This is a genomic window from Staphylococcus sp. EG-SA-10 (assembly GCF_017151945.1).
Lineage (GTDB): Bacteria > Bacillota > Bacilli > Staphylococcales > Staphylococcaceae > Staphylococcus > Staphylococcus aureus.
Genome location: NZ_JACVZJ010000001.1, coordinates 346,030 through 391,701, shown reverse-complemented (window position 1 = coordinate 391,701; position 45,672 = coordinate 346,030). Strand labels below are relative to the sequence as shown.

The following is a 45,672-nucleotide window of genomic DNA, read 5'->3' as shown; positions in this document are numbered from 1 at the left end:
CATTAATAACGTATAAATATTCTTAAATACCGTTCTAGTAAAATTTGTTAAATTCGTTAAATCATAACTTAACACAGTTGTTTTAGCGCTATTAAAGTTTTGTTTATTACGAGAAAAATTATATAAATATTCAATAATTGCCAAGTTTCAAATTGTATGAAATTTGCATTATTATTAAATATTAGTTATTGTCAATTTTGTGAATCAATATAATTATTACATTTTGAGATAAATCGAAACAGGATTCATAAAATTAATAATTAGGGGGAGCACAATTGAAAAAAGAGAAAGTTATGGACTGGACGACCTTTATAGGGACAGTAGCTGTACTTCTTTTTGCAGTTATACCTATGATGGCTTTTCCAAAAGCAAGTGAAGATATCATCACTGGTATTAATAGTGCCATTTCTGATTCAATTGGTTCGATATATTTATTTATGGGGCTGGCGATTTTTTGCTTTGTAATGTATATCGCATTTGGTAAATATGGTAATGTCACACTTGGTAAAGCAAGTGATAAACCAGAATTTAATACATTTACATGGGCGGCAATGCTGTTTTGTGCAGGCATAGGCTCTGATATTTTATACTGGGGCGTTATTGAATGGGCTTTTTACTATCAAGTACCACCAAATGGCGCGAAAAGTATGAGTGATGAAGCACTCCAATATGCGACGCAATATGGTATGTTCCACTGGGGACCAATTGCTTGGGCTATTTACGTTTTGCCAGCATTACCAATTGGTTATTTAGTGTTTGTTAAAAAACAACCGGTGTATAAAATTAGTCAAGCTTGTCGTCCGATTTTAAAAGGTCAAACAGATAAATTTGTAGGTAAAGTTGTAGATATCTTATTTATCTTTGGATTGCTAGGTGGTGCGGCAACATCACTAGCGTTAGGTGTGCCATTAATTTCTGCAGGCATAGAAAGATTAACTGGTTTAGATGGTAAAAATATGATTTTACGTTCGGCCATTTTATTAACGATTACGGTCATATTTGCTATTAGTTCATATACAGGATTGAAAAAAGGTATTCAAAAGTTAAGTGATATCAACGTTTGGTTATCATTTGTACTTTTAGCCTTTATATTTATTATTGGACCGACTGTTTTTATTATGGAAACGACAGTGACAGGGTTCGGAAATATGTTGAGAGATTTTTTCCATATGGCAACATGGTTAGAACCATTCGGTGGTATTAAAGGTCGAAAAGAAACGAATTTCCCACAAGACTGGACAATATTCTACTGGTCATGGTGGTTAGTATATGCGCCATTTATCGGTTTATTTATTGCTAGAATTTCAAAAGGTCGACGCCTTAAAGAAGTCGTGCTAGGAACAATTATTTATGGAACGCTTGGATGCGTATTATTCTTTGGTATTTTTGGTAACTATGCTGTGTATTTACAAATTTCTGGACAGTTTAATGTAACACAATATTTAAATACACATGGTACAGAGGCAACCATTATTGAAGTGGTGCATCATTTACCATTCCCATCATTGATGATTGTACTATTCTTAGTATCTGCTTTCTTATTCTTAGCAACAACATTTGATTCGGGTTCATATATTTTAGCGGCAGCATCTCAGAAAAAAGTGGTAGGCGAACCATTACGTGCCAATCGTTTATTCTGGGCATTTGCATTGTGCTTATTGCCATTTTCATTGATGCTAGTTGGTGGCGAACGTGCATTAGAAGTATTGAAAACTGCTTCAATACTGGCAAGTGTGCCATTAATTGTTATTTTTATTTTCATGATGATATCATTTTTAATCATTTTAGGACGCGATAGAATTAAACTTGAAACGCGTGCTGAAAAATTAAAAGAAGTTGAACGTCGTTCATTGCGAATCGTTCAAGTATCAGAAGAAGAACAAGACGATAATTTATAATTCAATTAATGATGCATAAGATTTTGAATTTTATAAGTATATGATTGATTGTCATATTAAGCAAAAACGGTAATTTCTATTTATTGAGATAGAAATTACCGTTTATTTCGTGGATCTATTGCATTGTTTTAAGTATCTATTGTTGTTATTGTCGTTGTTAGAGTCAATTTTAATTTTCAGAATCAGAAGGCTGTTCTGGAATTGGGAAATATTTGAAAATTTCACCGCTTTCAATCGCTTCGGTTAACTGTTCTAACCATTCGTAATAAACATGTGTATGATCAAGCTGAGCTTTAATTTTTTGTGCCTCTTGTGTTTCAGCTTCAGTTAAATCACTGCTTTCAAGTAATGGATTGATAATAGCCTGAGCATCTTTTACTGCTTCGACATTGATGTCAATTTCACGCTGAAATTTTTTAGTGAAAAAGTTTCGGAAAAAGATGAAAAAGTCTTTCTCGGCGATAAAATGTTGTTTGCGGCTTCCTCTCGTAAATTGTTGTTTAACAATATCAAATTCCTGCAATTTCTTAACGCCAGCACTCATACTTGGTTTGCTCATTTGCAATTGATGACGCATTTCATCAAGCGTCATACTGCCTTCAAACACCATAGTGCCATATAAGTTTCCTACACTTCTATTAGTGCCATACAAATCCATTGTCTGTCCAATTGAATTAATTACAATATCTTTTGCTTGTTCTAATTGTTGCTGTTTGTTCTGAGAACGAGTCATCATTGCACCTCCGTACATCATTTTGGTCACGTTAAAATAAATACTAATACATTATAAAACCTTTTCTAAAAAAAGACATTAAAAATATTTAAAGCATTAAAGTTAAATGTTTCGTTAAATAAAAATCTAACGAACTTACAAAACTTAATTCTTGAGTTGTTTTGTAAATTGACACATTTTTCATTTCTATGCTAACATAAGTTTGTAAAATTCGTTAAATAAAAATTTAACAAACTTAACGGAGGTTGTTGAATGGAACTTTTAAAACATTTATCTCAGCGTCAATACATTGATGGTGAGTGGGTTGAAAGCGCGAATAAAAATACAAGAGATATTATCAATCCATACAATCAAGAAGTGATATTTACGGTTTCTGAAGGGACAGAAGAGGATGCAGAACGTGCAATCTTAGCTGCAAGACGTGCGTTTGAGTCTGGTGAATGGTCGCAAGAAACTGCTGAAACAAGAGGTAAAAAAGTACGTGCCATCGCGGACAAGATCAAAGAACATCGCGAAGCGTTAGCACGATTAGAAACATTAGATACTGGAAAAACGTTAGAAGAATCATATGCAGATATGGATGATATTCATAATGTGTTTATGTATTTTGCTGGATTAGCAGATAAAGACGGTGGCGAAATGATTGATTCACCAATTCCAGATACAGAAAGCAAAATTGTTAAAGAACCAGTAGGTGTAGTTACACAAATTACACCTTGGAATTATCCGTTATTACAAGCATCATGGAAAATTGCGCCAGCGCTTGCTACGGGTTGTTCACTAGTTATGAAACCAAGTGAAATTACACCATTAACAACAATACGTGTTTTTGAATTAATGGAAGAAGTTGGTTTCCCTAAAGGAACAATTAATCTTATTCTAGGTGCAGGTTCTGAAGTTGGTGACGTAATGTCAGGTCATAAAGAGGTTGACCTTGTATCATTTACAGGTGGCATTGAGACTGGTAAGCATATTATGAAAAATGCTGCTAATAATGTTACGAATATTGCCTTGGAACTTGGCGGTAAAAATCCAAACATTATCTTTGATGATGCCGATTTTGAATTGGCGGTAGACCAAGCGTTAAATGGTGGATATTTCCATGCAGGTCAAGTTTGTTCAGCAGGATCAAGAATATTAGTACAAAACAGTATTAAAGACAAATTTGAGCAAGCACTTATTGATCGCGTGAAAAAAATCAAATTAGGTAATGGTTTTGATGCTGATACTGAAATGGGACCAGTGATTTCAACAGAACATCGTAATAAAATCGAATCTTATATGGATGTAGCTAAAGCAGAAGGCGCAACAATTGCTGTTGGTGGTAAACGTCCAGATAGAGACGATTTAAAAGATGGCCTATTCTTCGAGCCAACAGTCATTACAAATTGTGATACGTCAATGCGTATTGTACAAGAAGAGGTTTTCGGACCTGTCGTTACTGTAGAAGGCTTTGAAACTGAACAAGAAGCGATTCAATTAGCGAATGATTCTATATATGGTTTAGCAGGTGCTGTATTTTCTAAAGATATTGGAAAAGCACAACGCGTTGCTAACAAGTTGAAACTTGGAACGGTGTGGATTAATGATTTCCATCCATATTTTGCACAAGCGCCATGGGGTGGATACAAACAATCAGGTATCGGTAGAGAATTAGGCAAAGAAGGCTTAGAAGAGTACCTTGTTTCAAAACACATTTTAACAAATACAAATCCACAATTAGTGAATTGGTTTAGCAAATAAAAATTAGATAAGGTGAGTGCCATTGTAAGAACACAAGACACTCACTTTGTTTTGTATAAGTGGCGAAATGTTGATTGATAATTTGGACTAAACGCAAAAAGAATCATAGATTATTTCATGACTGTTAGTAACAATCATAAAAGTAAAATCGAGTGTTTTGGTTAGCTAAGTTTAGCAATTCAACGATAACCAATCAGCCACTAACAAATATTTCATGCAATACTCACTTTGAAATACAACAAACTTTGGAGGTCATAACGATGAGTAAGAAAAACAAATCATATGATTATGTCATCATTGGAGGAGGCAGTGCAGGTTCTGTACTAGGTAATCGTCTGAGTGAAGATAAGGATAAAGAAGTCTTAGTATTAGAAGCGGGTCGCAGTGATTATTTTTGGGATTTATTTATCCAAATGCCTGCTGCGTTAATGTTCCCTTCAGGCAATAAATTTTACGATTGGATTTATTCAACAGATGAAGAACCACATATGGGCGGTCGTAAAGTAGCACATGCCCGAGGTAAAGTTTTAGGTGGATCAAGTTCGATTAATGGCATGATTTATCAACGTGGTAATCCAATGGACTATGAAGGCTGGGCAGAACCAGAAGGTATGGAAACTTGGGATTTTGCGCACTGTTTACCGTATTTTAAAAAATTAGAAAAAACATACGGTGCAGCGCCTTATGATAAATTTAGAGGCCATGATGGACCAATTAAGTTAAAACGAGGGCCAGCAACGAATCCTTTATTCCAGTCATTCTTTGATGCAGGTGTTGAAGCAGGCTATCATAAAACACCTGATGTGAATGGATTTAGACAAGAAGGTTTTGGACCGTTCGATAGTCAAGTACATCGTGGTCGCCGAATGTCAGCTTCAAGAGCATATTTACATCCAGCTATGAAGCGTAAAAACTTAACCGTTGAAACACGTGCCTTTGTTACTGAAATTCATTATGAAGGTAGAAGAGCAACTGGTGTTACGTATAAGAAAAATGGCAAACTACATACCATCGATGCTAATGAAGTCATCTTGTCTGGTGGGGCATTCAATACGCCACAATTACTACAATTATCTGGTATCGGTGATTCAGAGTTCCTAAAATCAAAAGGCATTGAGCCACGTGTTCATTTACCTGGTGTGGGTGAAAACTTTGAAGATCACTTAGAGGTATACATTCAACATAAATGTAAGGAACCTGTATCATTACAGCCAAGCTTAGATATCAAGCGCATGCCATTTATTGGTTTACAATGGATTTTCACACGTACAGGTGCAGCAGCATCTAACCATTTTGAAGGTGGCGGATTTGTACGTTCAAATAACGAAGTTGATTATCCTAACTTAATGTTCCATTTCTTACCAATAGCTGTAAGATATGATGGTCAAAAGGCGGCGGTCGCACATGGTTATCAAGTTCACGTAGGACCAATGTATTCAAACTCTCGTGGTAGCTTGAAAATCAAATCTAAAGATCCATTCGAAAAACCAAGTATCCGCTTTAATTATTTATCAACAGAAGAAGATAAAAAAGAATGGGTAGAAGCAATTCGTGTAGCAAGAAATATCTTATCTCAAAAAGCAATGGATCCATTCAATGGCGGAGAAATTTCACCAGGACCAGAAGTGCAAACAGACGAAGAAATTCTGGATTGGGTTCGTAGAGATGGTGAAACAGCATTACACCCATCTTGTAGTGCTAAAATGGGTCCTGCTTCAGATCCAATGGCAGTAGTTGACCCGTTAACAATGAAAGTCCACGGTATGGAAAATTTACGTGTAGTTGATGCATCAGCTATGCCACGTACGACAAATGGCAATATACATGCACCTGTTTTAATGTTAGCTGAAAAAGCAGCAGACATTATACGTGGCAGAAAGCCTTTAGAGCCGCAATATATTGATTATTATAAGCATGGTGTTCATGATGAAAATGAAGGTGCAATCGAAGTAAAACCATACGCTAAATAAATTTATATAGTAGACTCTTAGTCTGGCATCTATTGTATTGGTGCCAGGCTTTTTTGCGTTTTATCTAAATGAGAAGTTAATGTGTTGTTCAAAAACGGTGTGTGAGTATATGAACTGAAAATAGAGTTAATTGTACATTGTGATGATTAATTGACCTAATTGGCAGACATTAAAAGAGTGTACAACCTTAAAAAGTTCACTAAATAGACATTTAATTGTGTTTTCTTGAAAGCTTTCGTGGTAGGATTTATATAAGTAAATTGAGAGAAGGAATACTATGAGCTTTTACGAATATATACAAACATTTAAAGATGATAAAACACCATTAGGCGAATTAGCGATTTGGATTAAAGAAGATGATTCATTCCCAAAACAAGAGAAGCTAACAGAAAACATTTTGTCTTATTTTCATCAAATGTCCAATATAGATCATGAGTTTTTAGAAATTGTAAAAAGATCACTTTCTCTGTATGATCAATTAAAATCGTAAAATCAGAAATAAAGTTAGCTAAAATAAAAGGCCGGTGATTTCACAGATGAAGTTGTCGGCTATTTTCATGACTAATGTTAAATAATGATTATGAAATTGAAGACACAAAAATAGCGGGCGACTCCTGTCCCCATTTGTATGAAATATTAATACTTTTTACAAAGTCTTATCTTTTAAAAAGAAGCCAAACTATGATTGTAATTAATAAATACGGGAATGAATTAGTAATAGATATAAAGGAATATGACCAAAAATATAAATGAAATGAAGGCATGTATTATGAACATTTATGATGAATATAGAAGTTATGTAATAGAAGAACTGGATGATTGTCTCACAATACAAAAAAATAATGACACTGCATATTACGATGTTCTAGAAGCGATAAATGATTTATCAAATGATTCATTATGTGTGTTAAATCATTTATATATTAACGAAGGACAAGAAGAAACTTTCGAGCAAAAGTTTTTACAACGTAATAAGCATTTAAAAAACGTTGATGGGTTTAAAGCATTAAGGTTTTTAAGACCTAGAACAGCTGGTAGACACTATATCATTATTACGCTGTGGGAAAATAGGCAAGCATTTTATCATTGGCAAAATTCAGCTGAGTACAAGCATACACACAAGCATCGTGGCACTTCGAAAGGTGCAGATGTAAAAATAATTAATCGTGAATTATCATACAATATTCGTATTGAATTAGCTGATATGGTCTAGCCCGAGATATCACCCCTCAATCATTTGAAAGTCCTTGAATGCTACGTCATGTCAAAGTGTAGTGTCGAGGACTTTGGTATTTAACCCTATTTAATTGAAAATTCTGTAAAGATAGGCGTATGATATATATAAATCATTTATAAAATTACAATGTTCATCACAGGAAAAGTGGATGTATGAAAGGAAGTTAGTTATGCAAAAGTCAGCTCTATTCGCGCCTGAAAAATATAACATTATTTCGGAAATCGAAAAATATAGCCACATACCAGATAAAAAGGCAATTCTATATCATAATACTGAAGGCGAAGATATATCAGTCACTTACCAACAGCTCATTGAACAGTCTAATAAAGTAGGTAATGTTTTAGCATCGCACGGTTTATCTAAAGGCGATAAAGTACTCATTATGATGCCACGATCTATTGCGACGTATGAATTATATATTGCTGCTTTAAAATTAGGTGTTGCAATCATTCCATGTTCTGAAATGCTAAGAACTAAAGATTTACAATACCGTATCACGCACGGTGAAATAAATGCAGTCATTGCATTAGAGCCATTCACAGTTGAATTTGAAAAAATTAAAGAATATGATGCGTTAACTAAATTTGTTATTGCCGGTCAAAAAGATGGATGGATTTCACTTGAAGCTGAAAAAGAAAACGCAAGTAACAAACTAGAAATGGCAGATACGACGCGTGATGATATGGCAATTCTGTCATATACATCTGGTACAACTGGCAATCCTAAAGCCGTTACACATTGTCATGGATGGGGATTTGCACATTTACAAATGGCACCAAAACATTGGTTATGTATTAATGAAGATGACTTAGTTTGGGCAACAGCAGCACCAGGTTGGCAAAAATGGGTATGGAGTCCTTTCTTATCTGTATTAGGTTCAGGTGCAACTGCTTTTGTATTTAATGGAAGATTCAGCCCTGAAACATACTTAGAATTGCTTCAAAAATATCAAATTAATGTTTTATGTTGTACACCGACAGAATATCGTATGATGGCTAAATTACAGAACTTAAATGATTATGACTTAACGCATTTACATAGTGCCGTTTCTGCAGGTGAGCCACTAAATCGAGAAGTAGTTGAACAATTCAAGAAATACTTTAATTTAACTGTAAGAGATGGATATGGCCAGACTGAAAGTACCTTGCTTATAGGCTTTTTAAAAGATACACCACAAAGGATTGGATCAATGGGTAAAGGCATTCCGGGTAGTTCGGTCACTGTAGTAGATGATGAGGGGAATAGCGTACCTGCTAATACGAAAGGGAATATTGCAGTGCCACTTGATTTGCCAGCACTTTTCAAAGGGTATTATAAAGAGCCAGAACGTACGGCGAAAGCGCAAACAGGTAAATACTACATCACTGGTGACTTAGCTCATGTAGATGATGATGGTTATTTCTGGTTTGAAGGACGTCGAGATGACATTATTATTAGTTCAGGCTATACGATTGGGCCTTTTGAAGTTGAGGATGCGTTAACGAATCATCCAGCCGTTAAAGAATGTGCTGTAGTAGCAAAACCTCATGATATACGAGGGAATATTGTTAAAGCATTCGTTATTTTACAGGATCATACTGCGGCTAATGATACGCTAGTTAAAGAACTACAACAATTTGTTAAAAATGAAGTTGCACCATATAAATATCCGAGAGAGATTGAATTCGTTGACGACTTACCAAAAACAAACTCAGGTAAAATTCGTCGTGTTGAACTACGAGATGCTGAAATAGAAAAATGGCAACAACAAAAAGATAGCAATCAATAAACATAGTAAAGCAGTCCAATGCGTAAGGCATGATGATACGCACTGGACTGCTTGTTTATTTATGATGTTCTTTGTCGTCTAGTTATAAATATTAAAATTAGTTTAGAAACAAGCGCAACCAGTATTAAGAATGAGAAAATATAAGATGTTAAACCTCGAATATCCCAGTTTAATAAAAACACATTACTATCACCGGCATTAAGTTGAAACTCAGTATGTGTTAGAACGATAATTACAATACCTATAAGGGCAAGATTCAAAATAAATTTCAATATTAAAGGTAATTGAAGTGATTTTCTTAGATGCATATATTGAATCTCCTTTTTATGATTGATTTTACACTTATATTGTATCAAAATAGAGTATATGTTTAAAATGCTATAAGTCAAATGTAGATTAAAACAATCGTTAGCTATTTGTTGTCAAATAATTATGATTGATTTGATATTTATCTTCTATGAATAAAAGATTTAATATATTGCAAAGTTAATGAATAATTATAATTTACATTTACCACTGCTTGCTTTAACATATATATGTAAGCACTAACTATAGTATTTTGTTACAGCGTATCAATTAAAACAGGAAGTTATCTATGGCGTTGATATTTTAAAGAAATATGTCAGTTTTATGTAACTTTCATATTGATGATACACATTTACAATTTTTGGAGAGGTGAAACCAATGGCTAAGTCTAATAGTAAAGACATCGTTTTAATTGGAGCCGGTGTACTTAGCACAACATTTGGTTCAATGTTAAAAGAAATTGAGCCAGACTGGAATATCCACGTTTACGAACGCTTGGATCGTCCTGCAATCGAAAGTTCAAACGAAAGAAATAATGCTGGTACGGGTCATGCAGCATTATGTGAGTTGAACTACACAGTTTTACAACCTGATGGTTCTATCGACATCGAAAAAGCGAAAGTGATTAACGAAGAGTTTGAGATTTCAAAACAATTCTGGGGTCACTTAGTGAAAAGCGGTAACATCGAGAACCCAAGAGAATTTATCAATCCATTACCACACATCAGTTATGTTAGAGGTAAAAACAATGTTAAATTCTTAAAAGATCGTTACGAAGCGATGAAAGCTTTCCCTATGTTCGATAATATCGAATATACTGAAGACATCGAAGTAATGAAAAAATGGATTCCATTGATGATGAAAGGCCGTGAAGATAACCCTGGTATCATGGCGGCAAGTAAAATTGACGAAGGTACAGATGTAAACTTCGGTGAATTAACACGTAAAATGGCTAAAAGCATTGAAGCACATCCAAATGCTACAGTGCAATTTAACCATGAAGTTGTTGATTTTGAACAATTATCAAATGGTCAATGGGAAGTTACTGTTAAAAATCGCCTAACTGGTGAGAAATTCAAACAAGTAACTGACTATGTATTCATCGGTGCTGGCGGTGGAGCAATTCCATTATTACAAAAAACAGGTATCCCTGAAAGTAAACATTTAGGTGGATTCCCTATCAGTGGTCAATTCTTAGCTTGTACAAACCCACAAGTTATTGAACAACACGATGCCAAAGTTTATGGTAAAGAGCCACCTGGTACACCACCAATGACTGTACCTCATTTAGATACGCGTTACATTGACGGCCAAAGAACATTGTTATTTGGACCATTTGCTAATGTTGGACCTAAATTCTTGAAAAATGGTTCTAACTTAGATTTATTCAAATCAGTTAAAACATACAACATTACAACTTTATTAGCAGCAGCTGTTAAAAACTTACCTTTAATTAAATACTCATTTGATCAAGTGATTATGACAAAAGAAGGTTGTATGAACCATTTACGTACTTTCTATCCAGAAGCACATAACGAAGATTGGCAATTATACACTGCTGGTAAACGTGTACAAGTTATCAAAGATACACCTGAACACGGTAAAGGATTCATCCAATTCGGTACAGAAGTGGTTAACTCACAAGACCACACTGTAATCGCATTATTAGGTGAATCACCAGGGGCTTCAACTTCAGTTTCAGTTGCGTTAGAAGTATTAGAACGTAACTTCCCTGAATACAAAACTGAATGGGCACCTAAAATCAAGAAAATGATTCCATCATACGGTGAATCATTAATTGAAGACGAAAAATTAATGAGAAAAATCCGTAAACAAACTTCAAAAGACTTAGAATTAGGTTACTACGAAAACTAAATTCTAATAGCTATATTTAAAATCGGGCAACTGAGAAATCTTATAGATTTTTCAGCTGTCCGATTTTTTTGCGTAATCTATAATACATACGCAAAATCAACTTTAATCAAAAAGACTCATACACAATGCCTTTAAAGCACATGTATGAGTCCTTTTTAGTAGTTTATATCAAAAAATACGTTTAATGTATAAATTAGTTTTTGTTTACAGATGCGTCGTAGATTGATTCTACAGCGTCACCTAATGCTTTATCGAATTCTTCTTTAGATTGTCCAGCTCTTAAATCACTAGCTAATGCACGTGAGAAGCTTGCGATAAGTTCAGCGTTATCTTTAAGTAATTCGTTCGCTTTTTCTCTGCTGTAACCACCTGATAATACAACGATACGAACAACATTTGGATGTTCAGCTAAGTCTTTGTATAAGTTAGATTCAGTAGGAATTGTTAATTTTAACATAACTAATTGATCAGCATTTAAGCTGTCTAAACCTTTTTTAAGCTCAGCTTTTAATACTTTTTCAATTTCAGCTTTATCTTTTGCGTTAATATTAACTTCTGGTTCGATAATTGGCACTAACCCTTTAGCAATAATTTGTTTAGCGACTTCAAATTGTTGTTCAACAACGTCTTTGATACCTTGTTCATTTAATTCTAAAATATTAGAACGCATTTTTGTACCAAAAATGTGACGCTCGTTTGCACGATCTAATAAGCTGTCTAAGTTGTCGATTGGTTTCATTAATTGAACACCATTTTGCTCTTCAGCAAGACCTTTGTCTACTTTTAAGAACGGAACAACACCTTTATCAGCTAAGTAATCTGCAGTGTATTTGCCTTCTACTTCGCGATCCATTGTTTGTTCGAAAAGAATAGCACCCAAAATTTTATCTGGTGAGAATGAAGGTGAAGTTACCACACGTGTACGCATATCGTGAACAAGTTGGAACATTTCGTCTTCATTGCTATATTGATCTTCGTTTACACCATATTCTTTAAGTGCTTTTGGTGTACTACCACCACTTTGGTCTAATGCGGCAATAAAGCCTTTTCCATTTTTCATTTTTTCTAATTGCTCTTTATTCATACTTTCCACTCCTTAACTTTTCAATACACCTCCAGTATGATAAAAATGAGAACATTTCTCAAGTCATAAACCTTGAAAAGTGTATAAAATGTGAAAAATAATTGTCAGTTTAATTAAAAATATTATTTTATTCTAGGTATGACTAACGCCATTAATGACATAAAGAAAATATGTGTAATAATCCAACCGATTAATTCTGTCACACTAAATTGAAAAATTGGACGTTGCGCAATAAATACTAAAAAGGGATACAATGCTATAAATAAGAAAACTAAAGGGATATAACATAGATAGTAAAGCCTTTTAGAAATATGAAACAGCAACACAAATACAAAATAAATGACGCTACCAATTAGTAAGTGACATATTATTTCTAGAGTATATGGTGTATTGTCAGAAGGAATTAGAAAATCTAAATTCAATAATAAAGCTTTTAAATGTGATTGATCGCTAATTATGTCAAACAACATGGTCATCCATAGCAACATGAATGATATGAAAATAGCAGCAATGAAATGGAACAATACTTTTAAACGCATTCATATCACCTCAGAGTCAAATGGAATATAGTAAACAATTCCCTAATCGAACAAAATTATGCGCATAAACAAAGTAGATTGATATAAAATTCTTAATTATCAGAATATATTTACAAATCTGAATTTTATTAGTGTATTGGATAGTATTCATAATGACATGACAGTATTTTCACGTGATATCAAATCGAATGTGGTTATCGATGTAGGGAAGGTAATTATACGAATAAGGTCTGTCAATGGGAGGGGAATGTATATGAGTAAAGCACATCAATTAATTCAAGAGGATGAACATTATTTTGCGAAATCAGGACGTATTAAATATTATCCGTTAGTTATTGATCATGGATATGGAGCAACATTGGTTGATATTGAGGGGAAGACATATATCGATTTGTTATCGAGTGCGAGTTCTCAAAACGTAGGTCATGCACCTAGAGAAGTAACAGAAGCGATAAAGGCACAAGTTGATAAATTTATTCATTATACACCAGCATATATGTATCATGAACCGTTGGTACGTTTAGCTAAGAAGCTTTGTGAGATTGCACCTGGAGATTTTGAAAAAAGAGTGACCTTCGGATTAACCGGATCAGACGCAAATGATGGCATCATTAAATTTGCCAGAGCATATACAGGGCGTCCTTATATCATTAGTTTCACTAATGCATATCATGGTTCAACTTTTGGCTCGTTGTCTATGTCAGCTATTAGTTTAAATATGCGCAAACATTATGGTCCGTTATTGAATGGCTTTTATCATATTCCGTTTCCAGATAAATATCGTGGTATGTACGAGCAGCCACAAGCTAATTCAGTAGAAGAATATTTAGCACCCTTAAAAGAAATGTTTGCGAAATATGTACCTGCTGACGAAGTAGCATGTATTGTTATTGAAACGATACAAGGCGATGGTGGACTTTTAGAACCAGTTCCAGGGTATTTTGAAGCGTTAGAAAAGATTTGTCGTGAACATGGTATTTTAATCGCTGTCGATGATATTCAACAAGGTTTTGGGCGAACAGGTACATGGAGTTCAGTCTCGCATTTTAATTTTACGCCTGATTTAATCACTTTCGGAAAATCTTTAGCAGGTGGTATGCCCATGTCAGCAATTGTTGGACGCAAAGAGATTATGAATTGTTTAGAAGCACCAGCACATTTATTTACAACAGGTGCTAATCCAGTTAGTTGTGAAGCTGCATTAGCCACAATTCAAATGATTGAAGAACAGTCGCTTCTTCAGGCTAGTGCGGAAAAAGGGGAATATGTTAGGAAACGAATGAATCAATGGGTATCTAAATACAATAGTGTAGGCGATGTTAGAGGTAAAGGTCTGAGCATTGGTATTGATATTGTTTCCGACAAAAAACTCAAAACACGTGATGCCAGTGCGGCACTTAAAATTTGTAATTACTGCTTTGAGCATGGCGTAGTTATTATAGCTGTAGCAGGAAATGTGTTGCGATTCCAACCGCCATTGGTGATAACATATGAGCAATTAGACACGGCGTTAAACACTATAGAAGATGCACTGACTGCTTTGGAAACAGGTAACTTAGATCAATATGACATATCTGGACAAGGTTGGTAATAGCGATTCTCTTAATATAAAATAAAAAATCATTTCCACATCTGGATGTTAATCAGATGGGAAATGATTTTTTTGATTTTTATTTTGGTGGATGGTATTCAGCTACGTCATTTTTCTTAGAATGTCTAAGTCCATAACTTAAATATAGAATGATACCAACAATAAACCAAATTAAAGTGTATAATTTCGCTTCGAATCCTAATCCCCAGAATACTAGCAATACTAAAACAAATGTAACTGCTGGTAACACAGGATATAAAGGTAATTTAAACGCAGGAATTGGTAGATCTTTACCTTCACGCTTTCTCAAACGATACATTGCTAATGAAACGAACATAAATGCAACAAGTGTACCTGCTGAAATTAATTGTGCTAAAAATGCGAATGGGAACATAGAACCAATTAAAACACCAATAATAGTAAGTATAACTAGTGCGCGATTAGGTAAATGTTTATCGTTTAAGTGGCTTAACCATGAAGGTAATAAGCCGTCACGTCCAAATGAATAAAGTAAACGTGAGCCTGCTAACATCATACCAATTAATGCTGTAAACATACCGATAACAGAGATAGCTTGAACAATAGCTGCTACAACACCATGACCACTTTGACGTAAAGCCCAACCAACAGGTTCTGCATTGTTTGCGTATTGTGAGTAATGGAACATACCAACTAACACAAGTGCTACAGCAATAAATAATACGATAGCAACACTTAAAGAACCAAGAATACCTCTAGGCATTGTCTTTTGAGGGTCAAGTGCTTCTGCTGAGTTTGCTGCGATAGAATCGAAACCGATATACGCTAAGAAAATCATTGAAACACCAGCATATATGCCTTGCCATCCACCAAAGTCACCTGTAGCAGTTACTTTGTGTTCTGGAATAAATGGCACATAGTTACTAACATTTATTGCTGTTAAACCTACGATTACAAATAAAATAATAGCTAATACTTTTAAAATAACTAAAATGTTTTCCATACGTGCTGCTTCTGACATACCACGTGATAGTAATAATGCAGTTAATAAAATAACGATAGCAGCAATAATATCGATAAAACCACCATTGGTACCAAATGGATTTGATAATGCTGCAGGTAATTCGATGCCAATTGGTTTCACAAGTCCGCGTAAATTCGCTGAGAATCCTGATGCAACAAAGGCTACGGCGATAAAATATTCAGCTAATAAAGCCCAACCGGCAACCCATCCAAAAAATTCACCAAATAATACATTGACCCAAGAATAGGCTGAACCTGCAAATGGCATAGCGGCAGCCATTTCTGCATAAGTAAATGCAACTAAACCAGCAACAATAGCAGCGAGTAAGAATGATAACGCAACGGCCGGTCCTGCATGTTCTGCAGCAACAATGCCAGGTAGCGTAAAGATAGATGTCGATACAATTGTTCCTACACCTAAAGCTAAGAAATCACGCACCCGAAGTGTACGCTTTAAATGACCATCTTTATTTTGATAGATAGCCGGATCCTCTTTTCGTGCTATTTTATTGAAAAAACTTCCCATAAACTTTCCTCCCAAACATTCATAAACAATTCTATACGGTGTTTTTTAATATGTTATATCATAGCACAAATAATCAATATTTTGTCTAAAAATTCTGAAAAATAACAACTTTATGTTACGTATTAATGACTTGTCTTGATAACATCCATAGATTTTTTAAATGATAAAACTGATTATAACAGATATTAAATGAATAAGTACTATTTTTTGCTAATTTTCTAACAATTTTGCGCATTATATTTTTAAAATCAATTTCATGTTTATGTCTGATTGGCTAGTTTGTATGAAATGTAATTCTTTGACTATAAAAAGATGCATCAAATATGATGAGGGTAAGGCGGAAAATAGGAGGTTATATAGTAAGTCATTTAAGTCGAATAGCCATTCTTTTTAAAATGAAAAAAATAGAAAGATCAATAGTTTGTTAAAGGCTTTAAATAGCGTCATTACGCAATTTTTGAATGCTAAAAATTGTCACAAATTTCAAATTACGTGCTAAAGCTTGAGATATCAATATTTATTGGCGTTAGAGTGTAATTTGACTCCGCTTACATCTCAGTTTTATGTTTGTAATTTGGTAGCATAATATTATAATAAAATAAAATTGTTAATCTTTAATTTCAGTATAGATATTTTTACGTGTAGTCACGTGTAAAATAAATTCAATTAGGTTAGGAGACATAATTATGAAAACATTTGGTAAAAAGGTTGTATTAATCGGAGATGGATCTGTAGGATCAAGCTATGCCTTTGCAATGGTTACGCAAGGTGTTGCTGATGAATTTGTAATTATTGACATTGCAAAAGACAAAGTAAAAGCAGATGTTCAAGATTTAAACCATGGTACAGTCCACAGTCCTTCACCAGTTGATGTGAAAGCAGGTGAATACGAAGACTGTAAAGATGCAGATTTAGTTGTTATTACAGCTGGTGCACCTCAAAAGCCAGGTGAAACACGTTTACAATTAGTTGAAAAAAATACTAAGATTATGAAGAGCATTGTTAAGAGTGTAATGGATAGCGGCTTTGATGGATATTTCTTAATCGCGGCAAACCCTGTAGACATTTTAACAAGATTTGTAAAAGAATATACTGGATTACCAGCAGAGCGTGTTATCGGTTCAGGTACTGTATTGGACAGTGCACGTTTACAATATTTAATTAGCCAAGAACTTGGTGTTGCACCTTCAAGTGTTGACGCTAGTATTATTGGTGAGCATGGTGATACTGAACTTGCAGTTTGGTCACAAGCAAATGTAGCAGGCATTTCAGTATATGACACATTAAAAGAACAAACTGGTAGCGAAGCTAAAGCGGAAGAAATTTATGTGAATACACGTGACGCTGCTTATGAAATTATCCAAGCTAAAGGGTCAACATATTATGGTATTGCATTAGCATTGATGCGCATTTCAAAAGCCATTTTAAATAATGAAAATAATGTCTTAAATGTTTCTATACAATTAGATGGTCAATATGGTGGTCACAAAGGCGTTTACCTAGGTGTACCAACATTAGTTAACCAACATGGCGCAGTTAAAATTTATGAAATGCCATTAAGTGCAGAAGAACAAGCATTGTTCGATAAATCTGTTAAAACATTAGAAGATACATTTGATTCAATTAAATATTTATTAGAAGACTAAGCCTATTTTAAGTATTAATTAGAAATATATTAATGGTAAGAGGATCTATTAGTGTTGCAGTAACATGTGGCACTGATAGGTCCATTTTTTTTAGCAAGCATTGATAGAGGCAATACTTTTGCGTAAAATAATAATTGAATAAAGTATTATGACTCGTGAAAATTTAGTGACATGAATAGAAATGTCGAGGCGTCATTGAGTATAAACGAAAGTAGTTCTGCATTAAGCACGAAGTAGAGCATGACAACGAGGAATAACTATAGGGAGATGGTTTTGGAATGACGAATGTCTTGTATCAACATGGTACATTAGGTACGTTAATGGCTGGCTTACTAGAAGGAACAGCTACAATTAATGAATTGTTAGAACATGGAAATTTAGGGATTGCAACGTTAACAGGGTCTGATGGCGAAGTAATATTTTTAGACGGGAAGGCATATCATGCTAACGAGCATAAAGAATTTATAGAATTAAAAGGCGATGAGAAAGTACCGTATGCATCGATTACTAATTTTAAAGCGAGTAAGACATTTCCATTGCAACAATTATCACAAGATGATGTATTCGCACAAATTAAAAATGAAATGTTAAGTGAGAATTTATTTTCGGCTGTTAAAATTTATGGCACATTTAAACATATGCATGTACGAATGATGCCTGCTCAGCAACCGCCATATACACGTTTGATTGATTCAGCACGCAGACAACCTGAGGAAAAAAGACAAGATATTCGTGGTGCCATTGTTGGATTTTTTACACCAGAATTATTTCATGGCGTAGGGTCTGCTGGTTTTCATATACATTTTGCGGATGATGAAAGAGCTTATGGTGGACATGTTCTTGACTTTGAAGTGGATGACGTTGTCGTTGAGATACAAAACTTTGAAACATTCCAACAACATTTCCCGGTAAATAACGAGACGTTTGTTAAAGCGAAAATAGACTATAAAGATGTGGCAGAAGAAATTAGAGAAGCTGAATAGTCTAATATAATTAAAAGACCTTAGCGATATTAGGAACAGGTGGTTCTAAATGCATCGTTAAGGTCTTTTTATATTATATATGTGCTTACATATTTTGTTGATACGCGCGTAAAAAGCTATAAATAGTATCAAGATATGGGGTGTCAAGATTGTGTTCACGTGCACGTCGATAAATAAAGCCTTGAATCGCTTCGACTTCAAGAGGTTGCTGATGCACAATGTCGTAATACATGCTCGTTCCCATTTCGTCGGGATAACCTTGATATATAGTGATAATAGTATCGACAGTTTGTTCTGAAAAGTTTAACCCCTCTGCCTGTGCAACACGACAACCATCTAGTAATAGCTGTCTACACAGTGTACGTATTTCAGGATTATGCATGATTGCAACTGTCTGTCTACCGAGTGCTGTGATAGAATTAATGCCCAAGTTAACTAACAATTTATACCAAATAGCTTGTTGAATATTTGCTTCTAATACAATGTCGATTTGACTTTCTTGGACCAAATCTCTAAATTGTCGTGTTAATGCATTATCTTGTATACGTAATTGATAATCTCTGAAATGCGTAACAACATCGCCTTTCTTTTGACCACTTATATAGACAACTGCTTGGCATACGTTTTTAAATGGGATATGTTCGAGTTGACCATAACCATTTTGGGCTAAAATGATGAGCGTGTCCTCATGTGCAAGATGAGTTAAATGAGGAATAACTGCATCAAGTTGATGTGTTTTGACTGCAATAATAATAACATCAAATGTGTTTGTGACATCTTCATAACCTTTCACAACAATATCTTGTGCAGGTGCATGTGGTACAGTATAATATGTTATTGATTTGGCGTGTCTCCCGATAAGCGTTGTATGAGGCAATGATTGTTGTAATTCATAGGCAATAGTTGTACCGACAGCGCCTGGGCCGATAATCGCAACTGATAACATCTTCTTCTTTCCTTTCTATAAAAGATTCATTATACTATTTCTAATAATACTGCAAAAAGAGGTTGAATAACATTGAAAACAGTAAGTCAATTAATAGATATGAAACAAAAGCAAACTAAAATTTCTATGGTAACAGCTTATGATTTTCCAAGTGCTAAACAAGTGGAAGCAGCGGGTATTGATATGATTCTTGTTGGGGATTCACTTGGTATGACTGTATTAGGTTATGAAAGTACCGTACAAGTGACGTTAGCAGATATGATTCATCACGGTCGTGCAGTAAGAAGAGGCGCACCAAATACATTTGTAGTTGTTGATATGCCGATTGGTGCAGTAGGCATCTCTATGACACAAGACTTAAATCATGCTCTAAAGCTTTATCAGGAGACGAGTGCAAATGCAATTAAAGCAGAAGGAGCGCATATTACACCATTTATTGAAAAAGCAACGGCAATTGGTATTCCTGTTGTTGCACATTTAGGATTAACACCTCAAAGTGTTGGCGTTATGGGATATAAATTACAAGGTGCAACGAAAGAAGCAGCTGAGCAACTTATTTTAGATGCGAAAAATGTAGAACAAGCTGGTGCAGTTGCGTTAGTACTTGAAGCAATTCCAAATGATTTAGCAGAAGAAATTAGCAAGCATTTAACAATTCCAGTCATTGGTATTGGTGCAGGAAAAGGTACAGATGGTCAAGTATTGGTTTATCACGATATGTTAAATTATGGTGTTGAACATAAAGCGAAATTTGTGAAGCAATTTGCTGATTTTAGTGTTGGTGTGGATGGTTTAAAACAATACGATCAAGAAGTTAAATCTGGTGCATTTCCATCAGAAGAATATACGTATAAAAAGAAAATTATGAATGAGGTTAATAACAATGACTAAGCTGATTACTACGGTAAAAGAGATGCAACACATTGTTAAAGCAGCCAAACGCTCAGGCACAACGATTGGTTTTATCCCAACAATGGGTGCCTTACATGATGGACATTTAACGATGGTACGCGAATCAGTTAGTACAAATGATATTACAGTTGTGAGTGTATTTGTTAATCCATTACAATTTGGTCCAAACGAAGATTTCGATGCTTATCCGAGACAAATTGATAAAGATTTAGAATTAGTATCAGAAGTAGGGGCGGACATTGTTTTTCATCCTGCAGTAGAAGATATGTATCCAGGTGAATTAGGTATTGATGTCAAAGTAGGTCCATTAGCTGATGTGTTAGAAGGAGCAAAGCGTCCAGGGCATTTTGATGGGGTGGTAACAGTAGTTAATAAGCTATTTAATATTGTTATGCCGGATTATGCTTATTTTGGTAAAAAAGATGCCCAGCAATTGGCTATTGTCGAGCAAATGGTAAAAGACTTCAATCATGCCGTTGAAATTATTGGTATTGATATCGTTCGAGAAGCAGATGGTTTGGCGAAAAGTTCAAGAAATGTTTATTTAACGGAGCAAGAACGACAAGAAGCGGTACATTTAAGTAAAAGTTTGCTATTAGCACAAGCGTTGTATCAAGACGGTGAACGTCAAAGTAAAGTAATTATAGACAGGGTTACTCAATATCTTGAATCACATATAAGTGGACGCATTGAAGAAGTTGCTGTTTATAGTTATCCTCAATTAGTAGAGCAACACGAAATAACTGGACGCATATTTATCTCGTTAGCTGTCAAATTTTCAAAAGCGCGTTTAATAGATAATATAATAATTGGAGCTGAATAAAGTGATAAGAACAATGATGAATGCTAAAATTCATAGAGCAAGAGTGACTGAGTCAAATTTAAATTATGTAGGTAGCATTACGATTGATTCAGATATATTGGAAGCGGTAGACATCTTGCCAAATGAAAAAGTAGCCATCGTGAATAATAATAATGGTGCACGTTTTGAAACATACGTAATAGCTGGTGAAAGAGGTAGTGGTAAAATTTGTTTAAACGGTGCAGCGTCAAGACTTGTTGAAGTAGGCGATGTAGTCATAATCATGACTTATGCACAGTTGAATGAAGAAGAAATTAAACACCATGCACCTAAAGTAGCAGTAATGAATGAAGACAATGTCATTATTGAAATGATTCATGAAAAAGAAAATACGATAGTGTTATAAAATTAAATAGCCATAAATAAAAACCTTCTAGTAGATAACTATATTGTTATCTACTAGAGGTTTTTATTTTTATGTCTATCTGATTAGCGTAAGAAAATCATATGTATTATTGTTACAATTTTAGCAGTGTTTAATGATGGTCATATTTAACAAGAAGTAGTTTTTCTAATTGATTTTCTAAAACAGTATGCAGAATTTATTTGGTAGAAAATAGAATGTTTAACTTAACGAGATAAGGTAAAGTCGTGTTGTTTAGTTTGCATAAAGAAAAAGTATTGAATTGATAACAATTATATAATAAAATTATACAAAATAGATAAAAATAATATAGATCAAAGGAGGAATGCCTATGACAAAAATTTTTAAAATATCATTTTTGATTTTGTTAGTAGTAATTGTTTCCAGTTATTATGGTGAAAATTTTGTCTTAGCTGATAATAATCCTATCGTCAATTCAGAAAATGGTAGTGATAATAATTTTGAATCAGGAACAATTGAACGTGATCAAAATGAGCTTTATGAAGTAGGTGATTATAGTACGCCCTTAACTGAGCGAGTTTTCGGTAAAGATCAAAGAACGGTTGTTAATAATATTTTACAAAGACCTTATAAGCAGACTGTATTATTAAATATGACGTTTTCAAATAACCGTGTATATAAAGGTACCGGTACTATGATTGGTAAGGACATTGTATTGACAGCGGCTCATAATGTCTATTCTAAAGACGATAAAGGTTGGGCTAAAAAGATTGATGTCTATGCTGGAGTAAATGGGCAAACATATACAATAGGAAAGACATTTTCGCATAAGTTTTTTGTATCTAAATCTTGGATTAATAATGCTCCCACAAAAGAAGATATAGCAATTATTAAGTTGAATAGTAATTTAGGAAATAAAACAGGTTACTTAACTTTGAACACACGCATTAGCAAAGGTGAAAATATTGAAATTTCTGGATTTCCAGGAGACAAGTCAGACAACAGACAATATAAAGGTAAAGGGAAATTAGAAAGTTTTGATGAGAATGAAATGTATTATACGGTAGACACATTTTCAGGACAAAGTGGTAGTGCGATAAGAGATTCAAAAAACAATATCATCGGAGTACATGCATACGGCAGATATAATCATAATTCAGGCGTGAGAATAAATGATTTAAAATTAGATTACATAAATTATTGGATAGGTAAGTACAGAAGTCATCCATATAATAAGAAAGTGAAAGTAATTAAAAGTAAGTATATATATTGGAAAAACATTGAAATTACAAAAAAGGGTGATAATAAATTAATTAAAAAAGATAAAGCGTACACAGCTAAACTCTATTACAATATTCCAAATGGGTATAAATATTACTCTTTATACGACGAAAAAAATAGATGGATGGGTTACTTTAATAGCAATGATATTAAGGTAGTAAAATAGGAAAGGATGAATAAGATGAAAAAAGTTATAAGTTTATTTGTTGCAATTTTATCAGTGTTGATTTTTACGGATAATGCGAACGCCGAAAATAACAAGCCTGAAGGTGTGAATGAAAACAGCAATTTAATACCAGTTAGACAACCGGATGCAAATTATCCTGGGCCAGTTAGTGACATAGCACGTGTGAAAAAACTTGATAATTTAATAGATGGCACGAAAGATCCAGATGTTATCAAGCAGTTGAAAGATGATAATGAGGTGCCGAATAATGCGGTAAAGGCAAAAGATTCTAAAATAGTATCCGACTGCAGACATTTACTAAAACATCCAGATAATTTAATAGATGGCACGAAAGATCCAAATGTTATTAATCAGTTGAAAAACGCAAATGGAACAACGAATAATAGTGCTGTAAATCCAAGTATTAAAGCAAATGATATTCACACAAAAAGTAATAAACAAATGGCTAAACAACAAAGTATTCATTTGGATAGCAAGAGCAAGTCAGTACATAAGCAACAATTGAAAGAATTACCAAAAACAGGAGTAAACAACGAAAGTAATACAGCAATTATGGCTTTATTTATTGGTTTAATATTGCTTGTAGTAAGTTTAGTGACAAGATTTATAAAATTAAATAGCCATCAATAATAAAAAGGGCCACACCTTGGTTTAAGATTCCAAGCGTGTGGCCTTCTCTTCTATCACTATGTCACTTTTAATCAAAATCGACCGTAATTCCTGCATATCAATTAACGATAGGAATGATTAATTGTGAATCATATTTACCACCAGTATAAATCATGTGCATGCCTTTATTTACGGTTTCTTCATGTTCATAACGTGTTTTCATGCCAGGGGTACTATTACCAATTACAATTTCACTACCTTTTACAACAACTTCCAATGTTTCGCCTTGTTTAAATAGCGTGCCTGAAGGTAACAATTCGATTTCAACAGGTACAATCTCATCTTGTGACAACTTTAATTCTGTTTCATGTTTATGCCAAGGTTGCGCGATTGTGGATTTTTCTTGATCTAATTCACGATGTGATACGCGTAACCAACCAGTAGCTACTTGACCATTTTCAATATGATTAAAATCAGGGAAGTTAACTTCATTACCACGATGATCTAACTTTTTAATACCTGCAAATAAATCCATATCGTCTGAGTCTGTAGTGCTTACCCATAGTTTTAAGTTCATGTTTCCAACTAACTCAGTATCTTTGTCAAACGTATATTTAAAACTTACATCTTGTCGTTTATCTTCAGAGTCATATTGTGCGACATGCGCGCTACTAATCTTTGCATGATTCAATGTGTGATTTTCAGCATTCAAATACAATGGTGTATATTCTGTGTTAGGTAAAGGGAACGCTGACGCTGATTTGAATTCGCCTTTATAAAATTGATCTCTAACTTCATAAATGACATGAGGCGTATCTTTCCAATCGTTATTTTCTTCTTTAAGGTAAAAATCAAAGAATGATTTTTGGCGTTCGAGATTTTCTCTAGCGTAGTAACTTTCCCACTCTTTACGTCCATGCACATATAGCCATTTTTCTTCTGATGCTGCTTGTTTAAATCCTTCAAAAGAGCCACGGTTGTGCAAACCTTGTGTAGACCAACTAGCACATGTTAGTAGAGGTGTTTTAATTTGTGATAATGGCACTTGACGCTGTTTCCAAAAATCATCGAACAAAGGGTATTCTTGTTGTGCTTGAATCAAGTCTTCGATATTTGGATTATCTGTCCATCTCGCAAAAATACCTTGAGTCCAGAAACGATAAAAGCCAGTATCCGGTATACCTCCGTGAAAGGCTACTTCTCTATACATATCATTTAAGCCTTCCCAAGGAATCATTGCTTTTAAATGTGGTGGATTTAATGATGCAACCCACCATTGAGTCACCGCAAGATAAGAAACACCATTTGTCCCGATATTTCCATTACTCCATGACTGATTTGCTGCCCATTCAATCACTTCGTAATAATCTTCCGCTTCTCTTTTTGACCATGGAGATAAGACGCCTTTTGATTTGTCACTACCGCGTAATGCAACTTTAACTACAACATAATCATTTGGCACCCAAAATCCTGGGTCTGGTGATTCTTCAGGTGTAAAACTAGATGTCGGAATGGCGCCTAATGTTGGCCAAAGGGCACCCATATTTGTGATTTTAGGCTTATTATCTTTACCGTAAGTATCTGCAGACATAACTACAGGGAATTTGCCATCTTTATTTGGTCTGAAAATATTAATATATAATTTTTCGCCATCGCGCATTTCCACAGTGACATCTTTTTCCATAATCATTTCTTGATTTCCATATTGAACACTGTCGACAACGATGTGGTTAATACCGGCTTTCACTTCATTGACATGAGTTACAGTTAATTTTGGATTTCCTAGTAAATGTTGGTTCATTGTTATCACCTTTTTCTGTTTGTTTGTATCACCTATATTAAACAGGTAAACATTGTGTGCCAATCATCAATGTTGGAGATTTGTAGGATAATGAACATAACGTTTATAATTGTTTATAATCATTGGGGAGGACTTGATATAAATGACTATAGATCGACGTATTAGAAAATCACAAGTTGCAATGAGAAATGCATTTATTGAACTTTTACATCAACACCAATTAGAAGAGATTACTGTGCAACAAATTGCAGATTTAGCTGATGTTAACCGTAGTACATTTTATACGCATTATTATGATAAATATGATTTGCTTGAAAAATTAGAGGACTAGCAGTTGGAGGAAATAAGAGACTTCATTCATGATGAGAAGTTAAATGGAGCAGTTAAGTTATCCACGGATAACATACATCAAATTATGACCGTTTTAATAGAAATGATAGAAAAAGACATCGCATTTTATCAATTGATGTTTCGTATGGGTAAAGATTCAAATATCCACGAAAAACTTTATGATTTAATTATGTGTCATTTACAACGTTATAAAAATAAAAACGATCAAATTAATGGTATACCATTTTCCTATTTCATGAGTTATGTTTCAGGTGCGGGATTGTCTTTGATAAGACATTGGGTAGAAGATCCAAACCGTATAGACAAAGTTGACTTAATAAGGCATTTTAATACGATTGTCAATCAAGGGCCAGCAACGATAATTAAAAATATATAATAAAATAAGGCAAGCCATGAATCGAGAGTGGCTTGCCTTGCTAAATAACATAAGTTTATTAAATGATATCTTTATCAATAACATTATTGTTGGATTGCAGTATAGTCTTGACCATGTAACATCCAACGAACGCCGTATTTATCGGTAAAGATGCCCATTTTGCCACCCCAGAATTGGTCAGCAAACGGTAATTCGATTTCAATTGAAGAATGATCTTTAATTTGCTCATAGAATGCTTCAACTTTATCAGCATCTTCCTTATTGTTAACATCATAATCAATTAATAATGATATGCCATTATTAATTTTGTCAGCGCGACCAAAAGAATCAGAACATAGCACTTTTACGCCAAGCACTTCAAATTCAGCATGCATAGTTGCTTCTTGCGCTTCTTCCTTAGTCATACCAAAATGTGACGCTTGTTCTTCGCCAACTTCTAAACGTTTAACGTCAGTTGCACCAAATACTTCTTCGTAATATGCAAGGGCTTCTTTTGAATTTTCAAAAGCGATATAAGGGAATAATGCTGTCATGTAAAACACCTCAATGTATTATTTTTATTACTAACACCATGTTACATTAAAAATTGGCAAAAGTATAACTTTTACGATGAATTGAAATCAATCTTTTGTAAAATACACGATAAATTATAAGATGAAATTGATTTAAATAAAGTAAACATATATATAACAAAATATGAAAATGATACAGAGACGTATGTGTTGTTTAGTGTTTTAAAATTCAAGTTTAAAAAATGCTTTTAGATACATAAGGGATTTTCGAAATATAAATGCATTAAAATGAATTTATAACTTTTTTGACTGACATTTAATATGAATCATATATAATAGAAGTTAATGATTAAATGTGGGAGGTTAAATCATGATTAATGCTGAACCTATTATCAGTAAAATGAAAAATCAAAAAATTAATTATGACAAGGTGTTGAAGAAATTAATCGGGCAGTGGGAAAGAGAAGCAATCAGACCTAAAATCTTATTGCATAGTTGTTGTGCACCTTGTAGTACATATACATTAGAGTTTTTAACACAATATGCAGACATTGCAATTTATTTCGCGAATTCAAATATTCATCCGAAAAATGAGTATTTACGACGTGCTAAAGTGCAAGAACAATTTGTGGAAGATTTTAATCGCAAGACTGGTGCGAATGTGAAGTATATTGAAGCACCTTATGAACCGCATAAGTTTGTGAAAATGGTGAAGGATAAAGAATTAGCTGATGAAAAAGAAGGCGGCTTACGTTGTACCGCTTGTTTTGAAATGCGTTTGGATATTGTAGCGAAAGCAGCTGTAGAACATGGCTATGATTATTTTGGCAGTGCAATCACGTTATCACCTAAAAAGAACGCACAATTAATCAATGAACTTGGTATGGATGTCCAAAAAATATACGATGTGAACTATTTGCCAAGTGATTTTAAGAAAAGTAAAGGTTATGAGCGTTCCATAGAAATGTGTAATGACTATAATATCTTTAGGCAGTGTTATTGTGGATGTGTCTTTGCAGCGATGCAACAAGGTATTGATTTTAAAACAGTTAATAAAGAAGCGAAAGCATTTTTAGAACAATATCCAGATTAATCATTGGAAATGAGATAAAAGGCAGGCGCATATACAAGTCATGCCCTATTAAAAATTATCAAATAGAAACCCGAGACTTTAGTGAAATGAATCATACTAAAATCTCGGGTTATTTATATAATCGTAAATATTGTAGCTATAATGAATGACTGGATCCTGAGACATAAAACAATGTCTCACTCTAATTACATCATTTTATGAACAAATCTTATAATTGCTAAAATGACAATGACAAGTGTTGAAATAAGTGAAAACACTTTAAACTTTTTGTAGTCATTTTTCGTTTCATTTTCTCCTGTTTTCATCATTTCACGTAGCTCTTGCTCGATTTCTAAATCAAGATCTGTTTTACGATAACCATTCAACCCTTGACGTTCATCTTCTTCAGGTTGATTTTGTTGCTGTGTGTCTTTGTTGTCAGAAGTCGCTACTGTTTTTTTATTATCTGTTTCTTTAGTCATAACAAACGCCTCCGTTATAAAACGCTATATTTAATGATATGTGATATTTAAGTCATTATTTTGAAAAATGGTGATAAATATGTCTTCTTGAGTTATATCATAATTTTAATAAGACGATTCAGCAAGTTTTAAAGTATTATTTGACTACGTTGGATTAGGCATCTAGTCCTATAATATCACTGACATTGTCAAAATGATGATCTTTTAAGTAACGTGCGATGCCTTTGTTCATTTTTTTAGTTAAACCTGGGCCTTCAATAACAAGTGATGAATAAATTTGAATAAGTGACGCACCGTGACGCATCATTTTGATTGCATCTTCAGTACTGAATACGCCGCCTGTACCTATAATTAAAAATTCACCATTTGTTTGCTGATAAGCATACTTAATCAATTTTAAATTACGTTCAAATAATGGACGACCACTCAAACCGCCTTCTTCGACTTTATTAGCAGAAGTTAAACCATCTCGTTGTCGCGTTGTGTTTGCTAAGATGATACCGTCAAATGTCTCAGTAATCGCTGGTAATAGTGCTTTTAAGCCATCGAAATCCATATCAGACGTTAGTTTTAAGTAAATTGGCACTGTTACATCGTGCTGTTTTTTAAATGTTGTCAAAGCTTGACATAACATTGAAAATTCATCTTTATCATGGAAATTTTGAAGGTTTTCAGTATTTGGAGAACTGATATTGACTGTGAAAAATGAAACGTCGTGTTTAAACGTATCAATGACTTTTATATAATCTTGATAACGCGCTTCATAAGGTGTCATTTTATTCACACCAACATTGATACCAACAGGTACTTGATAAGCATTTTTACGCAAATGACTGAGTGCTTTGTTCATACCAATATTATTGAAGCCCATACGATTTATCAAGGCATCATCTTCTAATAATCTGAACATGCGTGGTTGAGGATTACCCGGTTGAGGTTTAGGTGTGATACCACCTAATTCTAAAGCACCGAATCCAAGGTGTTCCAATGCTTTTGGTACTTCGCAAGATTTGTCGAAACCAGCTGCTAAGCCAATTGGATTGTCGTACGTATTACCTTGTATCGTTTGTGATAACGTTGGATTCTTATAAGTAAATAGTTTATCGACGACAGGGAATAAAACTGGAAATTTTTGTAACGTTTTTAATGCATCGATAGTTAGTCCGTGTGCTTTTTCGGGTTCGATTTTGAATAAGAAAGGTTTAATTAATTTGTACATGAGTATGCTCCTATTTCATTATATTTGAGGCTTACTATCCTCAACTTAATATATGTGAAATATATTCTTTTAATAGACTAGCATTTCCCTACATAATTTCCTAGTTAAAACTAAAAAGTTTTGAAAATTGACGCAAGTACCACAAGTTATTTTGAGATTAAATAATCCTAATTAGGCAATATAATAGTATAAAGTAAGCGTAATGGAAGGTGTTTGTATGAATGAACAATGGTTAGAGCATTTACCTTTAAAAGATATTAAAGAGATTTCACGAGTGAGTGGTGGCGATGTAAACGAAGCATATCGAGTCGAAACGGATACGGATACATTTTTCTTACTTGTCCAACGTGGACGTAAAGAATCATTTTATGCTGCAGAAATTGCAGGTTTAAATGAATTTGAACGTGCAGGTATCACGGCACCTAGAGTAATTGCAAGTGGCGAGGTTAACGGTGATGCGTATTTAGTGATGACGTATTTAGAAGAAGGGGCTTCAGGGAGTCAACGCCAATTAGGGCAACTCGTAGCTCAATTACACAGTCAGCAACAAGAAGAAGGCAAATTTGGCTTCTCATTACCTTATGAAGGTGGTGATATTTCTTTTGATAATCATTGGCAAGACGATTGGTGTACCATTTTTGTCGACAAGCGCATGGACCATTTGAAAGATGAGTTGCTAAATAGAGGGCTATGGGATGCCAACGATATCAAAGTATATGACAAAGTGCGACGTCAAATTGTGGCGGAATTAGAAAAGCATCAAAGTAAACCGTCTTTATTACATGGTGATCTATGGGGTGGTAATTATATGTTCTTACAAGATGGTCGTCCGGCGTTATTTGATCCAGCACCATTATATGGTGACAGAGAATTTGATATCGGTATTACAACGGTATTTGGTGGTTTTACGAGCGAATTTTATGATGCGTATAATAAACATTATCCACTCGCAAAAGGTGCATCCTATAGACTTGAATTTTATCGTTTATATTTATTGATGGTGCATTTATTGAAATTTGGGGAGATGTACCGTGATAGTGTTGCGCATTCTATGGATAAGATTTTACAAGATACAACAGGTTAGTTATTACGTTAGATTAAGATAATAATATGCACAGATATTTTTACAATGAGAAGGCCTTCAGCTGCCTCAATAAAAATATTTGTGCTTTTTTATTGTTAGAAAATAAAATTTTAATCTCTATTGTTAATTTCTATAATGCAAAACAAGATTGAGTCGCAATAAAAGTGATTTTCTAACTTTTTGTTCAATAAAATTCTAGGAATGATACATATTTATTGATACAATAATTTTGAATATAATCACAAAACAATATTTAAGTATTATTGAATGTTTGAATATCATATATTGATACAGTTTCTAATAATTTTAAAATAATTTAAATGGGAAGAGGTGTAAATGATGAGTACAGTTCAAAGTGATATTTTTAAGACCAATAGTGCATCATCATCTATTAAAAGCGCTGTTGAAACATGTAATAATGTGTCGAAACCGGATAAAGATGAAAGTACAACAGTAAGTGGAAATAATAATGCTCATAGTGTGATAGATGATTTGATTAGTAAGAATCAATCTGTTGCTGAAGCAATACGAACTGCGAGCGATAATATACAAAAAGTTGGTGAGGCTTTTGACCAAACTGATGTAATGATTGGTAATGAAATTGGTAAAAATTAAAACGTGGTGAAATGATGTCGAATAAACTTGATGGAATCAATAAAATGATCACAGCGAAACATAAGCAAATGGATGACTTATATGATGAAAAGCAAGAGGTTAAAGCATTGATAGATGAAAGCGATGCGCTTAATCATTCGATAGAACAATTATATCAACATTTAGGTGAGCGTTATTATAGTAGCAATATGGCTAGTCGTATGGAACAGTTCCGCGATGAATTTCATTTTGCGAAACGACGTTCAACGGAAGCGTTATACGAGCAACAACAGCAAATTCAACATGGCATTCGTAAAGCGGAAGAAGAGATGATTGACTTAGAAATGCGAAGGAATATCGAAATCGAGATGGTGACAAAGGAGGAAAATAAATGGAAACAATAGGAAGCATTATTTATTTAAAAGAAGGTTCGCAAAAGTTAATGATTATTAATAGAGGACCAATTGTAGAAATTGAAAATCAAAAGTATATGTTTGACTATTCTGCATGTAAATATCCGATTGGTGTTGTGGAAGATGAAATTTATTATTTTAACGAGGAAAATATAGATTCAGTTATTTTTAAAGGTTACTCTGATCAAGATGAGGTTAGATTTCAAGAGTTGTTTGATAATATGAAACAAAATTTGGATAGTGAAATACAACGTGGAGAAGTTACACCCCAATAAATTTTGTAAAAATATGATTTCTGTCTCACCGCCAAAATGTTATCTCCAAGTACTGAGGCTGGATGACAACCATTGAATGTCTATCGCAATCATTTGAACTAACCGTAGCATCTTTAAGTTTAATAAAAAAGACACATACCAACTTTCGAAATGTAGATGAATTCTCTACAATAGCGGAAGTTTTTCTTTTAATATTGAAATTTCTCAAGGATAGGTCTATACTTTATAAATCGTAATTATTACGATTTATAATCAAAAACAATAACTTGAAATAGATTATTGAGGGAGTGTTAATATGCAACATCATAAAGCGGCTATTATCGGTGCCGGTGCTGCAGGTATAGGTATGGCCATTACCTTAAAAGATTTTGGTATAACAGATGTCATTATTTTAGAAAAAGGAACAGTAGGACATTCATTTAAACATTGGCCGAAATCGACCCGTACGATTACGCCATCATTTACGTCTAATGGATTTGGCATGCCTGATATGAATGCAATTTCCATGGATACTTCACCAGCATTTACATTTAATGAAGAACATATTTCCGGAGAAACATATGCTGAATATTTACAAGTGGTTGCCAACCATTACGAGCTGAATATCTTTGAAAATACAGTTGTCACAAATATATCTGTAGATGATGCATATTATACGATTGCAACGACAACAGAGACATATCACGCGGATTATATCTTTGTCGCAACAGGTGATTATAATTTCCCTAAAAAGCCATTTAAATATGGTATTCATTATAGTGGAATTGAAGACTTTGATAACTTTAATAAAGGGCAATATGTGGTTATCGGAGGTAATGAAAGTGGCTTTGATGCTGCATATCAACTTGCAAAAAATGGCTCTGACATCGCACTTTATACTAGCACAACCGGTTTAAATGATCCGGATGCTGATCCTAGTGTTAGATTGTCACCTTATACACGTCAGCGACTAGGTAATGTCATTAAGCAAGGTGCTCGCATTGAAATGAATGTACATTATACAGTTAAAGATATTGATTTTAAGAATGGACAGTATCATATCAGTTTTGATAGCGGACAAAGTGTGCATACGCCTCATGAACCAATACTAGCAACTGGCTTTGATGCAACAAAAAATCCAATCGTTCAACAATTATTTGTGACAACAAATCAAGATATTAAATTAACAACACATGATGAATCGACACGTTATCCGAATATTTTTATGATTGGTGCAACAGTTGAAAATGATAATGCCAAATTATGCTATATCTATAAATTCAGAGCGCGATTTGCAGTACTTGCACATCTTTTAACACAGCGGGAAGGCTTACCAGCTAAACAAGATGTCATTGAAAATTACCAAAAAAATCAAATGTATTTAGATGATTATTCATGTTGTGAAGTGTCATGCACATGTTAGAAGTGAAATATGATATGAGAACGGGGCATTATACGCCCATACCTAATGAACCTCATTATTTGGTTATTAGTCATGCGGATAAACTTACCGCAACAGAAAAAGCGAAATTAAGATTATTAATCATAAAACAGAAATTAGATATTTCATTGGCAGAAAGTGTAGTTTCTTCGCCTATAGCGAGCGAACATGTGATAGAACAATTGACACTATTTCAACATGAGCGACGACAATTAAGACCTAAAATAAGTGCGACATTTTTAGCCTGGTTGTTGATATTTTTAATGTTTGCATTGCCAATCGGTATCGCTTATCAATTTTCAGATTGGTTTCAAAATCAGTATGTATCAGCATGGATAGAATATTTAACTCAAATAACATTGCTCAATCACGATATATTACAGCATATATTATTTGGTGATTATGGTGTGCTATCACTTGGAACATATTCGCTCGTATGGGCATTGCCGGTTGTAATATTGATTAGTTTATCAACTGCTATAATTGATCAAACAGGATTCAAATCATGGATGATATGGGCAATTGAACCATCAATGTTACGGATAGGATTACAAGGTAATGATATCGTGCCACTATTAGAAGGATTTGGATGTAATGCAGCAGCCATTTCACAAGCAGCACACCAATGCCATACCTGCACGAAGACACAGTGTATGAGTTTAATAAGCTTTGGTAGTTCTTGTAGTTATCAAATAGGTGCGACATTATCTATTTTTAGTGTAGCTGGAAAGTCATGGCTATTTATGCCGTACTTAATATTAGTACTTTTAGGTGGCATCTTACATAATAGGATATGGTTGAAAAAGAATGATCAACAACTTAGCGTTCCGCTACCTCATGATAGGCAATTACATGTGCCAAATATACGTCAAATGTTGCTACAAATGTGGCAAAATATACAAATGTTTATCGTTCAAGCGCTACCTATTTTTATCACAATCTGTCTTATTGTTAGTATTTTATCACTAACGCCAATTTTGAATGTTTTATCACAAATATTTACACCTATATTATCGTTATTAGGCATCTCGTCAGAATTGTCACCAGGGATTTTATTTTCAATGATTCGAAAAGACGGCATGCTCTTGTTTAATTTGCATCAAGGCGCCTTATTACAAGAAATGACAGCAACACAGTTACTACTACTTGTGTTTTTTAGTTCAACATTTACAGCGTGCTCGGTCACAATGACAATGCTTTTGAAACATTTAGGTGGTCAGTCAGCACTAAAATTAATTGGAAAGCAAATGGTGACATCATTGTCTTTAGTTATTGGTGTAGGCATCATTGTTAAAATAGTAATGTTGATTATTTAAAAAAGAAATGAACTATAACTGAATATAGAGTCATGTCAGTAAATAGGAAAGCTATCTTGGAATATTCTATGCATATGAAGTATAAGAGGAGAGTCGCAGATGAAAATAGTTATTGTAGGTGGGTTTTTAGGTGGCGGTAAAACGACTGTCTTAAATCATTTGCTCGCTGAATCATTAAAGGAGTCGCTGAAACCGGCAGTTATCATGAATGAATTTGGCAAAATGAGTGTTGATGGTGCCTTAGTATCTGAAGACATACCTTTAAGTGAACTGACAGAGGGGTGTATCTGTTGTGCAATGAAAGCAGATGTATCAGAACAGTTACATCAATTATATTTAAAAGAGCAACCAGACATTGTATTTATTGAATGTAGTGGGATTGCAGAACCGGTCTCTGTCTTAGATGCTTGTTTAACGCCTATTTTAGCTCCGTTTACAACAATTACACATATAATTGGTGTAATAGACGCAAGCATGTATAAACACATTAAATCATTCCCTAAAGACATCCAAGGCTTATTTTATGAGCAATTAGCATATTGTTCTGTCTTATTTGTTAATAAAATAGATTCAGCAGATGTTGAAACGACGAGCAAACTATTGAAAGATTTAGAAGTTATTAACCCAGAGGCCGATATACAAGTTGGTATGCATGGCAGCGTCACTTTGCCAATATCAGTTAGACAAATGACAGCAACTTCTGACAATAAACATAAGTCGTTACATCAAATGATTAATCATCAATTTGTGCAATCACCAGTCAAATGTACTAAAGCACAGTTTATAAAACGTTTAGCATGCCTTCCGTCTCATATTTATAGGTTGAAAGGGTTTATGACATTTAAAGACACTACACATACGTATCTCATTCAATTTACACAAGGACAATATGAATTAACACCTGTAGCATTTTCAAAAAAAGTGCCAGAATATTTGGTGCTTATCGGAAAGGGTATTTCAAAAGAAGACTATCAATGTTTGGAACAGTAGTGTTTTCAGTGGAAGAGAATGGTTAACATGCCTTCATGTATAATAACGAGTTGATTTGAACGTTTAAACGTAAACAAAAAAAGCTTGGTCAGCCATCAAATATAATTTGAAAACTGTCCAAGCTGTTTTATTAGAGAACGATAGATTAACCCCACATATTTAATAATACGTCAGCAAAGCCTTCAGGTTTTTGAATATAACCTAAGTGACCGCCTGGAATATCTACAATAGGTATGTCAGTTTCTTTGTTTATATAAAAGTTGACATCTTGTGGGAAGGATCCTCTAGAATCTGTCCCATTTAGTAGGGTGATTTTATCGCTGTATTTTGTGAAATCATCCAAAGTAATATCTGAATGCGTATATTGTCTAATTTCAAATTCTGACCAGAACATCGTACGTTTGTACTGTTCTATACGTCCTTCTTCAGTATCAGCAGGTTGAGACATCATTTTTGCATCAATTGGTGCGATATTTAATGTTTCACCAAATGTTTTCATGCCTTTTTCTAAGCCTTCTGTTAAAATTTGATGCACAATGTCATCATTTTTATCTTTCCAATAAGTACTGTCTGGTAAAAATGTATTAATTGGTGGTTCATGAAATGCAATCTTTTTAACGACTTCAGGGTAATCTTTTAACACATGCATCGCAACGATTGAACCTGAACTTGAACCTAATATATAGACAGGTTCATCACTTAATGACTTTGCAAGTTCGGCAATGTCCTGTGCGTCGCGTTTGACACGATAATCACTGTCAGGGTTAGAAGCGGAATCAGGGAGTGGTTCAGTTAACTCGCTTTCTCCATAATCACGACGATCAACGGCTACAACAGTAAAATGGTCTTTTAACTGTTCTGCAAGAGGCAGAAAAATGTCTCCGGTACCGTTTGCACCAGGAATAAAGATGAGCACGGGTCCTTGTCCGACTTGGTGGTATCGTAATTTAGCGCCTTGTAATTCTAAAGTTTCCATATTCAATGACCTCCATTTGTTAATTGTTAGATGATAAACCTAATAATTTAGCACCATTTGTATAACTTATTTTCTCTTTTTCTTCATCTGTTAAACCCAGTTCATCTAAAAATACGCCTAATTTTTCAGGCTCAATATATGGATAATCAGCAGCATAAAGAATTCTATCAATACCTACTTCTTTCTTGACTAAATCAAACTGTGGCTTCGTTAACATGCCACTTGGTGTGATATAAAAATTATTTTTAAAGTAATAGCTTACAGGGTGGTTCAAATGTTCAGCGAATAAAGCTTCATCCATACGTTCTAAGAAGAATGGGATAAACTCACCCCAATGTCCTATAATCATATTTAACTTTGGATAACGATCAAAAATGCCAGATAATACTAGATGTATTGCATGAATTCCGACATCAATGTGCCAACCATAACCAAAACAAGCAAATGTTGCCGCGGTTACTTCAGGATAATTTCCTTTATAGTATGATTGATAAATGTCACTGTTAACTGGCGCGGGATGTAGATAAATTGGTACGCCTAAATTTTCAGCTGTTTTGAAAATAATGTCATATTTGTCTTGATCAAGAAAACCATCTTGTGCACGTCCCATAATGAGCGCACCTTTGAATCCTAAATCATTGATGCAACGTTCGAATTCTCGCGCTGCCGCTTCAGGCTCATTGATAGGTAAAGTTGCAAATCCTACAAAGCGATTGGGATATTGTGCAATATAGTTTGCCAATTGATCATTTGCTTTTTGGCATAATTCAATGGCTTTCTGACCAACTAAATTTGAAGGAGACCCATTTCCATAAGATAAGACTTGAATTTGAACGTCTTGATTATTCATAAATTGGATACGTTCATCATGATGTGATAATTCGTCGGCATTTGTAAAACCTGTCTTTTTTTCAAGGCCTTCTAACATTACTTTCATCGGTACACCTTTAGGATCTGCTGATATCGCATTCATCGTTTCTTTTTGAATATCTTCAATGACATAATGTTCTTCAAACGTAATACTTTTCATTTAATTCGCCTCCATATTGTATTGCATCTATTGCAGAAGCATTTTTTATATACCTCTAATTTCAATGTTTGTAACATAAAATTGATCTACCAAGGCATTTCTCCATCGCCATTAATAAATGTACCTGTTGTGCCATCTGCACCAATCGTTGCTAATTGAATGATTGGCTTGATTCCTTCAGAAACGTGTTTGGAATTATTACTAAAATCACCAACTAAATCAGTGTTTGTAGCACCTGGATCAGCAGCATTGATTTGCATGTTTGGTAATCCTTTAGCGTATTGTAATGTTAGCATTGTTACTGCCGATTTAGACGAACAATAAGCTAATGAATTCACTTTAGATTCAGCTGTTTCGGGGTTTGTAACCATTCCAAATGAACCTAAACCACTTGATACGTTGACGACAACAGGTTGTTCAGATTTTTCTAAGAGAGGGACGAATGTGTTCATCATTCGAACGATACCAAATACATTCGTTTGATATACTTCTTCAACGTCACGAGGTGTCAATTTGGAAGGTGTTGAAAATTGACCAGATATACCTGCATTGTTAATGAGGATATCAAGACGACCTTCTTTTTCAGCAATCATGTTATAAGCATTTTTGACAGAGTAGTCACTTGTAACATCTAACTGTACATAATGAATACCTAATTTTTGTGATGCTTGTTGTCCTCTTACGTCATTACGAGAACCTATATAAACTTTGTAACCCAATGCTTTAAGTGCCTCTGTACTTGCATAGCCTAACCCTTTATTGCCTCCTGTGATTAACACAATTTTAGTCATTACGTTCCACCTCATCTAAATAAATGTTTAATAAATAATTTCTGTACGCTTCAATTGAAATATGGCGATGTTCTATTTGGAAGGCAAATACACTAGTTGATAATGATTGCAACAGCATATCAGTTTTGAACTTTGTGAAAATGTCATCATCGCTTTTAAATAAATCGTAATAAAAATCAAATAATTCTTGATAAAATGCGCTTTGGTAAAAACGTAATTTATTGTTGCCAGCTTCAATACAATGAAGAAGTGTTTTATTATCGATTTTAAATTGTAAAAGATAATCTAAAGATACTTTCATAACCTCATAATTAGAATGATAGTCATCCTTAATTTGTTTAAATCGAGTTATAAAAGTATTAAGATCTCTTTGTATGACGTAGAAGCATAAATCGCTTTTATCTTTAAAATGTCGATATAGTGTCCCCATACCGATACCTAGTTCTTTAGCAATACGATTCATACTAATGTTTTCAACGCCTTCTTCATCAAAAAGTTTGTGCGCTATTTCTTCAATTCGTTGCCTATTCTCTATGGCATCCTTTCGCATTATTCCACCTACTTATAGTTCTCTAAAATTGACAAACGGATAACTCTCCGTTTATTATAAAGCGTGTTAAGAAAGTTAGCAATGAATTTGCAATAACTATTAAATATCATAAAAGAAAAGAGTGTTGCGTATGTCTTTAAATAAAGAGCAAAGACGTATTACAGCTGAAGAATTGCAAGCACATTTTGAAGAATCTACCTTATCGGTTCAAATGATTGCTGAAAAACTGAATGTCACTACAGAAGATGTGGAAAAAGTGTTAGCTATGAAAGCGCCACTAGGCATTTTTAGTCATCAATTACAACGATTTATTCATTTAGTATGGGATGTCAGAGATGTAATAAACGACAATATTAAAGGAAATGGACAAACACCAGAACCATATACGTATTTAAAAGGTGAAAAAGAGGACTATTGGTTTTTAAGATAAAAAGAGGAGTGGATCTAAAATGAAAGATATTTTAGTAATAGGCGCAACAGGGAAGCAAGGTAATGCAGTTGTAAAACAGTTGTTAGAGGATGGATGGTATGTAAGTGCATTAACTAGAAATAAGAATAACCGTAAACTTTCAGACTTAGGACATCCGCATTTATCAATCGTTGAAGGTGATCTGAGTGATAATGTTAGTTTGCAATCAGCGATGAAAGGGAAGTATGGCTTATACAGTATTCAGCCAATCGTTAAAGATGATGTTAACGAAGAATTAAGACAAGGTATGAAGATAATTGAAATAGCTGAGCAAGAAAATATTCAACATATCGTGTATAGTACTGCGGGAGGGGTTAATCGAAATCGAACTGGCCCACACTTTGAAGTACTAGCAAAAATAGAAAATAGATTAATGGAATCTAATATAAATGCAACAATTATCAAACCATCATTCTTTATGGATAATTTTTTATGCATTGCTAAAGTCGAAGATGAACGTATTACATTACCAGAATTTATTAATCCGAATATAAAATTCACAATGATTTCTTCTATTGATATAGCTAAAATTGCATCGTATATTTTTGCACATCCACAAAGCTTTACGCATCAATCAATAGAGATTGGTTCCGATGAAGTTACATTAAGTGAAGCAGCAACAATTTTTAGTGAAGTGACAGGTAAATCGACTGTTATAGAAGGAGAATTTGTTAGTGGTGTTGCAGAAAAGCAATGGTTGGAAGAAAAAGGTTATGAAGTAGACTTTGAATTAATGGCTGAAATAAATCCAACAAGATTATCATTAAGTGATTGGCTTAAAGTCCAAGACTATAATAAGTAATGAATGGGGGGCAATCATGATTCAATCAATGTGGTTTAATTTGCATGTGCAAGATTTAGAAAAGAGCGCACAGTTTTATAAAGCGTTAGGATTTAAAATAAATAGAAACCCACAAATGTTAGATAAAATGGTCGGCATTCAAATAGGTCAAACAACCGTAATTTTAATAGAAAACAAGCATTTTCAAAATGTAAGTCAGCAAAGCCTTAACACTGAACCAAATGAAGTGATGATTTCTCTAGGTGTGAACACAAATGAAGAAGTTGACCAGTTGGTGAATAAAGTGAAAGAAGCGGGTGGCACAGTCGTTCAAGAACCAACAGTAAGCCAAGGGTTTTATGGTGCAATGTTCAAAGATCTTGATGGACACCATTTTAATTTTTTGGTCTGCTAAAATGAAATTCTCAAAAGAATAAATAAAAAGCCCATACAGAGATGGAGCGTAATGAGCACATGTCATAAGAGACGTGGTGCGATACATTAGTGTCTTCAATCAGTATGGGCTTTGTTTATGAGGTCAGTTGGCACCTTAAGTGCAATACCTCGTGAGCAAATATTAATTTTGAATATAACCGTATTGTTGGCGAAGATCATAAACTTTATCTGGTGTGACATCCTGACCGATTGGATCAACCACTTTTATTGTGGAAAATGTTGTTAATACTTGTCCTCGGATCATGCTTAAGTAGTCTTGGCGCAATGCATGTTGTTCTTGTTTTTCAGCTACAGTAAGTGGTTGTACTTTTTCTTTATTTGCAAGTTCATTAATTCTATCTAAAATTTTCATCTTGTCATATCCTCCTTAGAATCAAGTGTTGATATATTTTGAGATTATTTCTATAAGGTAATTTATCAACACATTCAGTAATGTTTTTAGTTTCTCGGTCTTTTGACCAGCAGATTTTTGGAATTAAAATAAGGGGTTTGAGACACGATTTTAATAGTAGTACGATGGCAAAGTGATGTTATTGAAGTGTCGTTTGATATACATGTCTGCAATGTTGTTTTATAAGACAGGATGACGTAGCTGAGCAAAGAAATGAGCATTGTCGAATGACATCATGTGTCTTATTAAAATTGCAATGGGCATAGCATAGGTATATTCACAGTCGATCTTCTTGATTTCTACATTATCATAATACGTAGTGTAAAAGTTATACGACAGTCGATAGTCGATTCGCTTTTTACCACGAGCAATTATTATGTGTTGCTTCAACTTCGACTTCAATTTACTTTTAATGAATGTCATTAGACTCTGACTATTCTGATTAATATTTAATATGTTATGCGTGTGTTCAAACCCCTGAGGTTCATCTGTCTCGCTCACGTCAATCCCTCCTATCTTAGTATTTAAACAACGCATATCAACTATGCGACATGTGTTGCTTAGACATACTATACTACTATGTCGTACGCTTGCCAATAAACACGCACATATCATTTGTTGCCTAAACAACATATTGCCTGAAGTGTTGTTTAAGTACGCAAAAACAAAAATGCTTGTCACTAAAATCTATATGTTTTAATGACAAGCTTATTTTCATTCAGTTAACGACTGCCAATATGGCATTGTAGAGTATAAGACGTTGATTTATGTCCTAGACACGGCTAATCAATCGTAATACGTTAAATTTTATTGTGTGTACAAGTATGAACCTAAGTCACATAGTGTTTTCAAGATGCATGACTAAATACCAAGTTTTATTAAAAATGTGCTATATGATGAATTAAAAATGGAAGGTTGCGATCGATAAACACATCGGCTGTCTCTTGACTCGTGTTAAACCAATGTAATGCTAAGCCTGATATACCAGCTGCTAAAAAGCTCCCACTATTTACAATGATATCTCGTTGATGCTCTGGATAGCTGTTTTCTAACATAATCGCAAAAATATCTTCTAATTCATTATTAATACGTTGATGTGCTTTGTTGCAAAATGCTTCACTATTTAATTCGCAAGACTTTGCAGCATCTTTGATATAACTCGCAATTGAAATGAAAATATTACGCAGTACCTTTTCATTAATGACATTAGAAATGTTCAAGTTATCATTCAAGTCTTTTAAAATGGTTACAGACAATGTGTAGTCTAGGAGGTCTTCTTTATCAGTGAAATGAGCGTAAAATGTTGCACGATTTAGCGTAGCAATATCAGTGATATCTTTAACTGTAATTTGAGATAATTTCTTTTCTCTAGAAATTTTAAGAAAAGCATCGACAAGCAATTGTTTGGTTCTAACGATTCTTGGATCTATGGATTTACTTTCCATCATTTGTTCACTACCTAACATCTGTTGTTTTAACACTTATTATCAGTATCTTCTATTATGTTGTCAATGGTGTTGATTGTGTGTAGGTGTTGATACGCTCCTAACAAATAATGTACCTTTTTGGTAAGCATTTGAATGTCTTTCTTCTATTATATTAATGGATTTTAAAAATGAAGATAAAATAAAAGTGTATTGTAACAATATGTTTGAAAAATTGCCAATTTCTTTATCTAAAAATTCAGAATTTTGTGATATACTATTTTTCATAGTCTTGAGTTATAGATGATACTGCTAGCCTAAATATAACAACATCGGCATGCACATCTTAGAATTTAAGCTAGTGGAGCTTATAACTTAAGGCTCTTTATTATTTGCATAAAGATGTATATACATAAATGGAAGGATGATATTATGACATCAATTAAAACAATTACACCCAAAGATTTTATATTTAGAGTTTTATCAGGTGTCGCCATAGGTATTGTTGCGGGTTTAGTTCCTAATGCGATACTTGGAGAAATTTTTAAATACTTTATGGATTATCATCCGATTTTTAAAACGTTATTAGGCGTTGTCGTTGCAATTCAATTTACAGTACCTGCTTTGATTGGTGCATTGGTTGCCATGAAATTTGACCTATCGCCATTAGCAATTGCTGTTGTGGCAAGTGCAGCATATGTAGGAAGCGGTGCAGCGCAGTTTAAAAATGGTGCTTGGATGATTACGGGTATTGGTGATTTAATTAATACAATGATTACAGCAGCGATTGCAGTGTTGTTCATTTTACTTATTCAACATCGCGTAGGTAGTATGGCATTGATTGTATTCCCAACAGTTGTTGGCGGTATTTCAGGTGCAATTGGTGTTTTAATATTGCCGTATACGAAAATGATTACAACAGCCATCGGTAATATGGTTAATGGTTTTACAGAATTACAACCGATTGTCATGAGTATTTTGATTTCAATGGTATTTAGTCTTATTATTATTTCTCCACTATCAACTGTGGCCATTGCCTTTGCGATAGGTATTACAGGTTTAGCAGCTGGGTCAGCGTCAATTGGTATTTCCGCGACTGAAGCAGTATTGATAATTGGTACAAGTAAAGTGAATCGTTTAGGGGTGCCGTTATCCGTCTTCTTTGGAGGCGTTAAAATGATGATACCTAATATGGTGAAATATCCAATTCTTATGTTACCAATATTGACGACAGCCATTGTATCAGGTTTGGTATCAGCATTAGTAGGTATTCATGGAACGAAAGAGTCAGCTGGATTTGGTTTTATAGGAATGGTAGGACCGATTAATGCATTTAAATTCATGGAGGTTGATTCTGCTTGGTTGAGTGTCTTACTAATTGTAGTAGCGTTCTTTGTTGTACCATTTGTAACAGCTTGGCTTGCAGATATCATTTATCGTAAAGTGTTTCGTTTATATACTAATGATATTTTTAAATTCATGGGATAAGGACAGTATGTTTTTTGAAAATATGAGACCAAAAATTATTTAATGTTATTGTGAATTGAGAGAATAAAGTTTAACAATATAATTGAGCTGTAGTTTATTTGTGCTTATAAAAGATAAGACAATTCACAAAAGATGTGTGCATAGTAACTTTGAATATATAACAATAATAGCAATCAACACATTTGCAGAACCATATGTGTTGATTGCTTTTTAATTGCGTTTAATGTACGAAAATAAGAGAAGTTACATGTCAGATATATTACAGCTATGTAACAAAAATACAATCTGTAATATTACGAAAGTTGTAATAGTTGAGCTAAACATAGTAAAAATCTTATGTGTTAAAGACTATTTCAAGGGTTTATTGGATTCTAAAAGGCACATATTTCACATTACAGTATAAAACAGCCATATTTCGACATTACAAATGAAACTTGATATTGTAATGTTTTGTAAAGAAAGTGTAATTTACTGGCTGGTTTTTTGTGATATAGTGATTACCGTTGAAAGAAATAAAAGACAATTTAAACTTGCACTACGACATTTCAAATTCAAAATATAATTACTAAAAACATAAACTTACAATTATTACTGGAGGATTTTTTACTATGAAAAAGACAATTATGGCATCATCATTAGCAGTGGCATTAGGTGTAACAGGTTACGCAGCAAGCACAGGACATGAAGCACACGCTGCTGAAGTAAACGTTGATCAAGCACACTTAGTTGACTTAGCACACAATCACCAAGATCAATTAAATGCAGCTCCAATCAAAGATGGTGCATATGACATCCACTTTGTAAAAGATGGTTTCCAATATAACTTCACTTCAAATGGTACTACATGGTCATGGAGCTATGAAGCAGCTAATGGTCAAACTGCTGGTTTCTCAAACGTTGCAGGTGCTGACTACACTACTTCATACAACCAAGGTTCAAATGTACAATCAGTAAGCTACAATGCACAATCAAGTAACTCAAACGTTGAAGCTGTTTCAGCTCCAACTTACCATAACTACAGCACTTCAACTACTTCAAGTTCAGTGAGATTAAGCAATGGTAATACTGCAGGTGCTACTGGTTCATCAGCAGCTCAAATCATGGCTCAACGTACTGGTGTTTCAGCTTCTACATGGGCTGCAATCATCGCTCGTGAATCAAATGGTCAAGTAAATGCTTACAACCCATCAGGTGCTTCAGGTTTATTCCAAACTATGCCAGGTTGGGGTCCAACAAACACTGTTGACCAACAAATCAACGCAGCTGTTAAAGCATACAAAGCACAAGGTTTAGGTGCTTGGGGATTCTAATTCCTTCATAATTAATAAAAGTAATGTTTAGACATTAAATATATAGCTCTTCCCATAGAAATTGGGGAGAGTTTTTTT

General features: G+C 34.0%; 48 protein-coding genes and 2 pseudogenes. 31 read left to right on the top strand and 19 right to left on the bottom strand.

Annotation, left to right across the window (positions count from 1 at the left end):
* The coding region (locus IDG45_RS02010; protein ID WP_206171535.1) for a hypothetical protein at positions 1 to 144 on the bottom strand (144 nt) is incomplete at its 3' end.
* 131 nt (positions 145 to 275) lie between these two features.
* Here IDG45_RS02010 and IDG45_RS02005 point away from each other — a divergent pair.
* Entirely contained in the window at positions 276 to 1,898 is a 1,623-nt protein-coding gene (locus IDG45_RS02005; RefSeq protein WP_000711870.1) for a BCCT family transporter, read from the top strand.
* Between the two features lie 169 nt (positions 1,899 to 2,067).
* Here IDG45_RS02005 and cudC read toward each other — a convergent pair whose 3' ends face one another.
* Both cudC and IDG45_RS01995 read right to left on the bottom strand, forming a co-directional pair.
* Positions 2,068 to 2,631, bottom strand: coding sequence for a choline uptake/conversion transcriptional regulator CudC (cudC, locus tag IDG45_RS02000; protein WP_000198598.1), 564 nt, complete (start codon positions 2,629 to 2,631; stop codon positions 2,068 to 2,070).
* A gap of 88 nt (positions 2,632 to 2,719) precedes the next feature.
* Positions 2,720 to 2,815 carry a hypothetical protein gene (locus IDG45_RS01995; RefSeq protein ID WP_001789908.1) on the bottom strand — a complete coding sequence of 32 codons (96 nt, stop codon included), beginning with the start codon at positions 2,813 to 2,815 and terminating at the stop codon, positions 2,720 to 2,722.
* A gap of 68 nt (positions 2,816 to 2,883) precedes the next feature.
* Between IDG45_RS01995 and betB the strand changes: the two genes are divergently transcribed.
* The 5 genes from betB to mbcS all read left to right on the top strand — a co-directional run bounded on the left by betB (position 2,884) and on the right by mbcS (position 9,349).
* The gene (gene betB, locus IDG45_RS01990; RefSeq protein ID WP_000421694.1) at positions 2,884 to 4,374 is read left to right on the top strand and encodes a betaine-aldehyde dehydrogenase; all 1,491 of its coding nucleotides are present in this window, start codon (positions 2,884 to 2,886) and stop codon (positions 4,372 to 4,374) included.
* A gap of 260 nt (positions 4,375 to 4,634) precedes the next feature.
* Positions 4,635 to 6,344, top strand: a complete 1,710-nt coding sequence (gene betA / locus IDG45_RS01985) for a choline dehydrogenase (protein WP_000038849.1) — start codon at positions 4,635 to 4,637, stop codon at positions 6,342 to 6,344.
* Between the two features lie 277 nt (positions 6,345 to 6,621).
* The gene (locus IDG45_RS01980; protein WP_000011688.1) at positions 6,622 to 6,834 is read left to right on the top strand and encodes a sterile alpha motif-like domain-containing protein; all 213 of its coding nucleotides are present in this window, start codon (positions 6,622 to 6,624) and stop codon (positions 6,832 to 6,834) included.
* A gap of 279 nt (positions 6,835 to 7,113) precedes the next feature.
* Positions 7,114 to 7,557 carry an antibiotic biosynthesis monooxygenase family protein gene (locus IDG45_RS01975; protein ID WP_001028778.1) on the top strand — a complete coding sequence of 148 codons (444 nt, stop codon included), beginning with the start codon at positions 7,114 to 7,116 and terminating at the stop codon, positions 7,555 to 7,557.
* A gap of 193 nt (positions 7,558 to 7,750) precedes the next feature.
* Complete coding sequence (mbcS, locus tag IDG45_RS01970; protein ID WP_001172335.1) at positions 7,751 to 9,349, top strand: acyl-CoA synthetase MbcS; 1,599 nt, start codon at positions 7,751 to 7,753, stop codon at positions 9,347 to 9,349.
* Between the two features lie 59 nt (positions 9,350 to 9,408).
* On the opposite strand, the gene IDG45_RS01965 is transcribed toward mbcS, so the two are convergent.
* Positions 9,409 to 9,738 (bottom strand): hypothetical protein, encoded by a 330-nt coding sequence (locus IDG45_RS01965; protein WP_001798838.1) that lies wholly within the window; start codon positions 9,736 to 9,738, stop codon positions 9,409 to 9,411.
* A 295-nt stretch (positions 9,739 to 10,033) separates the two neighbouring features.
* Here IDG45_RS01965 and lqo point away from each other — a divergent pair, with 295 nt between their 5' ends.
* Complete coding sequence (gene lqo / locus IDG45_RS01960; protein WP_001130047.1) at positions 10,034 to 11,530, top strand: L-lactate dehydrogenase (quinone); 1,497 nt, start codon at positions 10,034 to 10,036, stop codon at positions 11,528 to 11,530.
* Between the two features lie 193 nt (positions 11,531 to 11,723).
* On the opposite strand, the gene IDG45_RS01955 is transcribed toward lqo, so the two are convergent.
* Both IDG45_RS01955 and IDG45_RS01950 read right to left on the bottom strand, forming a co-directional pair.
* Complete coding sequence (locus IDG45_RS01955) at positions 11,724 to 12,614, bottom strand: fructose bisphosphate aldolase (RefSeq protein ID WP_001031410.1); 891 nt, start codon at positions 12,612 to 12,614, stop codon at positions 11,724 to 11,726.
* Positions 12,615 to 12,736: 122 nt separating this feature from the next.
* Positions 12,737 to 13,153: a hypothetical protein gene (locus tag IDG45_RS01950; RefSeq protein ID WP_001237620.1), complete on the bottom strand. Its 417-nt coding sequence runs from the start codon at positions 13,151 to 13,153 to the stop codon at positions 12,737 to 12,739.
* A 253-nt stretch (positions 13,154 to 13,406) separates the two neighbouring features.
* On the opposite strand from IDG45_RS01950, the gene IDG45_RS01945 reads away from it, so the two are divergent.
* A complete protein-coding gene (locus IDG45_RS01945; RefSeq protein ID WP_000030059.1) occupies positions 13,407 to 14,744 on the top strand; it encodes an aspartate aminotransferase family protein in 1,338 nt (445 codons plus the stop codon).
* Positions 14,745 to 14,823: 79 nt separating this feature from the next.
* Here IDG45_RS01945 and IDG45_RS01940 read toward each other — a convergent pair whose 3' ends face one another.
* Complete coding sequence (locus IDG45_RS01940; RefSeq protein ID WP_000534428.1) at positions 14,824 to 16,272, bottom strand: APC family permease; 1,449 nt, start codon at positions 16,270 to 16,272, stop codon at positions 14,824 to 14,826.
* A 686-nt stretch (positions 16,273 to 16,958) separates the two neighbouring features.
* Here IDG45_RS01940 and IDG45_RS01935 point away from each other — a divergent pair.
* Positions 16,959 to 17,918, top strand: coding sequence for an L-lactate dehydrogenase (locus IDG45_RS01935; protein WP_000846637.1), 960 nt, complete (start codon positions 16,959 to 16,961; stop codon positions 17,916 to 17,918).
* Between the two features lie 278 nt (positions 17,919 to 18,196).
* Entirely contained in the window at positions 18,197 to 18,901 is a 705-nt protein-coding gene (gene budA / locus IDG45_RS01930; protein WP_000186117.1) for an acetolactate decarboxylase, read from the top strand.
* Between the two features lie 85 nt (positions 18,902 to 18,986).
* Here budA and IDG45_RS01925 read toward each other — a convergent pair whose 3' ends face one another.
* Positions 18,987 to 19,847 (bottom strand): oxidoreductase, encoded by an 861-nt coding sequence (locus tag IDG45_RS01925; protein ID WP_000953552.1) that lies wholly within the window; start codon positions 19,845 to 19,847, stop codon positions 18,987 to 18,989.
* A gap of 72 nt (positions 19,848 to 19,919) precedes the next feature.
* Here IDG45_RS01925 and panB point away from each other — a divergent pair, with 72 nt between their 5' ends.
* The 5 genes from panB (at position 19,920) to sasK (ending at position 24,044) form a co-directional block, all read left to right on the top strand.
* Entirely contained in the window at positions 19,920 to 20,738 is an 819-nt protein-coding gene (gene panB, locus IDG45_RS01920) for a 3-methyl-2-oxobutanoate hydroxymethyltransferase (protein WP_000860048.1), read from the top strand.
* Positions 20,731 to 21,582: a pantoate--beta-alanine ligase gene (panC, locus tag IDG45_RS01915; protein WP_000163745.1), complete on the top strand. Its 852-nt coding sequence runs from the start codon at positions 20,731 to 20,733 to the stop codon at positions 21,580 to 21,582. Before panB ends, panC begins: the two co-directional genes overlap by 8 nt.
* Position 21,583: 1 nt before the next feature.
* Complete coding sequence (gene panD / locus IDG45_RS01910) at positions 21,584 to 21,967, top strand: aspartate 1-decarboxylase (protein WP_000621530.1); 384 nt, start codon at positions 21,584 to 21,586, stop codon at positions 21,965 to 21,967.
* 349 nt (positions 21,968 to 22,316) lie between these two features.
* Positions 22,317 to 23,393, top strand: coding sequence for a trypsin-like serine peptidase (locus IDG45_RS01905; RefSeq protein ID WP_000161214.1), 1,077 nt, complete (start codon positions 22,317 to 22,319; stop codon positions 23,391 to 23,393).
* Between the two features lie 15 nt (positions 23,394 to 23,408).
* Entirely contained in the window at positions 23,409 to 24,044 is a 636-nt protein-coding gene (sasK, locus tag IDG45_RS01900; RefSeq protein WP_000755985.1) for an LPXTG-anchored surface protein SasK, read from the top strand.
* A gap of 97 nt (positions 24,045 to 24,141) precedes the next feature.
* Here sasK and IDG45_RS01895 read toward each other — a convergent pair whose 3' ends face one another.
* Positions 24,142 to 25,824 carry a CocE/NonD family hydrolase gene (locus IDG45_RS01895; RefSeq protein WP_111063719.1) on the bottom strand — a complete coding sequence of 561 codons (1,683 nt, stop codon included), beginning with the start codon at positions 25,822 to 25,824 and terminating at the stop codon, positions 24,142 to 24,144.
* 56 nt (positions 25,825 to 25,880) lie between these two features.
* Here IDG45_RS01895 and IDG45_RS01890 point away from each other — a divergent pair.
* Together IDG45_RS01890 and IDG45_RS01885 are read left to right on the top strand one after the other, a co-directional pair.
* Positions 25,881 to 25,989 (top strand): annotated as a pseudogene (locus tag IDG45_RS01890) (hypothetical protein).
* Positions 25,967 to 26,551, top strand: a pseudogene (locus IDG45_RS01885) (TetR/AcrR family transcriptional regulator). Before IDG45_RS01890 ends, IDG45_RS01885 begins: the two co-directional pseudogenes overlap by 23 nt.
* Positions 26,552 to 26,634: 83 nt before the next feature.
* On the opposite strand, the gene IDG45_RS01880 reads toward IDG45_RS01885, so the two are convergent.
* Positions 26,635 to 27,084 carry a VOC family protein gene (locus IDG45_RS01880; protein WP_000125707.1) on the bottom strand — a complete coding sequence of 150 codons (450 nt, stop codon included), beginning with the start codon at positions 27,082 to 27,084 and terminating at the stop codon, positions 26,635 to 26,637.
* A 349-nt stretch (positions 27,085 to 27,433) separates the two neighbouring features.
* Here IDG45_RS01880 and IDG45_RS01875 point away from each other — a divergent pair, with 349 nt between their 5' ends.
* Complete coding sequence (locus IDG45_RS01875; RefSeq protein WP_000606210.1) at positions 27,434 to 28,156, top strand: epoxyqueuosine reductase QueH; 723 nt, start codon at positions 27,434 to 27,436, stop codon at positions 28,154 to 28,156.
* Positions 28,157 to 28,341: 185 nt separating this feature from the next.
* Here the strand turns inward: IDG45_RS01875 and IDG45_RS01870 are convergent, their stop codons facing one another.
* Both IDG45_RS01870 and IDG45_RS01865 read right to left on the bottom strand, forming a co-directional pair.
* A complete protein-coding gene (locus IDG45_RS01870) occupies positions 28,342 to 28,617 on the bottom strand; it encodes a hypothetical protein (RefSeq protein WP_000159837.1) in 276 nt (91 codons plus the stop codon).
* 154 nt (positions 28,618 to 28,771) lie between these two features.
* Positions 28,772 to 29,836, bottom strand: a complete 1,065-nt coding sequence (locus IDG45_RS01865) for a quinone-dependent dihydroorotate dehydrogenase (RefSeq protein ID WP_000277419.1) — start codon at positions 29,834 to 29,836, stop codon at positions 28,772 to 28,774.
* A gap of 217 nt (positions 29,837 to 30,053) precedes the next feature.
* On the opposite strand from IDG45_RS01865, the gene IDG45_RS01860 reads away from it, so the two are divergent.
* The 7 genes from IDG45_RS01860 (at position 30,054) to IDG45_RS01830 (ending at position 35,928) form a co-directional block, all read left to right on the top strand.
* Positions 30,054 to 30,920, top strand: coding sequence for a fructosamine kinase family protein (locus IDG45_RS01860; RefSeq protein WP_001005526.1), 867 nt, complete (start codon positions 30,054 to 30,056; stop codon positions 30,918 to 30,920).
* Positions 30,921 to 31,256: 336 nt separating this feature from the next.
* Entirely contained in the window at positions 31,257 to 31,535 is a 279-nt protein-coding gene (locus IDG45_RS01855) for a TIGR04197 family type VII secretion effector (RefSeq protein ID WP_000987947.1), read from the top strand.
* A gap of 14 nt (positions 31,536 to 31,549) precedes the next feature.
* Positions 31,550 to 31,918, top strand: a complete 369-nt coding sequence (locus tag IDG45_RS01850; protein ID WP_000066364.1) for a hypothetical protein — start codon at positions 31,550 to 31,552, stop codon at positions 31,916 to 31,918.
* Positions 31,906 to 32,202, top strand: coding sequence for a DUF4176 domain-containing protein (locus tag IDG45_RS01845; protein WP_000447706.1), 297 nt, complete (start codon positions 31,906 to 31,908; stop codon positions 32,200 to 32,202). Before IDG45_RS01850 ends, IDG45_RS01845 begins: the two co-directional genes overlap by 13 nt.
* Positions 32,203 to 32,497: 295 nt before the next feature.
* Complete coding sequence (locus IDG45_RS01840; RefSeq protein WP_001163731.1) at positions 32,498 to 33,604, top strand: NAD(P)/FAD-dependent oxidoreductase; 1,107 nt, start codon at positions 32,498 to 32,500, stop codon at positions 33,602 to 33,604.
* On the top strand, positions 33,598 to 34,938 hold the full coding sequence (locus IDG45_RS01835) for a nucleoside recognition domain-containing protein (protein ID WP_000895206.1): 1,341 nt from the start codon (positions 33,598 to 33,600) through the stop codon (positions 34,936 to 34,938). The genes IDG45_RS01840 and IDG45_RS01835 overlap by 7 nt, the downstream gene beginning before the upstream one ends.
* 99 nt (positions 34,939 to 35,037) lie before the next feature.
* Positions 35,038 to 35,928: a CobW family GTP-binding protein gene (locus tag IDG45_RS01830; protein ID WP_000706603.1), complete on the top strand. Its 891-nt coding sequence runs from the start codon at positions 35,038 to 35,040 to the stop codon at positions 35,926 to 35,928.
* Between the two features lie 145 nt (positions 35,929 to 36,073).
* Here IDG45_RS01830 and IDG45_RS01825 read toward each other — a convergent pair whose 3' ends face one another.
* From IDG45_RS01825 to IDG45_RS01810, 4 genes are all read right to left on the bottom strand, one after another.
* Positions 36,074 to 36,904, bottom strand: coding sequence for an alpha/beta hydrolase (locus tag IDG45_RS01825; protein ID WP_000448904.1), 831 nt, complete (start codon positions 36,902 to 36,904; stop codon positions 36,074 to 36,076).
* Positions 36,905 to 36,923: 19 nt separating this feature from the next.
* Positions 36,924 to 37,934 carry an amidohydrolase family protein gene (locus IDG45_RS01820; protein WP_000836425.1) on the bottom strand — a complete coding sequence of 337 codons (1,011 nt, stop codon included), beginning with the start codon at positions 37,932 to 37,934 and terminating at the stop codon, positions 36,924 to 36,926.
* Positions 37,935 to 38,020: 86 nt separating this feature from the next.
* Positions 38,021 to 38,725, bottom strand: coding sequence for an SDR family NAD(P)-dependent oxidoreductase (locus IDG45_RS01815; protein WP_206171533.1), 705 nt, complete (start codon positions 38,723 to 38,725; stop codon positions 38,021 to 38,023).
* The gene (locus IDG45_RS01810) at positions 38,718 to 39,275 is read right to left on the bottom strand and encodes a TetR/AcrR family transcriptional regulator (RefSeq protein ID WP_001224178.1); all 558 of its coding nucleotides are present in this window, start codon (positions 39,273 to 39,275) and stop codon (positions 38,718 to 38,720) included. Before IDG45_RS01810 ends, IDG45_RS01815 begins: the two co-directional genes overlap by 8 nt.
* Positions 39,276 to 39,405: 130 nt before the next feature.
* On the opposite strand from IDG45_RS01810, the gene IDG45_RS01805 reads away from it, so the two are divergent.
* From IDG45_RS01805 to IDG45_RS01795, 3 genes are read left to right on the top strand one after another with little or no spacing between them, the layout of a single operon-like run.
* Complete coding sequence (locus tag IDG45_RS01805; RefSeq protein ID WP_000055855.1) at positions 39,406 to 39,705, top strand: DUF2316 family protein; 300 nt, start codon at positions 39,406 to 39,408, stop codon at positions 39,703 to 39,705.
* Between the two features lie 19 nt (positions 39,706 to 39,724).
* Positions 39,725 to 40,546 carry an NmrA/HSCARG family protein gene (locus IDG45_RS01800; protein WP_042907895.1) on the top strand — a complete coding sequence of 274 codons (822 nt, stop codon included), beginning with the start codon at positions 39,725 to 39,727 and terminating at the stop codon, positions 40,544 to 40,546.
* Between the two features lie 16 nt (positions 40,547 to 40,562).
* Positions 40,563 to 40,940, top strand: a complete 378-nt coding sequence (locus IDG45_RS01795) for a VOC family protein (protein WP_000616227.1) — start codon at positions 40,563 to 40,565, stop codon at positions 40,938 to 40,940.
* A 162-nt stretch (positions 40,941 to 41,102) separates the two neighbouring features.
* On the opposite strand, the gene IDG45_RS01790 is transcribed toward IDG45_RS01795, so the two are convergent.
* From IDG45_RS01790 to IDG45_RS01780, 3 genes are all read right to left on the bottom strand, one after another.
* Positions 41,103 to 41,333 carry a DUF896 domain-containing protein gene (locus IDG45_RS01790; RefSeq protein WP_000697134.1) on the bottom strand — a complete coding sequence of 77 codons (231 nt, stop codon included), beginning with the start codon at positions 41,331 to 41,333 and terminating at the stop codon, positions 41,103 to 41,105.
* A gap of 219 nt (positions 41,334 to 41,552) precedes the next feature.
* Positions 41,553 to 42,053 (bottom strand): hypothetical protein, encoded by a 501-nt coding sequence (locus IDG45_RS01785; protein WP_014533136.1) that lies wholly within the window; start codon positions 42,051 to 42,053, stop codon positions 41,553 to 41,555.
* A gap of 197 nt (positions 42,054 to 42,250) precedes the next feature.
* Entirely contained in the window at positions 42,251 to 42,820 is a 570-nt protein-coding gene (locus IDG45_RS01780) for a TetR/AcrR family transcriptional regulator (protein ID WP_072357733.1), read from the bottom strand.
* 184 nt (positions 42,821 to 43,004) lie between these two features.
* Between IDG45_RS01780 and IDG45_RS01775 the strand changes: the two genes are divergently transcribed.
* The 3 genes from IDG45_RS01775 to isaA all read left to right on the top strand — a co-directional run bounded on the left by IDG45_RS01775 (position 43,005) and on the right by isaA (position 45,594).
* Entirely contained in the window at positions 43,005 to 43,103 is a 99-nt protein-coding gene (locus IDG45_RS01775) for a hypothetical protein (protein WP_223181132.1), read from the top strand.
* Between the two features lie 125 nt (positions 43,104 to 43,228).
* A complete protein-coding gene (locus IDG45_RS01770) occupies positions 43,229 to 44,284 on the top strand; it encodes a PTS sugar transporter subunit IIC (RefSeq protein WP_000200684.1) in 1,056 nt (351 codons plus the stop codon).
* A 608-nt stretch (positions 44,285 to 44,892) separates the two neighbouring features.
* On the top strand, positions 44,893 to 45,594 hold the full coding sequence (gene isaA, locus IDG45_RS01765) for a lytic transglycosylase IsaA (RefSeq protein ID WP_000751274.1): 702 nt from the start codon (positions 44,893 to 44,895) through the stop codon (positions 45,592 to 45,594).
* Positions 45,595 to 45,672 lie beyond the last annotated feature (78 nt).

Coding starts and splice junctions, on each gene's coding strand:
- cudC (WP_000198598.1), bottom strand. CDS start 2,631: ATGACTCGTTCTCAGAACAAACAGCAACAATTAGAACAAGCAAAAGAT.
- IDG45_RS01995 (WP_001789908.1), bottom strand. CDS start 2,815: ATGAAAAATGTGTCAATTTACAAAACAACTCAAGAATTAAGTTTTGTA.
- betB (WP_000421694.1), top strand. CDS start 2,884: ATGGAACTTTTAAAACATTTATCTCAGCGTCAATACATTGATGGTGAG.
- betA (WP_000038849.1), top strand. CDS start 4,635: ATGAGTAAGAAAAACAAATCATATGATTATGTCATCATTGGAGGAGGC.
- IDG45_RS01980 (WP_000011688.1), top strand. CDS start 6,622: ATGAGCTTTTACGAATATATACAAACATTTAAAGATGATAAAACACCA.
- IDG45_RS01975 (WP_001028778.1), top strand. CDS start 7,114: ATGAACATTTATGATGAATATAGAAGTTATGTAATAGAAGAACTGGAT.
- mbcS (WP_001172335.1), top strand. CDS start 7,751: ATGCAAAAGTCAGCTCTATTCGCGCCTGAAAAATATAACATTATTTCG.
- lqo (WP_001130047.1), top strand. CDS start 10,034: ATGGCTAAGTCTAATAGTAAAGACATCGTTTTAATTGGAGCCGGTGTA.
- IDG45_RS01955 (WP_001031410.1), bottom strand. CDS start 12,614: ATGAATAAAGAGCAATTAGAAAAAATGAAAAATGGAAAAGGCTTTATT.
- IDG45_RS01950 (WP_001237620.1), bottom strand. CDS start 13,153: ATGCGTTTAAAAGTATTGTTCCATTTCATTGCTGCTATTTTCATATCA.
- IDG45_RS01945 (WP_000030059.1), top strand. CDS start 13,407: ATGAGTAAAGCACATCAATTAATTCAAGAGGATGAACATTATTTTGCG.
- IDG45_RS01940 (WP_000534428.1), bottom strand. CDS start 16,272: ATGGGAAGTTTTTTCAATAAAATAGCACGAAAAGAGGATCCGGCTATC.
- IDG45_RS01935 (WP_000846637.1), top strand. CDS start 16,959: ATGAAAACATTTGGTAAAAAGGTTGTATTAATCGGAGATGGATCTGTA.
- budA (WP_000186117.1), top strand. CDS start 18,197: ATGACGAATGTCTTGTATCAACATGGTACATTAGGTACGTTAATGGCT.
- IDG45_RS01925 (WP_000953552.1), bottom strand. CDS start 19,847: ATGTTATCAGTTGCGATTATCGGCCCAGGCGCTGTCGGTACAACTATT.
- panC (WP_000163745.1), top strand. CDS start 20,731: ATGACTAAGCTGATTACTACGGTAAAAGAGATGCAACACATTGTTAAA.
- IDG45_RS01905 (WP_000161214.1), top strand. CDS start 22,317: ATGACAAAAATTTTTAAAATATCATTTTTGATTTTGTTAGTAGTAATT.
- sasK (WP_000755985.1), top strand. CDS start 23,409: ATGAAAAAAGTTATAAGTTTATTTGTTGCAATTTTATCAGTGTTGATT.
- IDG45_RS01895 (WP_111063719.1), bottom strand. CDS start 25,824: ATGAACCAACATTTACTAGGAAATCCAAAATTAACTGTAACTCATGTC.
- IDG45_RS01880 (WP_000125707.1), bottom strand. CDS start 27,084: ATGACAGCATTATTCCCTTATATCGCTTTTGAAAATTCAAAAGAAGCC.
- IDG45_RS01875 (WP_000606210.1), top strand. CDS start 27,434: ATGATTAATGCTGAACCTATTATCAGTAAAATGAAAAATCAAAAAATT.
- IDG45_RS01870 (WP_000159837.1), bottom strand. CDS start 28,617: ATGACTAAAGAAACAGATAATAAAAAAACAGTAGCGACTTCTGACAAC.
- IDG45_RS01865 (WP_000277419.1), bottom strand. CDS start 29,836: ATGTACAAATTAATTAAACCTTTCTTATTCAAAATCGAACCCGAAAAA.
- IDG45_RS01860 (WP_001005526.1), top strand. CDS start 30,054: ATGAATGAACAATGGTTAGAGCATTTACCTTTAAAAGATATTAAAGAG.
- IDG45_RS01855 (WP_000987947.1), top strand. CDS start 31,257: ATGATGAGTACAGTTCAAAGTGATATTTTTAAGACCAATAGTGCATCA.
- IDG45_RS01850 (WP_000066364.1), top strand. CDS start 31,550: ATGTCGAATAAACTTGATGGAATCAATAAAATGATCACAGCGAAACAT.
- IDG45_RS01845 (WP_000447706.1), top strand. CDS start 31,906: ATGGAAACAATAGGAAGCATTATTTATTTAAAAGAAGGTTCGCAAAAG.
- IDG45_RS01840 (WP_001163731.1), top strand. CDS start 32,498: ATGCAACATCATAAAGCGGCTATTATCGGTGCCGGTGCTGCAGGTATA.
- IDG45_RS01835 (WP_000895206.1), top strand. CDS start 33,598: ATGTTAGAAGTGAAATATGATATGAGAACGGGGCATTATACGCCCATA.
- IDG45_RS01830 (WP_000706603.1), top strand. CDS start 35,038: ATGAAAATAGTTATTGTAGGTGGGTTTTTAGGTGGCGGTAAAACGACT.
- IDG45_RS01825 (WP_000448904.1), bottom strand. CDS start 36,904: ATGGAAACTTTAGAATTACAAGGCGCTAAATTACGATACCACCAAGTC.
- IDG45_RS01820 (WP_000836425.1), bottom strand. CDS start 37,934: ATGAAAAGTATTACGTTTGAAGAACATTATGTCATTGAAGATATTCAA.
- IDG45_RS01815 (WP_206171533.1), bottom strand. CDS start 38,725: ATGACTAAAATTGTGTTAATCACAGGAGGCAATAAAGGGTTAGGCTAT.
- IDG45_RS01810 (WP_001224178.1), bottom strand. CDS start 39,275: ATGCGAAAGGATGCCATAGAGAATAGGCAACGAATTGAAGAAATAGCG.
- IDG45_RS01805 (WP_000055855.1), top strand. CDS start 39,406: ATGTCTTTAAATAAAGAGCAAAGACGTATTACAGCTGAAGAATTGCAA.
- IDG45_RS01800 (WP_042907895.1), top strand. CDS start 39,725: ATGAAAGATATTTTAGTAATAGGCGCAACAGGGAAGCAAGGTAATGCA.
- IDG45_RS01795 (WP_000616227.1), top strand. CDS start 40,563: ATGATTCAATCAATGTGGTTTAATTTGCATGTGCAAGATTTAGAAAAG.
- IDG45_RS01790 (WP_000697134.1), bottom strand. CDS start 41,333: ATGAAAATTTTAGATAGAATTAATGAACTTGCAAATAAAGAAAAAGTA.
- IDG45_RS01780 (WP_072357733.1), bottom strand. CDS start 42,820: ATGATGGAAAGTAAATCCATAGATCCAAGAATCGTTAGAACCAAACAA.
- IDG45_RS01770 (WP_000200684.1), top strand. CDS start 43,229: ATGACATCAATTAAAACAATTACACCCAAAGATTTTATATTTAGAGTT.
- isaA (WP_000751274.1), top strand. CDS start 44,893: ATGAAAAAGACAATTATGGCATCATCATTAGCAGTGGCATTAGGTGTA.